Source organism: Mesorhizobium album (genome assembly GCF_033977205.1).
GTDB lineage: Bacteria > Pseudomonadota > Alphaproteobacteria > Rhizobiales > Rhizobiaceae > Mesorhizobium > Mesorhizobium album.
Genome location: NZ_JAVIIW010000008.1, coordinates 55,148 through 110,764, shown reverse-complemented (window position 1 = coordinate 110,764; position 55,617 = coordinate 55,148). Strand labels below are relative to the sequence as shown.

General features: G+C 63.5%; 57 protein-coding genes (2 of these 57 only partly in view). 43 read left to right on the top strand and 14 right to left on the bottom strand.

The features are described from left to right. The 13 genes from secY to RFN28_RS09275 all read left to right on the top strand — a co-directional run. Positions 1 to 1,142 carry the 3' portion of a preprotein translocase subunit SecY gene (secY, locus tag RFN28_RS09335; RefSeq protein ID WP_320287081.1) on the top strand. The gene continues 199 nt to the left of window position 1, outside the view, so the window shows 1,142 of its 1,341 coding nt (coding positions 200-1,341); its start codon lies off the left edge, out of view; its stop codon occupies positions 1,140 to 1,142. Continuing rightward, the gene (locus tag RFN28_RS09330; protein WP_320287080.1) at positions 1,139 to 1,729 is read left to right on the top strand and encodes an adenylate kinase; all 591 of its coding nucleotides are present in this window, start codon (positions 1,139 to 1,141) and stop codon (positions 1,727 to 1,729) included. Before secY ends, RFN28_RS09330 begins: the two co-directional genes overlap by 4 nt. Positions 1,730 to 1,934: 205 nt before the next feature. Then, entirely contained in the window at positions 1,935 to 2,303 is a 369-nt protein-coding gene (gene rpsM / locus RFN28_RS09325; RefSeq protein WP_027170351.1) for a 30S ribosomal protein S13, read from the top strand. 125 nt (positions 2,304 to 2,428) lie between these two features. Further along, positions 2,429 to 2,818 carry a 30S ribosomal protein S11 gene (rpsK, locus tag RFN28_RS09320; RefSeq protein ID WP_006205444.1) on the top strand — a complete coding sequence of 130 codons (390 nt, stop codon included), beginning with the start codon at positions 2,429 to 2,431 and terminating at the stop codon, positions 2,816 to 2,818. Positions 2,819 to 2,915: 97 nt separating this feature from the next. Further along, positions 2,916 to 3,926, top strand: coding sequence for a DNA-directed RNA polymerase subunit alpha (locus tag RFN28_RS09315; protein ID WP_292117213.1), 1,011 nt, complete (start codon positions 2,916 to 2,918; stop codon positions 3,924 to 3,926). A 144-nt stretch (positions 3,927 to 4,070) separates the two neighbouring features. Further along, complete coding sequence (gene rplQ / locus RFN28_RS09310) at positions 4,071 to 4,502, top strand: 50S ribosomal protein L17 (protein WP_320287079.1); 432 nt, start codon at positions 4,071 to 4,073, stop codon at positions 4,500 to 4,502. Between the two features lie 188 nt (positions 4,503 to 4,690). Next, a complete protein-coding gene (locus tag RFN28_RS09305; RefSeq protein WP_320287078.1) occupies positions 4,691 to 6,184 on the top strand; it encodes a DegQ family serine endoprotease in 1,494 nt (497 codons plus the stop codon). 40 nt (positions 6,185 to 6,224) lie between these two features. Beyond that, entirely contained in the window at positions 6,225 to 7,532 is a 1,308-nt protein-coding gene (locus tag RFN28_RS09300) for a replication-associated recombination protein A (RefSeq protein ID WP_320287077.1), read from the top strand. Positions 7,533 to 7,736: 204 nt separating this feature from the next. Then, positions 7,737 to 8,567 carry an aspartyl/asparaginyl beta-hydroxylase domain-containing protein gene (locus RFN28_RS09295; protein WP_320287076.1) on the top strand — a complete coding sequence of 277 codons (831 nt, stop codon included), beginning with the start codon at positions 7,737 to 7,739 and terminating at the stop codon, positions 8,565 to 8,567. A 136-nt stretch (positions 8,568 to 8,703) separates the two neighbouring features. Further along, a complete protein-coding gene (locus RFN28_RS09290; RefSeq protein WP_320287075.1) occupies positions 8,704 to 9,690 on the top strand; it encodes an RluA family pseudouridine synthase in 987 nt (328 codons plus the stop codon). Between the two features lie 41 nt (positions 9,691 to 9,731). Continuing rightward, complete coding sequence (locus RFN28_RS09285) at positions 9,732 to 10,607, top strand: DMT family transporter (protein ID WP_320287136.1); 876 nt, start codon at positions 9,732 to 9,734, stop codon at positions 10,605 to 10,607. Positions 10,608 to 10,617: 10 nt separating this feature from the next. Further along, positions 10,618 to 11,409, top strand: coding sequence for an ATP12 family chaperone protein (locus RFN28_RS09280; protein ID WP_320287074.1), 792 nt, complete (start codon positions 10,618 to 10,620; stop codon positions 11,407 to 11,409). A 397-nt stretch (positions 11,410 to 11,806) separates the two neighbouring features. Then, a complete protein-coding gene (locus RFN28_RS09275; protein WP_320287073.1) occupies positions 11,807 to 13,696 on the top strand; it encodes an MFS transporter in 1,890 nt (629 codons plus the stop codon). 76 nt (positions 13,697 to 13,772) lie between these two features. Here the strand turns inward: RFN28_RS09275 and RFN28_RS09270 are convergent, their stop codons facing one another. After that, the gene (locus tag RFN28_RS09270; protein WP_320287072.1) at positions 13,773 to 13,967 is read right to left on the bottom strand and encodes a DUF2735 domain-containing protein; all 195 of its coding nucleotides are present in this window, start codon (positions 13,965 to 13,967) and stop codon (positions 13,773 to 13,775) included. A 313-nt stretch (positions 13,968 to 14,280) separates the two neighbouring features. Here RFN28_RS09270 and RFN28_RS09265 point away from each other — a divergent pair, with 313 nt between their 5' ends. Continuing rightward, the gene (locus RFN28_RS09265) at positions 14,281 to 15,321 is read left to right on the top strand and encodes a glutamine synthetase beta-grasp domain-containing protein (protein ID WP_292323341.1); all 1,041 of its coding nucleotides are present in this window, start codon (positions 14,281 to 14,283) and stop codon (positions 15,319 to 15,321) included. 384 nt (positions 15,322 to 15,705) lie between these two features. On the opposite strand, the gene glnA is transcribed toward RFN28_RS09265, so the two are convergent. Beyond that, on the bottom strand, positions 15,706 to 17,115 hold the full coding sequence (gene glnA / locus RFN28_RS09260; RefSeq protein ID WP_320287071.1) for a type I glutamate--ammonia ligase: 1,410 nt from the start codon (positions 17,113 to 17,115) through the stop codon (positions 15,706 to 15,708). A 58-nt stretch (positions 17,116 to 17,173) separates the two neighbouring features. Beyond that, positions 17,174 to 17,512, bottom strand: coding sequence for a P-II family nitrogen regulator (locus RFN28_RS09255; RefSeq protein ID WP_006205430.1), 339 nt, complete (start codon positions 17,510 to 17,512; stop codon positions 17,174 to 17,176). Between the two features lie 345 nt (positions 17,513 to 17,857). Between RFN28_RS09255 and RFN28_RS09250 the strand changes: the two genes are divergently transcribed. Further along, the gene (locus tag RFN28_RS09250; protein WP_320287070.1) at positions 17,858 to 19,378 is read left to right on the top strand and encodes an NAD(P)H-hydrate dehydratase; all 1,521 of its coding nucleotides are present in this window, start codon (positions 17,858 to 17,860) and stop codon (positions 19,376 to 19,378) included. A gap of 48 nt (positions 19,379 to 19,426) precedes the next feature. Here the strand turns inward: RFN28_RS09250 and waaF are convergent, their stop codons facing one another. Then, positions 19,427 to 20,449: a lipopolysaccharide heptosyltransferase II gene (gene waaF, locus RFN28_RS09245; protein WP_320287069.1), complete on the bottom strand. Its 1,023-nt coding sequence runs from the start codon at positions 20,447 to 20,449 to the stop codon at positions 19,427 to 19,429. Between the two features lie 98 nt (positions 20,450 to 20,547). Next, the gene (locus RFN28_RS09240; protein ID WP_320287068.1) at positions 20,548 to 22,080 is read right to left on the bottom strand and encodes an acyl-CoA carboxylase subunit beta; all 1,533 of its coding nucleotides are present in this window, start codon (positions 22,078 to 22,080) and stop codon (positions 20,548 to 20,550) included. A gap of 386 nt (positions 22,081 to 22,466) precedes the next feature. Here RFN28_RS09240 and RFN28_RS09235 point away from each other — a divergent pair, with 386 nt between their 5' ends. After that, positions 22,467 to 23,915: a DEAD/DEAH box helicase gene (locus tag RFN28_RS09235; protein ID WP_320287067.1), complete on the top strand. Its 1,449-nt coding sequence runs from the start codon at positions 22,467 to 22,469 to the stop codon at positions 23,913 to 23,915. A gap of 94 nt (positions 23,916 to 24,009) precedes the next feature. Here RFN28_RS09235 and RFN28_RS09230 read toward each other — a convergent pair whose 3' ends face one another. Beyond that, positions 24,010 to 24,984, bottom strand: coding sequence for an alpha/beta hydrolase (locus RFN28_RS09230; RefSeq protein WP_320287135.1), 975 nt, complete (start codon positions 24,982 to 24,984; stop codon positions 24,010 to 24,012). Between the two features lie 32 nt (positions 24,985 to 25,016). Next, positions 25,017 to 25,865 carry an SDR family oxidoreductase gene (locus tag RFN28_RS09225; RefSeq protein ID WP_320287066.1) on the bottom strand — a complete coding sequence of 283 codons (849 nt, stop codon included), beginning with the start codon at positions 25,863 to 25,865 and terminating at the stop codon, positions 25,017 to 25,019. A gap of 254 nt (positions 25,866 to 26,119) precedes the next feature. On the opposite strand from RFN28_RS09225, the gene RFN28_RS09220 reads away from it, so the two are divergent. From RFN28_RS09220 to RFN28_RS09200, 5 genes are all read left to right on the top strand, one after another. Next, positions 26,120 to 27,154, top strand: coding sequence for a cysteine synthase A (locus RFN28_RS09220; RefSeq protein ID WP_320287065.1), 1,035 nt, complete (start codon positions 26,120 to 26,122; stop codon positions 27,152 to 27,154). Beyond that, the gene (locus RFN28_RS09215) at positions 27,154 to 27,897 is read left to right on the top strand and encodes an alanyl-tRNA editing protein (protein ID WP_320287064.1); all 744 of its coding nucleotides are present in this window, start codon (positions 27,154 to 27,156) and stop codon (positions 27,895 to 27,897) included. Before RFN28_RS09220 ends, RFN28_RS09215 begins: the two co-directional genes overlap by 1 nt. A 45-nt stretch (positions 27,898 to 27,942) precedes the next feature. Further along, complete coding sequence (gene sseA / locus RFN28_RS09210) at positions 27,943 to 28,794, top strand: 3-mercaptopyruvate sulfurtransferase (RefSeq protein WP_320287063.1); 852 nt, start codon at positions 27,943 to 27,945, stop codon at positions 28,792 to 28,794. Positions 28,795 to 28,799: 5 nt separating this feature from the next. Next, on the top strand, positions 28,800 to 29,363 hold the full coding sequence (locus RFN28_RS09205; protein ID WP_320287062.1) for a GNAT family N-acetyltransferase: 564 nt from the start codon (positions 28,800 to 28,802) through the stop codon (positions 29,361 to 29,363). A 166-nt stretch (positions 29,364 to 29,529) separates the two neighbouring features. Then, a complete protein-coding gene (locus RFN28_RS09200) occupies positions 29,530 to 29,997 on the top strand; it encodes a DUF1203 domain-containing protein (protein ID WP_320287061.1) in 468 nt (155 codons plus the stop codon). Positions 29,998 to 30,430: 433 nt separating this feature from the next. Here RFN28_RS09200 and ald read toward each other — a convergent pair whose 3' ends face one another. Further along, positions 30,431 to 31,546 carry an alanine dehydrogenase gene (gene ald / locus RFN28_RS09195; RefSeq protein ID WP_320287060.1) on the bottom strand — a complete coding sequence of 372 codons (1,116 nt, stop codon included), beginning with the start codon at positions 31,544 to 31,546 and terminating at the stop codon, positions 30,431 to 30,433. A gap of 212 nt (positions 31,547 to 31,758) precedes the next feature. Here ald and RFN28_RS09190 point away from each other — a divergent pair, with 212 nt between their 5' ends. Beyond that, positions 31,759 to 32,232, top strand: a complete 474-nt coding sequence (locus RFN28_RS09190) for an Lrp/AsnC family transcriptional regulator (protein WP_040970412.1) — start codon at positions 31,759 to 31,761, stop codon at positions 32,230 to 32,232. A 4-nt stretch (positions 32,233 to 32,236) separates the two neighbouring features. Here the strand turns inward: RFN28_RS09190 and RFN28_RS09185 are convergent, their stop codons facing one another. Next, positions 32,237 to 32,896 (bottom strand): 5-formyltetrahydrofolate cyclo-ligase, encoded by a 660-nt coding sequence (locus RFN28_RS09185; RefSeq protein WP_320287059.1) that lies wholly within the window; start codon positions 32,894 to 32,896, stop codon positions 32,237 to 32,239. A gap of 174 nt (positions 32,897 to 33,070) precedes the next feature. On the opposite strand from RFN28_RS09185, the gene RFN28_RS09180 reads away from it, so the two are divergent. The 8 genes from RFN28_RS09180 to RFN28_RS09145 all read left to right on the top strand — a co-directional run bounded on the left by RFN28_RS09180 (position 33,071) and on the right by RFN28_RS09145 (position 39,707). Then, entirely contained in the window at positions 33,071 to 34,336 is a 1,266-nt protein-coding gene (locus RFN28_RS09180; RefSeq protein ID WP_320287058.1) for an NAD(P)/FAD-dependent oxidoreductase, read from the top strand. A 132-nt stretch (positions 34,337 to 34,468) separates the two neighbouring features. Continuing rightward, positions 34,469 to 36,442 carry a bifunctional 2',3'-cyclic-nucleotide 2'-phosphodiesterase/3'-nucleotidase gene (locus RFN28_RS09175; RefSeq protein ID WP_320287057.1) on the top strand — a complete coding sequence of 658 codons (1,974 nt, stop codon included), beginning with the start codon at positions 34,469 to 34,471 and terminating at the stop codon, positions 36,440 to 36,442. A 186-nt stretch (positions 36,443 to 36,628) separates the two neighbouring features. After that, positions 36,629 to 36,763, top strand: coding sequence for a hypothetical protein (locus tag RFN28_RS09170; RefSeq protein ID WP_320287056.1), 135 nt, complete (start codon positions 36,629 to 36,631; stop codon positions 36,761 to 36,763). Between the two features lie 107 nt (positions 36,764 to 36,870). Next, positions 36,871 to 37,161: a Dabb family protein gene (locus RFN28_RS09165; RefSeq protein WP_320287055.1), complete on the top strand. Its 291-nt coding sequence runs from the start codon at positions 36,871 to 36,873 to the stop codon at positions 37,159 to 37,161. Between the two features lie 78 nt (positions 37,162 to 37,239). Next, positions 37,240 to 38,115 (top strand): VOC family protein, encoded by an 876-nt coding sequence (locus tag RFN28_RS09160; protein WP_320287054.1) that lies wholly within the window; start codon positions 37,240 to 37,242, stop codon positions 38,113 to 38,115. Next, the gene (gene kdsA, locus RFN28_RS09155; protein WP_320287053.1) at positions 38,112 to 38,957 is read left to right on the top strand and encodes a 3-deoxy-8-phosphooctulonate synthase; all 846 of its coding nucleotides are present in this window, start codon (positions 38,112 to 38,114) and stop codon (positions 38,955 to 38,957) included. Before RFN28_RS09160 ends, kdsA begins: the two co-directional genes overlap by 4 nt. 95 nt (positions 38,958 to 39,052) lie before the next feature. Beyond that, positions 39,053 to 39,256 carry a dodecin family protein gene (locus RFN28_RS09150; protein ID WP_320287052.1) on the top strand — a complete coding sequence of 68 codons (204 nt, stop codon included), beginning with the start codon at positions 39,053 to 39,055 and terminating at the stop codon, positions 39,254 to 39,256. 85 nt (positions 39,257 to 39,341) lie between these two features. Further along, complete coding sequence (locus RFN28_RS09145) at positions 39,342 to 39,707, top strand: PRC-barrel domain-containing protein (RefSeq protein WP_320287051.1); 366 nt, start codon at positions 39,342 to 39,344, stop codon at positions 39,705 to 39,707. A gap of 56 nt (positions 39,708 to 39,763) precedes the next feature. Here RFN28_RS09145 and RFN28_RS09140 read toward each other — a convergent pair whose 3' ends face one another. Next, positions 39,764 to 39,886 carry a hypothetical protein gene (locus RFN28_RS09140; protein WP_320287050.1) on the bottom strand — a complete coding sequence of 41 codons (123 nt, stop codon included), beginning with the start codon at positions 39,884 to 39,886 and terminating at the stop codon, positions 39,764 to 39,766. A 199-nt stretch (positions 39,887 to 40,085) separates the two neighbouring features. Here RFN28_RS09140 and eno point away from each other — a divergent pair, with 199 nt between their 5' ends. After that, the gene (gene eno / locus RFN28_RS09135; protein WP_320287049.1) at positions 40,086 to 41,360 is read left to right on the top strand and encodes a phosphopyruvate hydratase; all 1,275 of its coding nucleotides are present in this window, start codon (positions 40,086 to 40,088) and stop codon (positions 41,358 to 41,360) included. A 165-nt stretch (positions 41,361 to 41,525) separates the two neighbouring features. Here the strand turns inward: eno and RFN28_RS09130 are convergent, their stop codons facing one another. Continuing rightward, positions 41,526 to 42,122: a gamma carbonic anhydrase family protein gene (locus tag RFN28_RS09130; protein WP_320287048.1), complete on the bottom strand. Its 597-nt coding sequence runs from the start codon at positions 42,120 to 42,122 to the stop codon at positions 41,526 to 41,528. Beyond that, positions 42,119 to 42,637, bottom strand: coding sequence for a MarR family winged helix-turn-helix transcriptional regulator (locus RFN28_RS09125; protein WP_320287047.1), 519 nt, complete (start codon positions 42,635 to 42,637; stop codon positions 42,119 to 42,121). The genes RFN28_RS09130 and RFN28_RS09125 overlap by 4 nt, the downstream gene beginning before the upstream one ends. Before the next feature lie 210 nt (positions 42,638 to 42,847). Here RFN28_RS09125 and RFN28_RS09120 point away from each other — a divergent pair, with 210 nt between their 5' ends. From RFN28_RS09120 to RFN28_RS09075, 10 genes are all read left to right on the top strand, one after another. Further along, positions 42,848 to 43,171, top strand: coding sequence for an FtsB family cell division protein (locus RFN28_RS09120; protein ID WP_320287046.1), 324 nt, complete (start codon positions 42,848 to 42,850; stop codon positions 43,169 to 43,171). A 175-nt stretch (positions 43,172 to 43,346) separates the two neighbouring features. Then, positions 43,347 to 44,384 (top strand): pyruvate dehydrogenase (acetyl-transferring) E1 component subunit alpha, encoded by a 1,038-nt coding sequence (pdhA, locus tag RFN28_RS09115; protein ID WP_320287045.1) that lies wholly within the window; start codon positions 43,347 to 43,349, stop codon positions 44,382 to 44,384. Positions 44,385 to 44,398: 14 nt separating this feature from the next. Next, entirely contained in the window at positions 44,399 to 45,787 is a 1,389-nt protein-coding gene (locus RFN28_RS09110; RefSeq protein WP_320287044.1) for a pyruvate dehydrogenase complex E1 component subunit beta, read from the top strand. Between the two features lie 12 nt (positions 45,788 to 45,799). After that, positions 45,800 to 46,087 (top strand): hypothetical protein, encoded by a 288-nt coding sequence (locus RFN28_RS09105; protein ID WP_320287043.1) that lies wholly within the window; start codon positions 45,800 to 45,802, stop codon positions 46,085 to 46,087. A gap of 3 nt (positions 46,088 to 46,090) precedes the next feature. Further along, complete coding sequence (locus RFN28_RS09100) at positions 46,091 to 47,461, top strand: pyruvate dehydrogenase complex dihydrolipoamide acetyltransferase (RefSeq protein WP_320287042.1); 1,371 nt, start codon at positions 46,091 to 46,093, stop codon at positions 47,459 to 47,461. A 128-nt stretch (positions 47,462 to 47,589) separates the two neighbouring features. Further along, positions 47,590 to 48,228 (top strand): SGNH/GDSL hydrolase family protein, encoded by a 639-nt coding sequence (locus RFN28_RS09095; RefSeq protein ID WP_320287041.1) that lies wholly within the window; start codon positions 47,590 to 47,592, stop codon positions 48,226 to 48,228. 27 nt (positions 48,229 to 48,255) lie between these two features. Continuing rightward, positions 48,256 to 49,701: a dihydrolipoyl dehydrogenase gene (gene lpdA / locus RFN28_RS09090; protein WP_320287040.1), complete on the top strand. Its 1,446-nt coding sequence runs from the start codon at positions 48,256 to 48,258 to the stop codon at positions 49,699 to 49,701. A 102-nt stretch (positions 49,702 to 49,803) separates the two neighbouring features. Beyond that, a complete protein-coding gene (locus tag RFN28_RS09085) occupies positions 49,804 to 50,061 on the top strand; it encodes a GlsB/YeaQ/YmgE family stress response membrane protein (protein WP_320287039.1) in 258 nt (85 codons plus the stop codon). Positions 50,062 to 50,191: 130 nt separating this feature from the next. After that, complete coding sequence (lipA, locus tag RFN28_RS09080; protein ID WP_320287134.1) at positions 50,192 to 51,157, top strand: lipoyl synthase; 966 nt, start codon at positions 50,192 to 50,194, stop codon at positions 51,155 to 51,157. Between the two features lie 8 nt (positions 51,158 to 51,165). Continuing rightward, positions 51,166 to 51,621, top strand: a complete 456-nt coding sequence (locus RFN28_RS09075) for a type II toxin-antitoxin system RatA family toxin (RefSeq protein ID WP_320287038.1) — start codon at positions 51,166 to 51,168, stop codon at positions 51,619 to 51,621. A gap of 4 nt (positions 51,622 to 51,625) precedes the next feature. Here RFN28_RS09075 and RFN28_RS09070 read toward each other — a convergent pair whose 3' ends face one another. Together RFN28_RS09070 and RFN28_RS09065 are read right to left on the bottom strand one after the other, a co-directional pair. After that, complete coding sequence (locus RFN28_RS09070; protein WP_320287037.1) at positions 51,626 to 52,123, bottom strand: CinA family protein; 498 nt, start codon at positions 52,121 to 52,123, stop codon at positions 51,626 to 51,628. Continuing rightward, complete coding sequence (locus RFN28_RS09065) at positions 52,120 to 53,349, bottom strand: bifunctional 2-C-methyl-D-erythritol 4-phosphate cytidylyltransferase/2-C-methyl-D-erythritol 2,4-cyclodiphosphate synthase (RefSeq protein ID WP_320287036.1); 1,230 nt, start codon at positions 53,347 to 53,349, stop codon at positions 52,120 to 52,122. The genes RFN28_RS09070 and RFN28_RS09065 overlap by 4 nt, the downstream gene beginning before the upstream one ends. A 139-nt stretch (positions 53,350 to 53,488) precedes the next feature. On the opposite strand from RFN28_RS09065, the gene dusB reads away from it, so the two are divergent. Next, positions 53,489 to 54,514 (top strand): tRNA dihydrouridine synthase DusB, encoded by a 1,026-nt coding sequence (gene dusB / locus RFN28_RS09060; RefSeq protein ID WP_320287035.1) that lies wholly within the window; start codon positions 53,489 to 53,491, stop codon positions 54,512 to 54,514. Next, positions 54,511 to 55,617 carry the 5' portion of a two-component system sensor histidine kinase NtrB gene (locus RFN28_RS09055; RefSeq protein WP_040970620.1) on the top strand. It continues 36 nt past the right edge of the window, so only the first 1,107 of its 1,143 coding nucleotides appear in the window; it begins with the start codon at positions 54,511 to 54,513; its stop codon lies off the right edge, out of view. Before dusB ends, RFN28_RS09055 begins: the two co-directional genes overlap by 4 nt.

Here is a 55,617-nt window from a genome sequence, read left to right as displayed (position 1 = left end):
TGTTCAACATGTTTGCCGGCGGCGCCGTGCAGCGCATGGCGATCTTTGCGCTCGGCATCATGCCCTACATCTCCGCCTCGATCATCATGCAGCTGATGACCTCGGTCATCCCGTCGCTGGAATCGCTGAAGAAGGAAGGCGAGCAGGGCCGCAAGATCATCAACCAGTACACGCGCTACGGCACGGTGCTGCTCGCTTTGGTGCAGGCCTATGGCATTTCGATCGGGCTGGAGGGCGGCAACGGCATCGTCAACGATCCCGGCATGTTCTTCCGCATCTCGACTGTCGTGACGCTCGTCGGCGGCACCATGTTCCTGATGTGGCTCGGCGAGCAGATCACCGCGCGCGGCATCGGCAACGGCATTTCGTTGATCATCTTCTCTGGCATCGTCGCCGGCCTGCCGCGCGCCATCTCCGGCACGCTGGAGCTCGGCCGCACGGGCGCGCTGTCCACGGGCCTCATTCTCGCGATCATCGTGCTCGCGGTCGTTGTCATCGGCGTGATTGTGTTCTTCGAACGCGCGCAGCGACGCCTGCTCATCCAGTATCCGAAGCGCCAGGTCGGCAACCGCATGTTCCAGGGCGATACCTCGCACCTGCCGCTGAAGCTCAACACCTCTGGCGTCATCCCGCCGATCTTCGCCTCCTCGCTGCTGCTCCTGCCGGCAACGGTCGCCGGCTTCTCGCAGACGACCAATCTGCCGGCCTGGGCGAGCACCGTTCTGGCCTCCCTCGGCCACGGCCAGCCGCTCTACATGGCGTTCTACGCGGCGATGATCGTCTTCTTCGCCTTCTTCTACACGGCGATCGTCTTCAATCCGAAGGACACGGCCGACCAGCTCAAGAAGCATTCCGGCTTCATCCCGGGCTACCGGCCGGGCGAGCGCACCGCCGATTATATCGACTATGTTCTGACGCGTATCACCGTCATCGGCGCCGTCTATCTGGTGCTGGTGTGTCTGCTGCCTGAGTTCCTGATTTCAGCGACTGGCGTACCTTTCTACCTCGGTGGCACATCGCTTCTGATCGTGGTCAGTGTCACGCTCGACACGGTGGCGCAGATTCAGGGTCACCTGATCGCGCACCAGTATGAGGGCCTGATCAAGAAGTCGAAGTTGCGCGGGGGTAAGAGGAGCAGATGAGGCTGATATTGCTTGGGCCGCCAGGGGCGGGCAAGGGGACGCAAGCACAGAGACTGGTAGACAAACACGGCATCCCCCAGCTTTCGACGGGTGACATGCTGCGTGCCGCCGTCCAGGCCGGAACCGAAGTCGGCAAGCGGGCCAAGGCGGTGATGGATGCCGGCGAGCTGGTGTCGGACGCGATCGTCAATGCGATCGTCGCCGAGCGGATCGACCAGCCCGATTGCGCCAGGGGCTTCATCCTAGACGGATATCCGCGCACGCTGGTGCAGGCCGACGCAGTCGAGGCGATGCTTGCCGAGCGCAACATTGCGCTGGACAGCGTCATCGAGCTGGTCGTCGACGACAAGGCGCTGGTCGGACGAATCGTGAAGCGCGCCGAGGAGGCAAAGGCCGCCGGCCAGCCGGTGCGCAAGGACGACAACCCGGCGGTGTTCGAGGAGCGCCTGCGGGAATATTACAAGAAGACGGCGCCGCTGACCGGCTATTATTACGCCAAAGGCAAGCTGAAAACCGTCGACGGAATGGCCAGCATCGACGCGGTGACCGCGGAGATCGAGAAGGTGCTCACGGCGACGGCGAAGTAGGCCGTTCCGACAAGCAAAGATTGCGCTTGACTGGAGGGAGCCGTTGGGGTATGGCGGCCCGTCTTCCTGTCAGGCATGGAGTTTGCTTGCCCGCAAGGGCAAGGCAGTTGCTTTGAACCAGGAAACTCCCGCAAGGGCCGGCCTCCACCGGACGCGGGGCAACTTAAAGCGCCGGGTTATCCGGCCCAAATGGAGATGAGAAGAGATGGCCCGTATAGCCGGCGTCAACATTCCGACCAACAAGCGCGTCGTCATTGCGCTTCAGTACATTCACGGCATCGGCAAGAAGTTTGCCCAGGAGATCGTCGACAAGGTCGGCATCCCGGCAGACCGCCGCGTCAACCAGCTGACCGACGCGGAAGTGCTGCAGATCCGCGAGACGATCGACCGCGACTACCAGGTCGAAGGCGACCTGCGCCGCGAAGTCTCGATGAACATCAAGCGGCTCATGGACCTCGGTTGCTACCGCGGCCTGCGTCACCGCCGCTCGCTGCCGGTCCGCGGCCAGCGCACGCACACCAATGCGCGCACCCGCAAGGGCCCGGCCAAGGCGATCGCCGGCAAAAAGAAGTAAATGAGCGAATAGCGAGTAGCCATTAGCGAGTAGGGGCCCTATTCGCTATTCCCTACTCGCTACTCGCTCTCAAAGGTGGAGCCGCTGGCGTTACGGCGGTGTCGAGATCAACTGAAAGGACTACCATGGCCAAGGAAGCCGCTCGTGTTCGCCGTCGCGAACGCAAGAACATTTCGTCGGGCGTTGCCCACGTCAATTCGACCTTCAACAACACGATGATCACCATCACCGACGCGCAGGGCAATTCGATTGCCTGGTCGTCGGCCGGCGCCCAGGGCTTCAAGGGTTCGCGCAAGTCGACCCCGTTCGCCGCTCAGATGGCTGCCGAGGACGTGGCCAAGAAGGCCCAGGAACACGGCATGCGCATGCTCGAAGTCGAGGTCTGCGGACCCGGCTCCGGCCGCGAATCGGCACTGCGCGCCCTGCAGGCAGCCGGCTTCACCATCACCTCGATCCGTGATGTGACGCCGATCCCGCACAATGGCTGCCGTCCGCGCAAGAAGCGCCGCGTCTAATATTTGAACGCCGCGTGAGCGCCGAGGCGCTCCTCCACGGCAATTCCAGGCTGCCCGCCACGATTGGATGGTGGCGGGTCAAAGGAAGGAAGACACCATGATCCAGAAAAACTGGCAGGAACTGATCAAGCCGAACAAGATCGAGTTCTCGTCGAAGAAGAAGACGCTGACCACGCTGGTGGCCGAGCCGCTTGAACGCGGCTTCGGCCTCACCCTCGGCAACGCGCTGCGGCGCGTGCTTCTGTCTTCGCTGCGCGGCGCGGCCGTCACCGCCGTTCAGATCGACGGCGTGCTGCATGAATTCTCGTCCATCGCCGGCGTGCGCGAGGACGTGACCGACATCGTGCTCAACATCAAGGAAATCGCCATCCGCATGGAAGGCGATGGTCCCAAGCGCATGGTCGTGCGCAAGCAGGGCCCGGGCGCCGTGCTTTCCGGCGACATCCAGACCGTCGGCGACGTCGAGATCCTCAACCCCGACCACGTCATCTGCACGCTGGACGAGGGTGCTGAGATCCGCATGGAGTTCACCGTCGACACCGGCAAGGGCTACGTGCCGGCCGAGCGCAACCGCGCCGAGGACGCGCCGATCGGCCTGATCCCGGTCGACAGCCTTTACTCGCCGGTCAAGAAGGTCTCCTACAAGGTCGAGAACACCCGCGAGGGCCAGGTTCTCGACTATGACAAGCTGACCATGACCATCGAGACCGACGGTTCGATCTCGGGCGAGGACGCGGTGGCTTTCGCCGCCCGCATCCTGCAGGACCAGCTCAGCCTGTTCGTCAACTTCGACGAGCCGCAGAAGGAAGTCGCCACCGAGGCCGTCACCGAGCTCGCCTTCAACCCGGCGCTGCTCAAGAAGGTCGACGAGCTCGAGCTTTCGGTGCGTTCGGCCAACTGCCTGAAGAACGACAACATCGTCTATATCGGCGACCTGATCCAGAAAACCGAAGCCGAGATGCTGCGCACCCCGAACTTCGGCCGCAAGTCGCTGAACGAGATCAAGGAAGTGCTGGCGGCCATGGGCCTGCACCTCGGCATGGAAGTGCCGGACTGGCCGCCGGAAAACATCGAAGACCTCGCCAAGCGTTACGAAGATCAATACTGAGCAGTGAATTGAGAATAGTGAAATGGTGAATGGTCGCCGGTCGGCGGCCTCGGAGTGGTAGAGCCCTTCCATTCACCATTCACTATTGACCATTCACCAAACGAAACAGCCGGGCCAACCGCCCACAACACCAGGAGAAGAGCCATGCGCCACGGATTTAAAGGCCGCCGGTTCGCCCGCAGCGTAAGCCATCGCAAGTCGATGTTTGCCAACCTTGCCGTCTCGCTGATCGAGCACGAGCAGATCGTCACCACCCTGCCGAAGGCGAAGGACCTGCGTCCGATCGTCGAGAAGCTGGTGACGCTCGGCAAGCGCGGCGACCTGCACGCCCGCCGCCAGGTGATCGCGCAGATCGGCAACGAGGGCGTCGTCAAGCGCCTGTTCGAAACCATCGCCCCGCGCTACGCCACTCGCAACGGCGGCTACCTGCGCATCATGAAGGCGGGCTTCCGCCACGGCGACAATGCCGCCATGGCGGTCATCGAGTTCGTCGACCGCGACACCTCGGCCAAGGGCGCCGCCGACCGCGCCCGCCTCGAGGCCGAAGGCGTCACCGAGGAAGCCGCGGCCGCGTAAGGCCCGGTTTTCGGAAGGACTGCGAGGGGCCTGCGGGCCCCTTTTGCATTTTGAAGGCGGAGCCCCGGAGCGAGCGGATTTTCGCGCGTAGGCTTATGCTTTTGCGCGACAAGCGTCTGATTTCCGTGCATTAGCCTTTCATTCTGCACAATCGTCGGGACAATGGCGCCTGATCTGGAGGATTCGGAATGCACCTCAAACGTCTGTTTCTCATTGCAGTTTGCGCGCTCGCCGCCGTCGCCGCGCCGCCGGCCGTGAGACAGGCTCTGGCAGAAGACGCCGCCAAACCGGCAGACCCAGGCCTTTCCGATGTGCTGACAGATTTGCTGCACGGCGTCGAAGGCCAGAACTCCACCTCTGGCCCGGACAAGCGCGTGCCGTTCGGCCGCGAGGAGGTGCAGCTCTCCTTCGCGCCGCTGGTCAAGCAGACAGCGCCCGCCGTGGTCAATGTCTACGCCTCGCAGACCGCCAAAGTGACCTCGCCCTTCGAAGGCGACCCCTTCTTCGAGGAGTTCTTCGGCCGCGCCCAGCCGCGCGCCCAGTCCTCGCTCGGCTCCGGCGTGCTGGTCGATCCGAGCGGTGTCATCGTCACCAACTACCACGTCATCAAGGACGCCGACGAGGTGAAGGTCGCGACCGCCGACGGGCGCGAGTTCACCAGCAAGGTGATGCTGAAGGACGAGACGCTCGACCTTGCCGTGCTCAAGATCTCGGCCGACAAGCCGTTCCCGGTGATCGCCATCGGCGATTCCGATGCGCTCGAGGTCGGCGACCTGGTGCTCGCCATCGGCAATCCGTTCGGCGTCGGCCAGACCACCACCAGCGGCATCGTTTCAGCACTTGCCCGCAGCCATATCGGCGTCTCGGATTCCGGCTACTTCATCCAGACCGACGCCGCCATCAATCCCGGCAATTCCGGCGGTGCGCTGATCAACATGGGCGGCCAGCTGGTCGGCATCAATACGGCGATCTACAGCCGCAGCGGCGGCTCGATCGGCATCGGCTTCGCCATTCCGTCGAACATGGTGCGAGCCTTCGCAGACGCAGCCAAGGCCGGCCTCGACTTCTTCGAGCGGCCCTACATCGGCGCCGAATTCGAGGCGGTTACGCCGCAGATCGCCGAATCGCTCGGCATGGAGAAGCCGACCGGCGCGCTGGTCTCGTCGGTCGACGCCACAGGGCCTGCCGGCAAGGCGGGGCTCAAGCCCGGCGACGTCGTGTTGTCGCTCAACAACACACCGGTCGAAGGCATCGAGGCGCTGGACTATCGCATGGCGACGCTGTCGATCGGCTCCAAGGCGACCTTCGCGGTGCTGAGCAAGGGCAAGCAGGCGACTATGGAAATCCCGTTGGAGCGGGCGCCGGAAGGCGCCAAGGCAGCGGAAGTGACGCTGCATGGCCGCAGCCCGTTCGCCGGCGCCAAGGTGGCGGAACTGTCGCCGCGGCTTGCCCAGCGGCTCGGCCTGCGCACCGATTTGAAGGGTGTCACCGTGGTCGACATCAACCGCGATTCGCCCGCCGCCGATTTCGGCTTCCAGCCGGGCGATATCGTGCGCGAAGTGAACGGCACGAGCATCGACACGGCGGCAACGCTGGCCCAGATTGCCCAGCAGGACACCCGCTGGTGGCGCTTTACCGTCGAGCGCGGCGGGCAGACACTGCGCCAGGTGTTGCGTTACTGAGCCCGATCCCGAGGGTCGCGCTCCAACCCGAAGATTGAGCATGGCTGACCTGTTCAGTGCCGATGAACCGGAGAAGGTGCCGCCCGGCCGGCCGCTGGCCGACCGGTTGCGCCCGAAAAACCTTGGCGAGGTCGTCGGCCAGGAGCACCTGACCGGGCCCGATGGGGCGCTGACGCGGCTGATCAATTCCGGCTCGCTCGGCTCGATGATCTTCTGGGGCCCGCCCGGTACCGGCAAGACGACGGTGGCGCGGCTGCTCGCCGGCGAAACCCACCTTGCCTTCGAGCAGATATCGGCGGTGTTTTCCGGTGTCGCCGACCTGAAGAAAGTGTTCGAGGCGGCGAAGCTGCGCCGCGCCAATGGCCGCCAGACGCTGCTCTTCGTCGATGAGATCCATCGCTTCAACCGCGCCCAGCAGGACGGCTTTTTGCCCGTGATGGAAGACGGCACGGTGGTGCTGGTCGGCGCCACGACGGAGAACCCATCCTTCGAGTTGAATGCCGCGCTTTTGTCCCGTGCGCGGGTGCTGGTGTTCCATTCGCTGGGCGAGGAGAGCATCGAAAAGCTACTGGCGCGCGCGGAGGAGACGGAGGGCAGGGCGCTACCGCTCGACAAAGAGGCGCGCGCCATGCTCATCCGTATGAGCGACGGCGACGGCCGCGCCTCGCTGACGCTGGCCGAAGAGGTCTGGCGCGCCGCCAAGCCCGGCGAGGTGTTCGGGCCGGAGGGTCTGCAGCGCGTCATCCAGCGCCGCGCGCCGATCTACGACAAGGGCCAGGACGGCCATTACAACCTGATCTCGGCGCTGCATAAATCGGTGCGCGGATCCGATCCCGATGCGGCGCTCTATTACCTTGCGCGCATGTTCGATGCCGGAGAGGATCCGCTCTATCTCGGCCGCCGGCTGGTGCGCATGGCGGTGGAGGATATCGGGCTTGCCGATCCGCAGGCACTGGTCGTCGCCAATGCCGCCAAGGACGCCTATGACTATCTCGGCTCTCCGGAGGGCGAGCTCGCCTTCGCCGAGGCCGCCGTCTACCTCGCCACAGCGCCGAAGTCGAACGCCGTCTACACCGCCTTCAAGGCGGCGACGCAAGCGGCCAAGGAGTTCGGTTCGCTCTTGCCGCCCAAGCACATCCTCAACGCGCCGACCAAGCTGATGAAGGACGAGGATTACGGCGCCGGCTACCGCTACGACCACGACGAGCCGGATGCCTTTTCCGGACAGGACTATTTCCCGGAAAAGATGGGCCGCCGCACCTTCTACGATCCGCCCGAACGTGGCTTCGAGCGCGATATCCGAAAACGGCTCGAATACTGGGCAAAGCTGCGCAAAGAGCGGGAGTAGTCGGCTGTGCGGCCGGCGAGCCAGATGCTTCGCACTGAAGCTTCGCGGCACAACCATCAAAGTCGAAGTGCTGGTGCAATCGTGAGCGGGCAAACCTGATCCAGATTGTGCGACAGTGGGAAAAATCCTATGAAGCAACACGGCTGGCGGGGGTCGCCGTGATTTGGCTCATGCGGACAGGATCGCGCTCCCGCGCGAAAGATTATGACAAAGCAAACTGTTAAGACCCTTCGTAAGGCTGCGATTGCAGTCCTGCTTCTTGCGCTCGGCTTCTACTTCATCCCGATCCTGACCGCGATCTTCATCGTCTGCGGCATGATCGACGTCATGCGCAATGACGAGAAGAACCAGAAGCTCTTCGATCGCTATTTCCTCGGCAACGGCCTGTTCACCTGGCTGCTTTCGCCCTTCAACCTGATTGTGGACCTTCTCTGCTACAGGAACCACGGCGTCTGGAAACTTGACCAGTTTCCGGAAGACTATCAGCGTGAGATCAACGAGGTGCTCGGCGTTTTCAAGGCGCGCAAGCATGAGATCATCGCCGACATCGACGCCAATTTCGGCACCGGCCGGCGCGGCATGTATGTCTACCAGTGGTACGGCAAGCACAAGATCGACAACGTTCCGGAATTCAACAAGGATTTCAAATACATCAAGACGATCGCCGTCTCGGTGTTCAGCGGCCGCGAATCGACCTCGTGGCATTTCGGACCGCTCAGGCTCAGCCTGCGCATCCTCTACAACCTGATTCCGGTGAAGGCTGAGATCTTCGTCCAGTGCGGCAGCAAGAAGAATTATTGGTACGACAATCCGCTGTTCATCTTCGACGACACGCTGTTCCATCGCTCTGTCAATGAATATGACGGCCGCCGCTACTGCGTCTTCGTCGACATCATCCGCCCGTCTCCGTTCCCGGGCCTGATCGCGGGGCTTCTGGCAATCGTTTCGGTCAGCGTCGAGCGCATCAATTCCGTCTTCTACAAGAACTGGAAGATGATCGGCTCAGCGAAGCCGAAGAAGGCGGCCGCGAACTGAAACTTCGCCGCGCGCCCGCGCGGGCTCGATCCGCGGCAGGGTCTTTTGGGGCGATCTTTGCGGTCATCTGGGTCTTTGGCTCGCAAGATGCCTGCCTTAGTGCTATGGCGCCGCTTTCAAACGGAAAAGCGTATCCATGGCAGGCGTTGAACAAATCACGGTGGAGGCTGGCGAGGCGGGCATGCGGCTCGACCGCTGGTTCAAAGTCCACTATCCGGGCCTCGGCTTCGGCCATCTGCAGAAGTTGCTGCGCTCCGGCCAGGTTCGCGTCGACGGTGGCCGGGTGAAGGCCGACACGCGCGTCGAGCCCGGACAGACCGTCCGCATCCCGCCGCTCGATGTCGACAAGAAGGGCGATGCCCTGCTCACCGGCCATTCGATCCGCAACCAAGGCGATGCCGATGTGCTGGCCAAGATGCTGCTGCACGAGGACCCAAAGGTCTTCGTCTTCAACAAGCCGGCGGGCCTAGCCGTGCAGGGCGGCTCCGGCGTCACACGCAATGTCGACGACATGCTGGAGGCCTGGCGCAACCAGAAGGGCGAGAAGCCGCGCTTGGTCCACCGCCTCGACCGCGACACCTCCGGCGTGCTGGTCGTTGCCCGCACCCGTCTTGCGGCCATGAAACTTTCGGAAGCGTTCCGGGCGCGCGAAACGAAGAAGACCTATTGGGCGCTGGTCAAGGGCGTGCCGCCGAAGCGCGAGGACAAGATCTCGACCTGGCTGGTCAAGGAGCAGACACCCGACGGCGACCGCGTGCGCATCGCCAAGCATGGCGAGAAGGGCGCCGACCATGCCGTGTCTTACTACCGCATCGTCGAGCAGGCGGCGCAGTCGCTGTCCTGGCTGGAGATGGAGCCCTACACCGGCCGCACGCACCAGCTACGCGTCCACGCTGCCCATATCGGCTGCCCGATCATCGGCGACCCCAAATATTTCGAGGCCGACACCAACTGGGAATTTCCGGGCGGCATCCAGAACCGGCTGCATCTTCATGCTCGCCGCATCATCATCCCGCATCCCGATCAGGGCGTCATCGATGTCGTCGCGCCAATGCCCCCTCATATGCGCCAGAGCTGGAACCTGCTCGGCTTCGACGAGCAGAGCGCGGAGGACGACAATTGAGTGGCACCACCGATACGCTCGACCGCCGCGATGCGGTCGACATGGCGGCAGCCGCCATCATGGTCGGGCTGACACTGTCCTGGGGGCTGAACTACGTCGCCGCCAAGGTCTCTTATGCCGGGTACGATCCGGTTTTCGTATCGATCGCGCGCTCCATCCTTGGCGGGCTGTGTGTGTTCGGCTGGTGCCGGCTGCGCGGCATCAAGCTGTTCGAAGCGGACGGGACGTTGATCGCCGGCATTGCCGCGGGCCTGCTCTTCGGTGTCGAGTTCCTGTTTCTCTATATCGGGCTAGAGCACACGACCGTTGCCCGCAACACGCTGTTGGTCAACACCATGCCGTTCTGGGTGCTGGTCGGCGGCCACTTCCTGCTCGGCGAGCACATCACCACGCGCAAGCTCGGCGGACTTGTGCTGGCCTTTTGCGGCCTGGTGGCCGTGTTCTCCGACGGCATCGTTGCCGGCGATGACGCGACGTTGACGGGCGATCTGCTGAGCCTCGGCGCCGGCATCCTGTGGGCATTGACCAGCATCGTCATCAAGCGGTCGAAACTGGCCGGGACCAGCGCCGAGAAGCTCTTGCTCTATCAGCTGGCGGGCGCGGCCGTCGTCGGCGCCCTGGTGATGCCGTTCGCCGGCCCGCCGATCCGCGAGATCGCCGGGTTGCCGACATTGGCATTGATGTTCCAGTCTTTCTATATCGTCGCTTTCACCTATGTTTTGTGGTTCTGGCTGCTCACGCGCTACCCGGCAGCGGGCCTGTCGAGCTTCGCCTTCCTGTCGCCGGTGTTCGGCGTTCTGTGCGGCGCGGTGCTGTTGGGCGAGCCGCTGACGATCAGGATTTTCCTGGCGCTCGCCCTGATCGCCGCGGGGCTGATCATCGTCAATCGCACGGCGCGCAGGCAGCCTACGGTGTAAGGAGTTCGACATGCGCGACATTCTCGAGGACCTTGAAGCGGGAAAGCTGCTTTCCGATCCCGATCCGGTGCGCCGCGCCCAGATCCAGATGAAGACGCCGCTGCCGAAGCGTTTCTACAAGACCGTCTCGGTCGTGCCGGCCGAAGGCGGCTTTGCCGTCCATCTCGACGGCAGGCCGGTTCGCACGCCGGGCAAGGCGCTGCTTGTGCTGCCGACCGACAGAGCGGCGCAGCTGGTGGCTGACGAGTTTTCCGCGCAGGGCGAGGTCATCGACCCCGTGACCATGCCGGTCATGCGTCTTGCCAACACGGCCATTGACGGCGTCGCCAGCGACCCGCAAGCGGTGCTCGAGGATGTCCTGCGCTTCGCTTCGTCGGACCTGCTCTGCTACCGCGCCGACGGCCCGCAAGGGCTGGTCGACCGCCAGAACAAGCTCTGGGATCCGGTGCTCGATTGGGCGAGAAGCCGCCTTGGCGCGCGCTTCAATCTTGCCGAGGGCGTTATCCATGTCGACCAGCCGCGCGAGACGATCGCCGTCCTCGGCGCCCATCTTGCCCAACGCGTCGAGCCGATGCGTCTGGCCGCCATCCATGTCATGACCGCGCTGACCGGATCGGCGCTGCTTGCGCTGGCCGTCGATTTCGGCGAGCTCGACGGCGAGGAAGCCTGGACCGCCGGCCATGTCGACGAGGACTGGCAGATCGAGCATTGGGGCCAGGATGCCGAGGCCGTTGCTCGCCGCTCGGCCCGCAAGCGCGACATGATGGCGGCGGTCAGCCTGCTCGAAGCGCTGCAGGCCTAGAGCAATTCCAGGAAAAGCGGGCAGCGGTTTTCCGTCCGGAATTGCGGCAAAGAAACAGAGCAATTCCAAGAGAAGTGTGCCGCGGTTTTCCGTCCGGAATTGTGCAGGACAAGAAAGCAATTCCAGGAAAAGTGCGCAGCGGTTTTCCGTCCAAAATTGGGTAGAAACTTGGCGGGATCGACGATCCACTAGAGACGAGACACTCCAAGTGCCGCGCTCCGCTCCCGCACTGCACCTAATACGAAAGTCATAATCCCATCGTCTTGGTGCCTTTTGGCGGCGCTTTCTGCCATTTTTTCCCTCGTTGGCGGCGTTTTTCGAGTCCGCGTCCGGAGCAGTTGCGGACGGGTGGCGCGCAGCCATCGAGGACAGACGGGATCCACGGGAGGATACAGCAATGGCAATGGTTTCGACCGCCGGCAGAACAAGCCGCGGCATGACGCGGGAGGAAAAGAAGGTCATCTTCGCCTCCTCGCTCGGCACCGTTTTCGAATGGTACGATTTCTATCTTTACGGCTCGTTGGCCGCCTTCATCGGCGCGACCTTCTTCAGCCCGACCATCCCCGAGGCGACGCGCAACATCTTCGCGCTCTTGGCCTTTGCCGCCGGCTTCCTCGTCCGCCCGTTCGGCGCGCTGGTGTTCGGCCGCATCGGCGACCTGGTCGGCCGCAAATACACCTTCCTCGTCACCATGACGATCATGGGCCTTTCGACCTTCCTGGTCGGCCTGCTGCCCGGCTATGCCAGTTGGGGCATTGCAGCCCCCGTGATCCTGATCGGGCTGCGCATGCTGCAGGGCCTGGCGCTCGGCGGCGAATATGGCGGTGCTGCGACCTATGTCGCCGAGCACGCGCCGGACGATCGCCGCGGCTACTACACGTCCTGGATCCAGACGACGGCGACGCTCGGCCTGTTCCTGTCGCTGCTCGTCATCCTGAGCGTGCAGGGTTCGCTCAGCAAGGAAACCTACGCTTCCTGGGGCTGGCGCATTCCCTTCATCGTCTCCTTCCTGCTGCTTGCCATTTCAGTCTGGATCCGGCTGTCGCTCTCGGAATCGCCGACCTTCCAGCGCATGAAGGAGGAGGGCAAGGGCTCCAAGGCGCCGCTGTCTGAAGCCTTCGGCCAGTGGAAGAACGCCAAGATCGCATTGCTCGCGCTGCTCGGCCTCACCGCAGGCCAGGCTGTGATCTGGTATAACGGCCAGTTCTACGCGCTGTTCTTCCTGACGAACGTGCTGAAGGTCGACGCACAGTCGGTCAACATCATGATTGCGATTGCGCTGGCCGTCGGCTCGATCTTCTTCGTCGTGTTCGGCTGGCTCTCCGACAGGATCGGCCGCAAGCCAATCATCATGGCCGGCCTCGCTTTGGGAATCGTCTGCACCTTCCCGCTGTTCAAGGCGCTGACCTGGGCCGCCAATCCGGCTTTGGCCACCGCGCAGCAGAATACGCGCGCGACGGTGACCGCGGCACCCGGCGACTGCAGGTTCCAGTTCAACCCGGTCGGCACGGCGAAGTTCACGACATCCTGCGATATCGCGACCTCGTTCCTGACCAAGAACTCGGTGCCCTATGATGTGGTGACGACAGCCGCGCCCGGAACCGCGGCCACCGTCAAGATCGGCAACGAAACGGTCCCGTCCTACGATGCCGTTGCTGCCGGCGATCAGGCCAAGGCCAAGGAGGCCGCCTTCCAGAAGGCAGTCAACATATCGCTGCGGGACGGCGGCTATCCGTTGAAGCGCGCCGCGATCAAGATGGCGGATCAGAAGCTCGACGCCTTCATCGCGGCCAATCCCGAACTGAAGCTCGATGCGGCCGCGATCCGCGGCGGCGAGAAGGCGACGGTTCCAACCGACAAGGCGATCACCGACAAGCTGCTGACCAAGGATGAGGCAGCCAACGCTGCCGAGATCACCGTCTACAACATTCCGGACGGCGGTCCCTTCGCCATGTTCGCCGATCCGGCGGCCATCAACTGGCCGGTGACCATCGGCATCCTGTTCATCCTGGTGGTGTTCGTGACCATGGTCTACGGGCCGATCGCCGCGATCCTGGTCGAGATGTTCCCAACCCGCATCCGCTACACCGGCATGTCGCTGCCATACCATATCGGCAATGGCTGGTTCGGCGGCCTGCTGCCGGCGACGGTGTTCGCGCTCAGCGCCTATAAGGGCGACATCTACTACGGCCTCTGGTACCCGGTGCTGATCGCGGCGATGTCGCTGATCATCGGCATGATCTTCGTCAGGGACACGCTCGGCACCGACCTGCACGCCAAGCAGTAGACACGATCGATCATCTGCAAAAAGCCCGGCGCGAGCGATCGCGCCGGGCTTTTTCATGCCGAACTGGAAAGGCTGGTCAGCTCTTGCGCTGCTGGTTTTCTTCCTCGATCGCCGCCTCGTGGTACCAGCCGTCGAAATCGGCGTGCGTATTGCGCAGTGAGGCAAGCTCTGCCGCGAATTTGGCCTTGGCGCCTAAATTTGAGGCAGACATCCGGCCTGCAAGCGGGAACATCATAATCTTTGCCGACTGACGGGACGTGGTGACTTCCATTGGCGGCCTCCCTTCTGTTTCCAGGAGCTTTTCGATTCAACTTTTCCCAAGATAGGTTCTGCGAGTCAATTAGGCAATATGCCCACAAAAAGATCAGTATTTGCATATTATTTATGCAGAACTCGGGCCTGAACGATTGCCGCGCATTGCTGAGGCGGCTCAACAGATTCAACGCTTCTCCCTTGACCATTTTGCCGCATCCAAGGTGAGGAGAGTGGCACACGAATTGCTTTTTAACGATCGGCAGGCCGGCTCGGTCCGGCCATGCGTCGATACCGCTATGCGCGGCGTCCAAGCAACGAGAGGCTCTAGAATGACCAAATACAAGCTCGAGTATATCTGGCTCGACGGATACGTCCCGACCCCCAGCCTGCGCGGCAAGACCCAGATCAAGGAATTTGCCGAGTTCCCGACGCTCGAGCAGCTGCCGCTGTGGGGCTTCGACGGCTCCTCCACGAACCAGGCCGAGGGCCATAGCTCCGACTGCGTGCTGAAGCCCGTTGCCGTGTACCCGGATCCGGCCCGCACCAACGGCGTGCTGGTGCTTTGCGAAGTGATGATGCCGGATGGCGTGACGCCGCATGTCTCCAACAAGCGCGCCACCATCCTCGATGACGAAGGCGCTTGGTTCGGCTTCGAGCAGGAGTATTTCTTCTACAAGGATGGCCGTCCGCTCGGCTTCCCCGAGACTGGCTATCCGGCCCCGCAGGGTCCTTACTATACCGGTGTCGGCTACAAGAACGTCGGCTCGGTCGCGCGCCAGATCGTCGAGGAGCATCTCGACCAGTGCCTGGCCGCCGGCATCAATCACGAAGGCATCAACGCCGAAGTGGCCAAAGGCCAGTGGGAGTTCCAGATCTTCGGCAAGGGCTCCAAGAAGGCCGCTGATCAGATGTGGATGGCCCGCTATCTGCTGCAGCGCCTGACCGAGAAATACGGCATCGACATCGAATTCCACTGCAAGCCGCTCGGCGACACCGACTGGAACGGCTCGGGCATGCACTGCAACTTCTCGACCGCCTATATGCGCGAGGTGGGCGGCAAGGCTTATTTCGAGGCGCTGATGGCGCAATTCGACAAGAACCTGATGGACCACATCGCCGTCTACGGTCCGGACAACGACAAGCGCCTGACCGGCAAGCACGAGACCGCGCCGTGGAACAAGTTCTCCTACGGCGTCGCCGACCGTGGTGCCTCGATCCGCGTGCCGCACTCCTTCGTCAAGAACGATTACAAGGGCTATCTGGAAGATCGCCGCCCGAACTCGCAGGGCGACCCCTACCAGATCGCCTCGCAGGTCCTGAAGACGATCTCGCAGGTGCCGACCGACGCGAAGGTTTCGGCGGCCGCCTGATTCCTTTGGTGGCGTGGGCGGCAGTCCGCGCCAGACCAACGACGATCAAAAAAGCCCCGGCGGAAACTCTGGGGCTTTTTTGCGTGGCTATGCCGGCCAGAGAGCCGCCGTCGGCCGGCGATAACACCACGCGATTTGAGCGCTGCGACCACCTTGGCAAGCGGCGGGGCAGGGGGTACGGTTGCCGTCGCGGCCGATCATGTCGGCATTGGCGATCAATGCGTTGAGCACGCCTCCTCCGTCGCCTGACGGCGGCATGGGCTTTCCCATTGAGGGCCAAATCCACCAGGGCGCACAACTGCGGTCGAAGCAAGTCGCGCCGCAAATAAAAAACCCCTGGAAGGCGAACCCTCCAAGGGCTGAATTTTCTATTCGATCAGAGTGTTAGACCGAATAGTACATGTCGTACTCGATCGGGTGCGGCGTCATCTCGAAGCGCATGACTTCGGCCATCTTCAGCTCGATATAGCTGTCGATCTGGTCGTCGTCGAAGACGCCGCCGGCTTTCAGGAAGCCGCGGTCCTTGTCGAGGTTCTGCAACGCTTCGCGCAGCGAGCCGCAGACGGTCGGGATCTTCTTCAATTCCTTCGGCGGCAGGTCGTAGAGGTCCTTGTCCATCGGCTGTCCCGGATGGATCTTGTTCTTGATGCCGTCGAGGCCGGCCATCAGCATGGCCGCGAAGCCGAGATAGGGGTTCGCGCCCGGATCGGGAAAGCGGACCTCGACGCGCTTCGACTTCGGTGACGAGCCGAACGGAATGCGGCAGGATGCCGAACGGTTGCGCGCCGAATAGGCGAGCAGCACCGGCGCTTCATAGCCCGGCACCAGGCGCTTGTAGGAGTTGGTGAGCGGATTGGTGAAGGCGTTGATCGCCTTGGCGTGCTTGATGATGCCCCCGATGTAGAACAGGCAGGTTTCCGACAGGCCGGCATATTCGTTGCCGGCGAAAGTCGGCTTGCCGCCCTTCCAGATCGACTGGTGCACGTGCATGCCCGAGCCGTTGTCGCCGAACACCGGCTTCGGCATGAAGGTGGCCGTCTTGCCATAGGCGTTGGCGACCTGGTGCACGACATACTTGTAGATCAGCATCTTGTCGGCATTGCGAACCAGCGTGTCGAACTTGATGCCGAGCTCGTGCTGGGCGGCGGCGACCTCGTGGTGGTGCTTCTCGACGCGCACGCCCATCTCGGCGAGCACGGTCAGCATTTCCGAGCGCATGTCCTGGCAGGAATCGACCGGCGGCACAGGGAAATAGCCGCCCTTGGTGCGCGGACGATGGCCGAGATTGCCCGTCTCGTAATCGGTGTCGTCATTGGACGGCAGTTCGGTCGAGTCGAGGCGGAAGCCGGTGTTGTACGGATCGGCCTTGTACTTGACGTCGTCGAACACGAAGAACTCGGCTTCCGGGCCGACGAAGACCTGGTCGCCGATGCCTTCGGACTTCATGTAGGCCTCGGCCTTCTTGGCCGTGCCGCGCGGGTCGCGGTTATAGGCCTCGCCCGAGATCGGATCGAGGATGTCGCACAGGATGACCATGGTCGACTGGGCGAAGAACGGGTCCATGTGGACGGTGTCGGTATCCGGCATCAGCACCATGTCGGACTCGTTGATCGCCTTCCAGCCGGCGATCGAGGAGCCGTCGAACATGACGCCGTCGGCGAACATGTCTTCCTCAACCTCGGCGACATCCATCGTCACATGCTGCAGCTTGCCCCGCGGATCGGTGAAGCGCAGGTCTACGAACTTCACGTCGTTGTCCTTGATCTGCTTCATGATGTCTTTGGCTGTCGTCATGTCATGTATCCCTGTGTGATGACGTTTTTTGATGATGACGGTTCAGAAAGATGGGACGTCAGACGGCATCCATTCCTGTTTCGCCGGTGCGGATGCGGACGACTTCCTCGATGTTGGAGACGAAGATCTTGCCGTCGCCGATGCGGCCGGTCTGCGCCGCCTTGCGGATGGCTTCGATGGCGCCTTCGACGGCATCGTCGCCGAGCACCACTTCGATCTTCACCTTGGGCAGGAAATCGACGACATATTCGGCGCCGCGATAGAGCTCGGTGTGGCCCTTCTGCCGGCCGAAACCCTTGGCCTCGGTGACGGTGATGCCCTGCAGTCCGGCCTCCTGAAGCGCTTCCTTCACTTCGTCCAGCTTGAATGGCTTGATGATCGCTTCGATCTTTTTCATGTAGAAAGTGGCCTCCACTGCCAAAGAGACGGGTTGTTTGCCCCGCTTGCGCCTCCATCAAGCACGAACCGTGCCAACTCGCGAAGGTTGCAGGCGGTATCGGGCGATTCAGATGCCATGCCGCACCCTGACGCAAATTCGCGTCATCCGTTGCATTGGATGCGTCATCGACGCCCAAAGCCTATACATCGCTCCTCCATCCGTCTGCGCAAAATTTGGGCAGATAGCGTAATTTGCAGGCAGTTTCCCCTCCAGGCGCCACCGCTTCGGGTGGTAGTCGGCCGTCGCCATTTGCTTCGAACCGCAAATCGGACAATGCTTGATCGGATGGAGATCGGCAATCCCATGCGCAATGAACTTCTTTCGCCGGCCGAGATGGCCGAGGCCGACCGGCTGACCATCGCGGAAGGTCCGCTCGACGGCTACGGACTGATGCGTCGCGCCGGCGAGGCCGTCGCGACCGTGGTGCTGGCGCGTTACCCGGCAGCCAAACCGGTGCACGTGCTGTGCGGCCCCGGCAACAATGGCGGCGACGGCTATGTCGCGGCGCGCCTGCTCGAGGAGAGCGGCGTCGACGTCGCGCTATGGGCGTCGGGCGAGCCGCGCGAGGGCAGCGATGCCGCACTCGCCGCGGCCGACTGCCCGCTCGAGCGCCGGCCGCTGTCAGCCTTCGCGGCCAAGGCCGGCTCGCTCGTGGTCGCCGCGCTTTATGGGGCAGGGCTGTCCAAGCCGCTGTCCGGCGACGCCGCAAGGGCGGTCCAGGCCGTGACGGATCTCGGCTTGCCGGTCGTCGCCATAGACCTGCCTTCCGGCGTTTCCGGCGAAAGCGGGGCCATTCTCGGCTGCGCGTTTCGCGCGGCCATAACCGTGACCTTCGCACGAAAGAAGCCGGGGCACCTGCTGCTGCCGGGGCGTGAGATGTGCGGTGAGATCGTGCTGGCCGACATCGGCATCGGCGACGCGATCATCGCCCGGATCGTGCCGCAGACCTTCGAGAACGGTCCGGCGCTTTGGCGGGCGGTTTTTCCGGCTCCCGCTGTCGATGCGCATAAATACAGGCGCGGCCACACTAACGTCTTTTCCGGCGGGCCGTCGGCGACAGGTGCCGCGCGGCTGTCGGCGCTTGCCGCCGCAAGAAGCGGGGCAGGGGCGGTCACGGTGCTTTCCCCGGCGAACGCCATGCAGGTGAATGCCGCGCATCTGACCTCAATTATGCTGCGCAAGGTCGATGCGGTTGCCGATCTCGGCGCGCTTCTCACCGATCGCCGCCCCTCGTCCTTTGTGCTCGGTCCGGGCTTCGGCGTCGGTGAGAAGGCGCGCGATTTTGCCCTCGCGCTGCTAGGCGCCGGGCAAGGACAGGACGCGGGCATCGAAGGGCTGGTGCTCGACGCCGACGGCATCAGCTCTTTCCGCGACGAGCCCGAGACGCTTTTCCAGGCTGCCCGCACACCCGGCGCGCCGGCATTGGTGATGACGCCGCATGAGGGCGAGTTCGGCCGGCTGTCCCCCGACATCGCGGACGACAAGGCGCTCTCCAAGCTGGCCAAGGCGCGCGCGGCCGCGCAGCGCGCCAATGCCGTGATCGTCTACAAAGGCGCCGACAGCGTGATCGCGGCGCCAGATGGCCGCGCGGCGATCAACGGCAACGGCGCGCCGTGGCTCGCCACCGCGGGTTCAGGCGATGTGCTGGCAGGTATCATCGCCGGGCTACTGGCGCAGGGAATGCCCGCCTTCGAAGCGGCATGCGCTGCCGTCTGGATCCATGCCGAAGCCGGCAGCCGGTTCGGTCCGGGGCTGATCGCCGAGGATTTGCCGCAGGCCATGCTGCCGGTGCTGCGCGAGCTGATGGAGCGCGCGACCGAATGAAACGGCTGGCGCTCACGGCGTTGGCGCGGCTACGGAGGAATAGGTGGCTTACACCATTTGTGAGCTCGGCTGCGAGGTCATGGTCGCGAGAGCTGCAAGCACTTGCTCTACGCTGACGCCGAACGTGCCTTCTATCCGACCGGGCGTCGAAATGGGCGGCTCGATAAAGCGGACGTGACGATTGACCGGGCCGCCGTCATACGATCGGTTGGCCCTGAAGATCAGCAGACAGGGAACGTTCAGCGCGGCGGCGGCATGGGATGGCCCCCCATCGACCCCGAGAAAAAGCGTCGAGGCTGCGATCTGGCACATGGCGTCCATCAGGAGCGGCGTCGAAGTAAGATCGACGACCTCGGGCAGGGCGGCGCGGATCTTTGCGGCTGCGGATTGCTCCCGTGCCGCACCGATGATCCAGATTGACCAGCCCCGGTTTGCGTAATCGGCTGCAATCGCGCTGAAACGCTCGATCGGCCATTTGCGCACATCGTCGAGCCCTGAAGTGTAAAGCGCAAGGACAGGTTTCGACAGGTCCAGCCCGCTTCGCCGCCGCCAATTCTCCATCTGTGATGGCGGAATGATCAGCTGCGGGGCCGGCCACCCATCGACTGGGGCAGGCTCCCTGGCAAGCGTCGCGATATCGCAGACCTCATCGTAGAGCCGCAGATGTCCCCATCCGAGATTCAGAAGCTGACGCCACCAATCGGCCGGGAAGCGGTTGACCAGACCGAATTGGAATTCACGCGGATAGCCTATTCGTTTCGGTATTCCAGCGACGCGTGGGGCAATTGCTGCCTTGGTGGCACTGGTCAGGAGATAGGCCGCTTGGTAATTTTGCCCGCGTAGTTCGCGACCCAGCCGGTAACGGTCGACCAATCCCTGCCAGCCCGGCTTCTTGTCGAGCACCCAGCCCTTCCGAACATGTGGCATCAGGCTTGCCAGCGGGGCTGCGACCGGCGAGGTGATGACGTCGATCGGGCTTCCTGGAAATCGCTCGGCAACAAGCTGGATCGCCGAGTGCGATCGGATAAAGTCGCCTATCGCCGGAAAGCTGACGACGAGGATCGGGTTCAATTGGTTGCCTTTCGGGTTGGAAAGCAGCAGCTCAAGGCGAGCATCACCGATGGCTTCTCACGGAAGCGCCTCGTCATCAAGGATAGATGCCCATTGCCTCACAGCGGAATGTTGTCGTGCTTCTTCCAAGGGTTCTGCATGTCCTTGTTGCGCAGCATGCGCAGCGCTCGCGCGACGCGGCGACGGGTCGAGTGGGGCATGATCACTTCGTCGACATAGCCGCGCTCGGCCGCCACAAAAGGCGACAGGAAGCGATCCTCGTAAGCCTTTGTATGGGCTGCGATCTTCTCCGCATTGCCGATGTCCTTGCGATAGATGATCTCGACTGCGCCCCTCGCGCCCATGACTGCGATCTGCGCCGACGGCCAGGCATAGTTCATGTCGCCACGCAGATGCTTTGAGGCCATGACGTCATAGGCACCGCCATAGGCCTTGCGGGTGATCACGGTGATCTTGGGCACGGTCGCCTCGGCATAGGCGAAGAGCAGCTTCGCGCCGTGCTTGATCAGCCCGCCATATTCCTGCGCGGTGCCGGGCAGGAAGCCCGGAACGTCGACGAAGGTGACGATCGGGATCGAGAAGCAATCGCAAAAACGCACGAAGCGCGCCGCCTTGCGGCTGGCGTCGGAGTCCAGCACGCCGGCCAGCACCATCGGCTGGTTGGCGACGAAGCCGACAGTTCGGCCGTCGACGCGGCCGAAGCCGGTGACGATGTTCTTGGCGAAGCTCGCCTGGATCTCGAAGAAGTCGCTTTCGTCACAGGTTTTGAGGATCAGTTCCTTGATGTCGTAAGGCTTGTTGGCGTTGTCCGGGATCAGCCGGTCGAGCGACATGTCGTGATCCGTCACCGACTGGTAGCATTCGATCTCGGGTATCTCGGCGGTGTTGGAGGCTGGGAGAAGATCGATCAGCCGGCGCATCTGCAGCAGAGCCTCGACGTCATTGTCATAGGCGCCGTCGGCGATGGAGGATCTGGTCGTGTGCACCGTGGCGCCGCCGAGGCTCTCGGCCGTCACCGTCTCGTTGGTCACCGTCTTCACCACGTCGGGGCCGGTGACGAACATGTAGGATGTGTCGCGCACCATGAAGATGAAGTCGGTCATGGCGGGCGAATAGACGTCGCCGCCGGCGCAGGGGCCCATGATCAGCGAGATCTGCGGGATGACGCCGGAGGCGAGGACGTTGCGCTGAAAAATCTCGGCATAGCCGCCGAGCGCCGCCACGCCCTCCTGGATGCGGGCGCCGCCCGCGTCGTAGAGGCCAATGATCGGCGCCCGGTTGCGCAGCGCCATCTCCTGCACCTTGACCACCTTCTCGGCGTGTGCCTCCGACAGCGAGCCGCCGAACACGGTGAAATCCTTGGCGAAGAGATAGACGGGACGCCCGTTGACGGTGCCCCATCCTGTGACGACGCCGTCGCCGGCGATCTTGGTCTTCTCCATGCCGAAATCGGTCGAACGGTGCTCGACATACATGTCGAACTCCTCGAACGATCCCTCGTCGAGGAACACTTCGATACGCTCGCGGGCGGTGAGCTTGCCTTTCTTGTGCTGCGCCTCGATCCGCTCCTTGCCCCCGCCCATGCGGGCGATCTCGCGGCGGCGCTCGAGTTCCTTCAGCACGTCCTTCATCGCTCGGCCCTCAAAACGGAAAAGTGCTTTTTGGTAATCGCGAGGGCAGCCGAGCGCAAGCGGCGCTTTTCGGTCGCTGTTTTGCTGCAATGCAACATAGCCTCTTGCATTTTGGGCCGGACTCGGCCATATGCGGCGACATAGGCGCTTGGGCCGAACTCTCGGCTTTCTCCACGAATGAGACTGGTTGCGTCTGTTTCCCTCTTTCCGTTTGATCGGCAAGGTGGCGAAAGAGCCCCGGGGCATGAAGCTCGCGGGCACGACAGCGCAGCCGCGCGGACGTCTGTCCGCCGCCTTGTCGTTTTCTGACAATTTTTCGACGGCAGGTTGCGCCCCGCCGCCATTGATGTTTGCGGCCATATAGGGCCGCGTGAAAGAAGATTATTTTGACCAACGAAAACAGAGCGGAACCGACTGGTTTCGCTACCCTTGGAATAACCGGCGCGCTGCTCAAGGCCGCCAATGCCGCCGGCTTCACCGATCCGAAGCCGATCCAGGCACAGGCGATCCCGCCGCAGCTCGAAGGCCGCGACATTTTCGGCATCGCCCAGACCGGCTCGGGCAAGACGGCGGCCTTCGCCTTGCCGATCCTGTCGAAGATCATCGGGCTCGGCACCAAGCGCCGGCCGAAGACGGCGCGCGCGCTGATCCTGGCGCCGACGCGCGAGCTTGCCGTGCAGATCGAGGACACGATCAAGCTGCTCGCCAAGGGCGCGCATATCTCGACCGCACTCGTGCTTGGCGGCGTCTCCCGCTACAGCCAGGTGAAGAAGATCGCGCCCGGTGTCGACATCCTGATCGCCACGCCCGGCCGGCTGACCGACCTGGTGCGCGAGGGCGACCTCATCCTTGCCGACACCAAATGGCTGGTGCTCGACGAGGGCGACCGCATGCTCGACATGGGCTTCATCAACGACGTCAAGCGCATCGCCAAGGCGACCGCGCCGGACCGCCAGACGGCGCTGTTCTCGGCAACGCTGCCGAACGAGATCGCGGAGCTCGCCAAGGGCCTGCTGAAGGATCCGGTTCGCATCGAGGTCGCGCCGCAGAGCACGACGGCGGCCGAGATCGTGCAGAGCGTGGTACTTGCCCGCACCAAGCAGAAGCGTCAGGTGCTATCGAAGATGCTCGCGGACGAGGCGATGCGCTCGGTGATCGTATTCTCGCGCACCAAGCATGGCGCCGACCGCGTCACCAAGGACCTTGCCCGCGACGGCTTCAACGCCGCCGTCATCCACGGAAACAAGTCGCAGAACGCGCGCCAGAAGGCGCTCAACGATTTCCGCGACGGCTCCGTGCGCATCCTGGTTGCAACCGATATCGCGGCGCGCGGCATCGACGTGCCCGGCATCAGCCATGTCGTGAATTTCGACCTGCCGGACGAGGCGGAAAGCTATGTCCACCGCATCGGCCGCACCGGCCGCAACGGCAGGGACGGCATCGCGATCACGCTTTGTGATCCGTCGGAGAACGGCAAGCTGAGGCAGGTCGAGCGCATCATCCGCATGCGGCTGCCGGTGATCGCCGATCACCTCGGCAGTCCTGACCCGCAGCGCGATCCCAAGGAAAAGACCGAACGCCATTTCGAGCCTGCCAACGACCGCGAGCATCATGGCGGCCGCCGTGATGGCCGCCGCCCCGGCAACGGCAACAACGGTAAGAAGCGCTTCGGCGGCAAGCCGGCGGGCGAAAGGGCGTTTTCCGGGAATCCCGGCGGCGAACGCCCCATGACCGCCAAGCCGAATGGCGAGCGCAAGCCCGATGGCGCTAAGCGCTTCAGGGGCAACAACAAGCGCCGCTTCGGCGGCAAGCGGCCGGCGAACCGCGCCGCCTGAGCCGAAGCAACGAGGCTCATCACAGAGCTCGGCTGGAAAAGGAGGCGGCTGAAGCGATGCTTCAGCCGTCTTTTCATATCGAGCAGCATGAGCGCTACGGCATCAGCGCCTTCACCCACACCGCGATCCGTTGGGTGAGAAAACCCGTGGTCTGGGGCGACAGCGCGTCGCCGGCAATCACGTGATTGTCCGGATCGCCGGTATCGTCGACCGGCACCAGCTCGTGCGGGCCGCCCCAGCGCCCGGCGATCTCGCGCGTACGGTCCGGCCGCACCACCTTGTCGGCGTCCGAGAAGATGAACAGGGCAGGGATGGCCGCCTTTTCGACCGGCGCGCCATAGGCGAGTTTGGTGAGCGCAGCCATCGGCAGGGTCGCCGACATCGGATATTTTGTGGTCCAGAATTTTTCGTGGAGTGCGTTGCGCGGCGTGAAGCTGCGCTCCTTGCCGCCAACGAGCTCTGCGATCTGCTTGCCCCAGGGCATGGTCAGCAATTCGGCCCCTGAGGCCTTGACGCCGAAATTCGGCGAGATGAACGCGATCGCGGCGACGCCGTCTGAGGCACCCGGCTGGGTTGCCGCCCATGTCGCCAGCGAGGCGCCCGTGGAGGTGGCGATAACGATCACCTTGTCGCCGATCGCACGGCCGATGGCGATCGCCTCTTCATAGTCGTTGATCCAGGCGTTGACGCTGCCTTCGGCCATCGCGGCGCCATCCTGGCCGTGGCCGGTCAGGCGCGTGTAGAAGAGGTTGGCGTTGAGCTCGTCGGCGACATCGTCCGGCAGCGGGCGGACCTCGCCCTTCGAGGCCGAAAAGCCATGGATATAGACAATCGCAAGCTTCGTCTTGGCGTGAACCATCGGGTTAGCCCAGATGATTTCCTTGTCCAGCCCGTCGCGGATATTGGGCACGGCAGCCTCCTCGCGCGCCAGATACGCCTGCGGATCGTCGCCGATCGCCGAAGGGTCGAAGCGGATCGTCGTGTCGACGGTCACGCGTGGACCGAGCAAGAAACCGGCGACAGGGATGACGATGAGACCCAGTACGGCAAGCACGATCCTTCGCCCTATCCCAAGACCGCTGCGTCCTTTGGGCAACATGCTTACGTCGCCTGATCCGAAGAGGTACCCGCCTTGCCCGGCATCTTGCGGTCGAAACTCAACGGCCGTCCCCACCAGCTGGTGGTCAGCCCGATTACCAGGCGGCAGACCGGCCGCGGCAGCAGGCCAAGCAGCTTGAGCGGCCAGCTTATGTGATAAGGGAAGGTGACCTCGAAGCCGCCTTTTCTGATGCCGCGCGCCATGCGGCGCGACGCGCGGTGCACCGGCATCAGCCCCGGCATCGGCAGCATGTTCTTCTCGGTCAGCGGCGTGTCGACGAAACCCGGATTCATCACCTGGATGCGGATGTTCATCTTGTCGAAGTCGTATTTGAGCGACTCCGCCAAGATGTTGATAGCCGCCTTGGTGCCGCCATAGGCCGCGGTCGTCGGCCAACCGGAATAGGCGGTGACCGATCCGACCAGGACGACATGGCCGCGTCCTCTCGCGCGCATATAGTCGACCACCGGCACCAGGCCATTGACGATGCCGAAATAATTGACGGCGAAGGAGCGGTGGAAATCGCGAACCACAAGATGCTCGCCGGGCGTGGCGATATAGTTGCCAGCGTTGAAGACGGCGAGCACGATCGGCCCCATCTCCTCTTCGATCGCCGCGACCGTCCGAGCCATGCCTTGCTCGTCGGTGACGTCGCACGGGAAGGACTTCACATGGCCGGTCATCTGCGCCGTCTCGACCAGCAGAGTGTCGACGGGATCGCTCGGCAGCGCCGTCACCGCGACGGCATAGCCCTGCTTTGCGAGATCCTTGGCCAGCGCTCGGCCGATACCGCTGCTGCCGCCCGTGACCCAGGCGACACCGTCTTTCGGGTTGGCCCGGTAGAGTGTCATTGAAAGCCCTGCGAGTGTTTCGGGGTCATGCGCCCAGATCAAAATCCTGCAGCGTCCTTTGCCCGTCCAATGGACGCGCGGCGCTATAGTGCTCTAGCGGCGAAGAAATCGGATGAAAAGAGCCCTTTTGGGCGCATCGTTGAAATGATCGCGAGGGCTGCAGCGCCCGGAATGCGACTGGACCAGGCAAAATCTTGCCTTGAAACCGAGGCTTCCGGTTTCTAGGGTCACGCCGCACGCACAAAGGAATCCCCATGCCCCGTAATGTGATCGAAGCGATCGGCAACACACCCTTGATCCGGCTCAACAAGGCTTCGGACGCGACCGGCTGCGAGATTCTGGGCAAGGCCGAATTCATGAACCCGGGCCAATCGGTCAAGGACCGTGCCGGCCTGTTCATCATTCGCGATGCCGAGCAGCGCGGGCTTTTGAGACCCGGCGGCGTCATCGTCGAAGGGACCGCCGGCAACACCGGCATCGGCCTGACGCTGGTCGCCAAGGCGCTCGGTTACAGGACCGTCATCGTCATCCCCGACACCCAGAGCCAAGAGAAAAAAGACACGATCAAGGTTCTGGGCGCGGAACTGATCGAAGTGCCGGCCTTGCCCTACAAGAACCCCAACAACTATGTGAAGCTGTCGGGGCGGCTCGCCGAGCAACTGGCGCGGTCGGAGCCGAATGGGGCGATCTGGGCCAACCAGTTCGACAACGTCGCCAACCGCGACGGCCATATCCGCACGACGGCAGAGGAGATCTGGACCCAGACCGGCGGCAAGGTCGACGGCTTCGTGTCGGCAGTCGGCACCGGCGGCACGCTCGCCGGCGTCGCGATCGGACTGAAGGGCAAGAGCAAGCAAGTCAAGATCGCGCTCGCCGATCCGCTGGGCGCCGCTCTCTACTCCTTCTACACCAGCGGCGAGCTGAAGGCCGACGGCAGCTCGATCACCGAAGGCATCGGCCAGGGCCGCATCACCGCGAACCTCGAAGGATTCACGCCGGACTTCTCCTACCAGATCCCGGACGAGGAGGCGTTGCCGATCATCTTCGACCTGATCCAGGAAGAGGGGCTCTGCGTCGGCGGCTCGACCGGCATCAACATCGCCGGTGCCATCCGGCTGGCGCGCGAGCTCGGTCCCGGCCACACCATCGTGACAATCCTCGCGGACTATGGAACACGCTACCAGTCGAAGCTGTTCAATCCAGAATTCCTGCGCGGCAAGAACCTGCCGGTGCCGGGCTGGATGGAAGAAAAGGCCGATATCGCAGTGCCGTTCGAAAAGGTGGCGTGATGGCGCACAAGACGGAAGCGCTGTTCCGTGACGATGCCTATCTGAAGACGGCGGAAGCACAAGTCGTCGCCGTCAACGACCGCGGCGGCATTCTTCTTGATAGGACCATCTTCTACGCTACGTCAGGAGGACAACCCGGCGATACCGGCCTGTTCGAACGCGCCGACGGCAGCCGCATCGCGATTGCCGCCACCATTACCGGCGAGACCAAGGACGAGATCATCCATGTCCCGGCGCCGGAGCAGCCGCTGCCTGCGGTCGGCGAGACGCTGAAGCTCGCCATCGACTGGACGCGGCGCTATCTTCTGATGCGCATGCACGCCGCCTGCCATCTGCTCACCGTCGTCTGTCCGTTTCCGATCACTGGAGCGGCGGTCGCCGAAGACGACAGCCGCGTCGACTTCGACATTCCCGATGCCGGCTTCACCAAGGAAGACGTGACCGCCAGGCTGATGGAGCTTGTGCGCGCCGATCATCCGATCTTCACGCGGCTGATCACCGACGAGGAACTGGCCGCCAATCCCGGCCTGGTGAAATCGAAGAACGTGCGGCCTCCCGTCGGCACCGGCAAGATCCGCCTGGTCTGCATCGGCGAGAATGCCTCGATCGACAGCCAGCCTTGCGGCGGCACCCATGTGAAGAGCACCGGTGAGGTCGGCGAGATCCACATCGGCAAGATCGAGAAGAAGGGCCGCGAGAACCGGCGCTTCCGCATCCGTTTCGGGCCGATGCCGGCGAATTGACTGGCGAAGACGGGCAGCATCGCGGGAGGCGGAAAGGAGCAGAAAATGGCCGAGGACAGCCCTTTCATCGTCGACGCGGATTGGCTCGAGAAGCGGCTTGGCACGCCCGGGCTCACCATTATCGACGCTTCCTGGTACCTGCCGGCACAGCAGCGCAACGCCCACGCCGAATACACCGCCGCCCATATTCCCGGCGCTCGCTTCCTCGATCAGGATGCCGTTTCGGACCCGGATTCCAAGCTGCCGCACACATTGGCGTCGCCCCACTACTTCGCGCAATATGTCGGCTCCATGGGCGTTTCGGCCGACGACACCATCGTCGTCTATGACGGTCCGGGCCTGTTTTCGGCCCCGCGCGCCTGGTGGATGTTCCGCGTCATGGGCGTCTTCCAGGTCTACATCCTAAGCGGGGGCTTCGACCGCTGGCAGGCAGAAGGGCGGCCGGTGACGGCGGAGCCAACCAAAACAGCGCCTTGCGTCTTTTACGCCGATTTCGATGCAGGCCGTGTCGTCAGCCTCGACGAGATGCGTCGCATCGTCGAAAGCCGAGCAAGCCAGATCGCCGACGCTCGTTCCCCCGGACGCTTCGCCGGGACCGATCCGGAACCGCGCCCCGGCGTTCGCTCCGGCCATATGCCGGGGGCTCACAACGTCCCGGTTGCCGCGCTTGCCGAGAATGGCGAGCTTTTGCCCGCGGAACGCTTGCGCAAGGTGATTGAGGATGCTGGCATCGACCTTTCGAAGCCGGTCGTCACCTCCTGCGGATCTGGCATCACCGCGGCGGCGATCACGCTGGCGCTCGAGACGCTTGGCCATGCCGACAACAGGCTTTACGACGGTTCATGGACGGAATGGGGCGGGCTCAGCGACACGCCCGTGGTGACGGGCAAGGAATGACGGCGATGGAAAACGGTGCGCCGAAGGATATCGAGGTCACGGTCACATTCCTCGAAATGCATGTGCCGCCGGCGTCGTCGCCGCCGCTGCCCTACAACCGTCAGATCGCGCTGCTGAAGACTAAGGACATTCCGCTGCATTTCTATCGCTACCTGATGGATCGCGTCGGGCGCAAATGGCACTGGGTCAATGTGCTCAGGTTGAGCGACGAGGAACTCGCCGCCGGTCTGCATCGCGAGGATCGCGATATCAGGGTGCTTTACCTCGACGGGTCTCCCGCCGGCTTCTTCGACCTCAAGCCGCACCTGCCGGAGGAAGTGGAACTCGCCTATTTCGGCATGATGGAACACGCGCACGGCCAGGGAATCGGCCGCTGGTTTCTGGGCGCGGCGATCTCCGCCGCATGGTCGTACGCGCCGAAGCGCGTCACGGTGCAGACCTGCACGCTCGACCATCCGGCGGCGCTGCCGCTCTACCAGAAGCTCGGCTTCATTCCGGTGGCGCAGAAGAAGGAAATCGTCCATCCGATGACATTCGCCGAGCGCTCGGCGAGTGTGATGCGGCCGTAGCTCTTTTGCGACGACACAGCGCCAGCACGATGATTTGCTGGCTCGGGTTCAAGCGAGCCGCGCTCTTTTGGGCTCGACGTGCCCCTACGAGCCGCTTGGCAAGAATCGGGTGGGAGCCGCCTCCGCCGAGGCATAACTTCCGGTCGACGACACCGGAGATTTCGCCATGAGCATCCAGTTCAAAGGCTTGCCGACCGAAGCCGTGCACGCCTTGCAGCGGGGAGCGCCCGACGCCTACGGCCGCACGCCCGAACGAAGGATTTCCGATGGCGACGGCGTGCCGTGCCGGCATTGCATGAAGGACGTTGCGGCGGGTGATGCCTTTCTCATCCTCGCCTACCGGCCGTTCCCCGAACTCCAGCCTTACGCCGAGACCGGGCCGATCTTCCTGCATGCGGACGAATGCGAGCGCGCCGAGCAGGCGGATACGCTGCCCGAGATGCTCAAGAGCAGCGACTATATCGTGCGCGGCTACGGCAAGGACGACCGCATCGTCTACGGCAGCGGCCGTGTTGTTCCGACCGGCGATATCGTGGCCCGCGCCGAGACATTGTTCGAGCGCGACGACATCGCCTACATCCACGTCCGCTCGGCGCGCAACAATTGCTACCAGTGCCGTATCGACCGGGCCTGAGAGCCAAAAAAAATGCCCGCCGATGGCCTGGCGGGCAGTTGGGAAAAAGCCTGCGACAGAAGCTGTTGGCGAAAATCGCCAGCAGGCCGACGTGTCTAGGCATTTTTTCCCGAAGCCGAATGTGAAACACTTCACACAATGCATACCGGTGGCATCCGGCGTTTTCGAGCCGCGCGAATATCGCTGACGGCTGTCGTACTCCCGTCGTATAAGCGCGCTAAAAGACGATCGTTGATCGATTGCCGACCGCGGATGAACCGGCGGCATGTCGCAACATCGAGGAAGCGGGGCTTTGGCTCCGCTTTTTTGTTGCGCGGTTTTCTTTGATTATCCCGGCGCTTCGCGGAATCGCTTTTCCTGGATTTGCTCCAGACAAAGAAAAGCCCGCCGGAACGAGCCGGCGGGCGAGACTGGAGCTTGGTTGTTGCTGCCGTCAGGCGGCGAGCACTGTCTTCGGCTCGACCATCTCGTAGCCGAGCGCCTCGGCGACGGCGCGGTTGGTGATCTTGCCCTTGTGGACATTGAGGCCGTTGCGCAGGTGGTGGTCGTCGACCAGCGCCTTGAGGCCCTTGTCGGCGAGCTGCAGGCCGTGGTGCAGGGTGGCGTTGTTGAGCGCATGCGCCGAGGTGACCGGCACCGCGCCCGGCATGTTGGCGACGCAGTAGTGGATCACGCCGTCGACCTCGTAGGTCGGCTCGGCATGGGTCGTGGCATGCGAGGTCTCGAAGCAGCCGCCCTGGTCGATGGCGACGTCGACGAGCACCGAGCCCTTCTTCATGCCGGAAAGCATTTCGCGGGTAACGAGCTTGGGCGCCGCAGCGCCCGGGATCAGCACGGCGCCGACGACGATGTCGGCCGAGAAGCATTCCTCTTCCAGCGCCTCGACGGTCGAGTAGCGGGTGTGGACGCGGCCGGCGAAGATGTCGTCGAGATGGCGCAGGCGCGGGATCGAGCGGTCGATGATGGTGACGTCGGCGCCGAGGCCGACGGCCATTTTCGCCGCATGCAGGCCGACGACGCCGCCGCCCAGCACCGTCACCTTGCCCGGCAGCACGCCGGGTACGCCGCCAAGCAGCACGCCGCGGCCGCCATTGGCCTTCTGCAGCGCGGTGGCGCCGGCCTGGATCGACAGGCGGCCGGCGACTTCCGACATCGGCGCGAGCAGCGGCAGGCCGCCGCGGTCGTCGGTGACAGTCTCATAGGCGACAGCGGTGACGCCCGAAGCGAGCAGGCCCTTGGTCTGCTCCGGATCGGGAGCGAGGTGGAGATAGGTGTAGAGGATCTGGCCGTCGCGGAGCTGGACCCATTCATTGGGCTGCGGCTCCTTGACCTTGACGATCATGTCCGACTTGGCGAACACGTCGGCGGCCGTCTTGGCGACAGTGGCGCCGGCGGCGCGATAGGCATTGTCGTCGGCGCCGATGCCGGCGCCGGCGCCGGTCTCGACCAGCACTTCATGGCCGTGCGCGACATATTCGCGGACCGAGCCGGGCGTCAGGCCGACGCGGTATTCATGGTTCTTGATTTCCTTGGGGCAACCGACGCGCATTCTCTTCTCCTGTCCGCCCTTAAGAGGGCGCTCTCCCTGTCATTTCTGTGCATGCCGTCAGCCCCGAAACCGCCGCGCAGTTTTGGGCGACACGCATGAGACGCAGTAAAGCATGAATCGTTCCGTATGTGTTTGCGAATGCACTTGCGGCGGGCCGCAGTCTTCGGTAATTGTTGCGCAAATTCCCAAAATATTCGCAGGAAACACGAAAAATGCCGCTCGACAGGATTGATATCGCCATTCTGGAGACTTTGCAGAAGGATGGCCGGATACCCAATGCGGCGCTGGCCGAGAAGGTCGGGCTGTCGCAGTCGGCCTGCTCGCGCCGGCTCGACAATCTGGAGAAATCCGGAACCATCCGCGGCTACCATGCGCGGCTTTCCAACGCCGCGCTCGGCCATCAGATGACGGCGATCGTCCATATATCGCTGTCAGGGCAGTTCGAGAAGACGCTGTCGGATTTCGAGGCAGCGATCAAACGCTGCCCGAACGTGCTTTCCTGCCATCTGATGTCGGGCGAATACGACTATATCCTGCGCATCGCTGCAAAAGACCTCGCAGACTATGAGCGCATCCACAAGGAGTGGCTGTCGGCCATGCCGCATGTAACGAAGATCAACTCATCCTTCGCCTTGCGCGAGATCATCGACAGGACAGCGGTGGGCCTGCGGCCGGAGATGGCGTAGGCTTCTAGGCCCCATAGACCTCCGTCACCACCTCGCTCATCGGGATGTCGTGCGGCTGCGGGTAGATGGTCGGGATGCGCTGCAATTCGTAGCCTACGCCGATTACCAGCGCCCTGAACGGCATGGCGGCCAGCGTGCGGTCGTAGAAGCCGCCGCCATAGCCGAGCCGGTAGTTGCCGGGAGCGATGCCGACCATCGGCGAGATCACGATGTCCGGCAGCACCGGATCGCCCTCGGCCGGGATCGGAATATTCCAGACACCCTTTTCCAGCCGGTCTCCCGGCGCATAGGCGCGAAACACCAGAGGCTGGCCTTTCTCGATGACGACGGGGAGCGCCGTGCGGCCACCGCGCTCGTTGACCGATGCCATCCAGCCGCGCAGGTCCGGCTCGCCGCGGAACGGCCAGTAGAGGCTGACCATGCGGCCGCCAATGTCGCCGATGAGGTTGTCGAGGCTCTCGGCAATGCGCGCCGCCATGGCCGCGCGCGCGTCGGCGGAAGCCGCAAGCCGGGCGCCAATCAGTTTTTCGCGCTCGGCCTTGCGCCAGCGCCTGACATCGGTCCAGTCGGACAGCGGCATCTGATAGGTCGGGTCGAGTTCGTGCATGAAACAAGGAGGCGAGGCGTATTGGGTCGGGCCCTCGTCATCACGATCGTCAATCATGCCTTTGCTCCCGTCATTTTTCTTCACGCTATACCCTGCACCTGACTGGCGGCATGTGCATTCACGACACCAGGAGACGACTCCCGGGCAATAGAGCGTCTGCCGCGGCATTGTTGCGGTGCACAAAAATGCTTACATCGTCTTGGGTCAGCTTGCTTGGCGAGGTGAACGAAAATGGGTGAAGCCAGCCATCACGTCGTGGTCGTCGGCGCAGGGTTCGGCGGTCTCGAACTCACCCGTGCCCTGGCCGGTGCGCCAGTGCGCATCACCATGATCGACAAGCGCAATCATCATCTGTTCCAGCCGCTGCTCTATCAGGTGGCAACCACCTCTCTCGCCACTTCCGAGATCGCCTGGCCGATCCGTCATTTGCTGCGCAAGCGCAGGGACGTGATGACCCTTCTCGGCAACGTCACCGGCGTCGACCGTCAGGCCAAACATGTGCTCCTCGACGATGGCAGCGCGGTCGGCTACGACACGCTGGTGCTCGCCACCGGCGCGCGCCACGCCTATTTCGGCCACGACGAATGGGAGCCCTTTGCGCCGGGACTGAAGACGCTTGAAGACGCAACCGAGATACGGCGCCGCATCCTGCTGGCGTTCGAGCAGGCCGAGCGCGAGACCGACCCTGCCAAACGTCAGGCGCTGCTTACGCTGGTCATCGTCGGCGGCGGGCCAACCGGCGTCGAGCTTGCCGGCACCATTGTCGAGCTCGCGCATGACACGCTGCGCGGCGAATTCCGCAACATCGACACGCGGCAGGCGCGTGTGGTGCTGATCGAGGCCGGCGACCGGATCCTCGCCAATTTTGCACCGGAGCTCTCAGCCTATGCGCAGAAAGCGCTGTTGCGGCTTGGCGTGACGGTCGAGCTCGGCCGCGCCGTCACGCATCTGGATGCCGAAGGCGTCGTCTTCGGCGCCACGCATCTACCGGCAAGGACGATCCTGTGGGCGGCCGGCGTCGCCGCTTCGCCGGCGGCGGAATGGCTGGGAGCCCCGGCCGATCGGGCGGGCAGGGTGCTGGTCGAGCCCGATCTCACCGTGCCCGGCAGCCCCGACATCTTCGTCATAGGCGACACGGCGCATCTGTTGCGGCCGGATGGCAAGCCGGTGCCGGGCGTCGCACCCGCCGCCAAGCAGGAGGGGCTCCATGTCGCCGCGACCATCAAGGCGCGGTTGGTTGGCGACAGGACGCCGCGTCCGTTCCGCTACCGGCACGACGGCGATCTGGCGACGATCGGCAAGCGCGCCGCCGCGATTGATTTCGGCTGGATCAAGCTTACCGGCTGGCCCGCCTGGTGGCTTTGGGGAATCGCGCACATCTATTTCCTGATCGATTTCCGCAACCGGCTCGCCGTATCGCTTAGCTGGCTATGGATATATTCCACCGGGCAGCGCAGCGCACGGCTGATCACTCAGGGCGACCACGACAGGAGCTGATCGCCGCCAGGCCTGTTTCATCGACGCGTCACCTTGTCGTGATCAACAGGCTTCCAACCGACGTGGACTCAAAATGCCTTCCGCGCCATGTTCCGGGGCAGGGGTTGTCGCGCCGTCTAAGAGGAGAAAACAATGTCACTTTTGCCCGTCTCCCGCCGCGAATTCCTGGCCGGGACAGCCGCCAGCGGAGCGCTGATCATGCTGCATCCGTTCTCCGCCCGCGCCGCGGCCAATCAGGCGCATCTGCGAATCATGGAAACGACCGACATCCATGTGAACCTGCTGCCCTATGACTACTACGCCGACAAAGCGAACGACACGATGGGCCTGTCGCGCACGGCCTCGCTGATCGACGCGGTGCGCAAGGAAGCCGCCAATTCGATGCTGATCGACAATGGCGACCTGCTGCAGGGCAACCCGATGGGCGACTACATCGCCTATGAGAGGGGCATGAAGGACGGCGACCTGCATCCGATCATGAAGGGCATGAATCTGCTCGGCTACGAATGCTCGACGCTCGGCAATCACGAATTCAACTACGGCCTGTCGTTCATGGACAAGGTGTTGGCCGGCGCCAATTTCCCGTTCGTGTGCGCGAACCTGATCCGCGGCACCGCGCTGGCCACCAATCCGCGCGACGACAAGCTCTACCTCAAGCCCTATGTCATCCTCGACAGGAAGATCAAGGACGGCTCGGGCGCCGAGCAGCCGATCAGGATCGGCGTCATCGGTTTCGTGCCGCCGCAGATCATGGTCTGGGACCTGAAGAACCTGGAAGGCAACGTCAAGACGCGCGACATCGTCGAGGCGGCCAAGGCCTGGGTGCCGCAGATCAGGGAGGAGGGCGCCGACATCGTCATTGCGCTCTCGCACTCCGGCATCGACATCAAGCAGGGCGACATGATGGAGAACGCCTCGTTCTTCGTCGCCGGCGTCGACGGCATCGATGCCGTCTTCACCGGCCACCAGCATCTCGTCTTCCCCGGCAAGAAGGATTTCCAGGCGCTCGCGGGCGTCGACACCGCAAAGGGCACCCTGCAGGGCAAGCCGGCGGTGATGGGCGGTTTCTGGGGCTCGCATATGGGCCTTATCGACCTTTTGCTGGAGCGCGACGGCTCGAAATGGCGGATCGTCTCGGCCACCTCCGAGGCACGGCCGATCTATGAGCGCGTCGACAACAAGAACAAGGCGAGGGTCGGCGACGACAAGCGCATCATCGCGGCGCTCGCGCAGGACCATGAGGCGACGCTCGCCTATGTCCGTCGCCCCGTCGGCAAGACCTCCGCGCCGCTCTATTCCTATTTCTCGCTCGTCGCCGACGATCCGTCGGTGCAGATCGTCAACCAGGCGCAGAGCTGGTATCTGAAAGACATATTGAAGAGCACGCAGTGGAAGGACGTGCCGCTGCTTTCGGCGGCCGCTCCCTTCAAGGCCGGCGGCCGCAACGGCGCCGACTATTATACCGACGTCCCAGTCGGCGACATCGCCATCAAGAATGTCGCCGACCTCTATCTCTATCCGAACACGGTGCGGGCGGTCGAAATCACCGGTGCAGAGGTCAAGGAATGGCTGGAAATGTCGGCCGGTATCTTCAACAGGGTCGAGCCCGGCAAGGCCGATCAGCCGCTGATCAACACCGACTTCCCGTCCTACAATTTCGACGTGATCGACAGCGTCACCTACAGGATCGACCTGTCGCAGCCGCCGAAATACGATGCGAAGGGCGGCGTGGCCAATGCCGGCTCAAGCCGCATCATCGACCTGAAATTCGACGGCAAACCGATTGATCCGGCGGCGAAATTCGTGGTCGCAACCAACAACTACCGCGCCGGTGGCGGCGGCAATTTCCCCGACATCAACGCTTCGAAGATCATCTATGAGGCGCCGGACACCAACCGCGACGTGATCGTGCGCTATGTCGTCAGCGAGGGCACGATCAACCCGTCGGCGGATGGCAACTGGTCCTTCGCACCTTTGCCCGGCACCAGCGTCGTCTTCGAGACCGGACCCAAGGCCAAGGACTTTCTCGACCAGGTGAAGTCGTTGAAGATCGAGCCGGCGGGCGAGGGCGAAGCGGGATTTGCCAAGTACCGCATCACCCTTTGAAGCCGCGCTGGAACCGATCCGCTGCCGGCTCGCACGAGAGATTTGTGCCCGCGTGCCGCAGAGCTGCGGGGCAGTTCTGCCTGCGCTCCTCATCACGGAAGGCTGTGCTGATAGAAAACGGTGAACCGGAACAATTTGCAGCGAAGGCGCTCTGGTTCCGGTCGGCGACGTGCGGTAGTTTTAGCGATGCGTTATGTGATCGTCATCGCCGCCATCACCTTCTTCCTGATCTGGGACGGCCTCTACAACCAGGGCCGCTACCTCGACGCGACCGTCAGGGAGATGTCGCGCATCGTAAGCTACGTCACCGGAGCCGCCTGAGGCCTGACTGCTCCCGTCTCGGCGGATGAGGCGCGACATCGTTGCCGGTTGACGTGACGGCCTTGCTCCCACAAAAACGCGCTCTTCCGTCGATCAAGGAGGCTGGATTGATCCGGCACATCGTTTTCTTCAGCGTACGGCGCAAGGAGGATGTGGAGGCCGTGCGGTCTGGCCTGCAGGACCTGGGCAAGATTCCGCACTCGAAACATTTCGAGGTGACGCTCAACACCAAGGTCGATCTGTTCTCTAACGCGATCGACGTGGTCGTCTATGCCGAGTTCGAGGATGAAGCGGCGCTCGCCGCCTACAGGGCGCATCCGATCTATGCGGACACGACCAGCAAGGTGAAGCCGCTGCGCGAGCTGCGCTATTCGGCGGACGTCGTGGCCGCCGCCTGAGCCAGATGCTCGATTCACCTCGCTCCGCTCCGTGCCGGGCCTTGAACCGGTGGCCGGAATGGGGCACACCGCGCCGGCATGATCAAAACTTCGACCCACCCGCTCGACCATCTGGTTCTGCCGACACGGAGCCTCGATGTCGCAAGGCAGCGCCTGTCGTCGCTTGGCTTTGTCGTGGCGCCGACCGGCATCCATCCTTTCGGGACCGAGAACGCTTGCGTCTTTTTCGCTGACGGCACCTATCTGGAGCCGCTGGCTATCGGCGATGAACAAACGGCCGAGCGGGCGATGAGCGAAGGCAACGTCTTTGTCGCGCGCGACCGCCTTTACCGCGACAGGCTAGGCGAGGAAGGCTTTTCAGCCGTCGTCTTCGGTACCGCCGATGCCGTTGCCGACCACGCGCGCTATGTCGGGGCGGGGCTGTCGGCCGGGGATATGCTGAGCTTTTCGCGCGTCTTCGCCGACCCGACCGGGAAGAGCGACACGGCGTCGTTCAAACTGGCATTTGCGGCCGACAGGGAAGCAGCCGATGCGTTCCTGTTCGCCTGCCAGCGCATCAACGCGCCGAAGATCGACCGCACGGCCCTGCAGGCTCATGCGAACGGAGTAACCGGCATCGTCGAGATCGTCGCGATCAGCGACAGTCCTTCGGGCCAGGCCAGGCTGGTGTCGACCGCCGCCGGCAAGAACGTGGAGGACGGCGACAAGGAGGAACTGCCAAACGCGGCTCTGACGGTTCTGACGCCCGACACCTTTGCCTCGCGCTTCGGCGTTCCGACAGGGGTCTCTTCGGACCTGCGTTTCGCCGCCATCATTTTTTCGGTCCGCGGCAGCGCCGCCGCCGCGCGCCTGCTTGCGGCCAGCGCGATCGAACACAACATGAGCGGGAACGATATCGTCGTGCCGCCGGCGCCCGGCCAGGGCGCGACCTTCATCTTCAGGGAGATCCCATGAACAAGCCCCTGGCGCCCAACGCATCGGTAACCGTCGGCAAGGTCGTGTTCGCCAACAACGCGCCGCTGTCGCTGATTGCCGGTCCTTGCCAGCTCGAATCGCGCCAGCACGCCTTCGACATGGCCGGCGCGCTGAAGGAACTGACCGAGCGGCTGGGCATCGGCCTCGTCTATAAGACGAGCTACGACAAGGCCAACCGCACTTCACTGACGGCGACGCGCGGCGCCGGACTCGAAGCCGCGATGCCGATCTTCGATGATTTGCGCAAGACGTTTTCCATCCCCGTGCTGACCGACGTCCACACCGAGGAGCAATGCGCGATCGTCGCCCCGCATGTCGATGTCCTGCAAATTCCGGCTTTCCTTTCGCGCCAGACCGACATGCTGGTCGCAGCGGCGCGGACCGGGAAGGTCGTCAACGTGAAGAAGGGCCAGTTCCTCGCGCCGTGGGACATGAAGAATGTCGTCGCCAAGATTACGGGTTCCGGCAACGCCAACGTGCTGGTCACCGAGCGCGGCGCCTCCTTTGGCTACAACACGCTTGTGTCGGACATGCGCGCGCTGCCGATCATGGCCGAGATCGGCGCCCCGGTGATCTTCGACGCCACCCATTCCGTGCAGCAGCCGGGCGGGCAGGGCGGCTCCTCGGGCGGCGAGCGCCGCTTTGTCGAAACTCTGGCTCGCGCGGCAGTCGCGGTTGGCGTTGCCGGGGTTTTCATCGAAACCCATCATGACCCGGACAACTCGACCTCTTCCGACGGTCCCAACATGGTGCCGCTCAAGGACATGCCGGCGCTGCTAGAAAGGTTGATGGCGTTCGACCGGATCGCCAAGGGGCACTGACGGCCGCTGCAGGCCTGCCCGGCCCCGCGCGGCTTGTGGTCGCCAATGGCCGGCTGTACGCTTTTCCCGTGCAACTGAGCGCCTTGGAGGAAGCCATGTCTGTCGCCCGCGTCACCGAGATTACGTCATCGTCCAACAAGAGCTTTCAAGATGCCATCGAGCAGGGCATTGCGCGCGCCGCAAAGACGTTGAAGAACGTCGAGGGCGCCTGGATCCAGGATCAGAAGGTCGTCATCGAGAACGGCAAGATCTCCGACTACCGCGTCAACATGAAGGTGACCTTCATTCTCGCTGACTAGGATCGCGCTGCCGGCGGAAAGTCCGGAACCTTCGACCGCTCCCCTCATTCTCCGAACAGGTATTCAACCCGAGAGGAGCACCACCATGACCACCCCGTCTGGCCACACCGACGCGATTGCCGCCTCACGCGTCATCGGCACGTCGGTCTACAATACCGAAGGCGACAGCATCGGCAGCGTCGAGGATGTCATGCTCGACAAGATGTCGAACGGCATCATGTTTGCAGTGATCGGCTTCGGCGGTTTCCTCGGCATGGGCGAAAAATATCACGCCGTCCCGTGGGCAACCCTCGACTATGACAAGGACAAGGGCGGCTACGTCGTGCCCTTCACCAAGGAGCAGCTCAAGGCCGCGCCCGCCTACTCGATCAAGGAGCTGACCGGAGCCGATGGCGAAGCGGCGCGCAACGCGTCCTTCGATTACTATCAGGTAACCCCCTACTGGCACTGACAATCGCAGCGAAATCGAAAAGGCCCCCGTCCGACGAGGGCCTTTCAGGGTTGAGGCTACTCTGTTGCGTGAAGGGCCGGCACTTGCACCGCGCCTTGCGGGGCCTTCTGGTTGTTGCACGACGTCAGGAATGCCGCCGCGATCAGAAACAAACTCACGATACCGCTCAACTGGGACATGGCGAAACTCCTCCTGTTTCGCCCCGCGCGAACGCGACCATATATCAGAACGAGGTCCGATGCGCATGACGTATGATGACAGAGATTTGCGCTTCGTGAATCGCGCCCTCGGCAATATTTGCGGACGGCCCGATTGCCTTTTGCGGCGCTTTGGCTAAGAGGGGCGCGACGCTTCAATCGATCAATCGGGGACATCGCAATGACCGCCATCATCGACATTGTCGGGCGTGAAATCCTGGACAGCCGTGGAAATCCGACCGTCGAGGTCGACGTGGTGCTGGAAGACGGTTCGATGGGCCGCGCCGCGGTGCCGTCCGGCGCCTCGACCGGCGCGCATGAAGCGGTGGAGCTGCGCGACGGGGGGCCGCGCTATCTCGGTAAGGGCGTCCAGCGCGCCGTCGAGGCCGTGAACGGCGAGCTGTTCGAGGCGATCGGCGGCATGGAAGCCGAGAACCAGATCCATATCGACCAGACGATGATCGAGCTCGACGGCACGCCGAACAAGAGCCGGCTCGGCGCCAACGCCATCCTCGGCGTGTCGCTGGCAGTCGCCAAGGCTGCCGCCGAGGCCGCCAGCCTGCCGCTCTATCGCTATGTCGGCGGCGCCAAGGCGCATGTGCTGCCGGTGCCGATGATGAACATCATCAATGGCGGCGCCCATGCCGACAACCCGATCGACTTCCAGGAATTCATGATCCTGCCGGTCGGCGCGCCGACGCTGCGCGACGGCGTACGCTGGGGATCGGAAATCTTCCACACGCTGCGCAGGAAGCTGAAGGACGCCGGCCACAACACCAATGTCGGCGACGAGGGCGGCTTCGCCCCCAACCTGAAGAGCGCGCCGGCCGCGCTCGATTTCATCATGGAATCGATCGAGAAGGCCGGCTTCAAGCCGGGCGAGGACGTGGCGCTCGGCCTCGATTGCGCCGCGACCGAGTTCTTCAAGGACGGCAACTATGTCTATGAGGGCGAGAAGAAGACCCGCGATCCGAAGGCGCAGGCGAAATACCTTGCCAAGCTCGCTTCCGACTATCCGATCGTCACCATCGAGGACGGCCTTGCCGAGGACGACTGGGAGGGCTGGAAGATCCTGACCGACCTGATTGGCAAGAAGACCCAGCTCGTCGGCGACGATCTGTTCGTCACCAACACAGCACGCCTGCGCGACGGCATCCGCATGGGCGTCGCCAACTCGATCCTGGTCAAGGTCAATCAGATCGGGTCGCTGACCGAGACGCTCGACGCCGTGGAGACTGCGCACAAGGCGGCCTACACCGCGGTGATGTCGCACCGCTCGGGCGAGACCGAGGATTCGACCATTGCCGACCTCGCGGTCGCCACCAATTGCGGGCAGATCAAGACCGGCTCGCTGTCGCGCTCGGACCGCATGGCCAAGTACAACCAGCTGATCCGCATCGAGGAGGAGCTCGGCAAGCAGGCGCGCTATGCCGGCAAGTCGGTGTTCAAAAGCTGATCCAGAGCAATTTCCTAGGAGCGTAACGGGCAGATCATTCGTCCAGCCCGCCAAGGAGTGCCGCACGACCTCAGGCGGCGCACCTTGAGGTTAGATGCATGTCGCCGCCGGCTGCGGCGCATTTTTCGGCGTCATGCACCGATCCTGTGGAAGGCCTGCCGCCGCTCACACGCTTTCCGTGCGATGCACGCCCAGCGCCACCGAGAGGTTTCCCGTTATTTTCTGCATCACATCGGGAAGGCTTCGGTCGACGCCGTAGACGAAGCCTGGGAAATCGAGCGGTTTCTGCTGGGACCAGATCGCCTCATGCTGGTCCGGGGGCAGGATCCGGGCCGGATCGCCAACCGCGATCCAGCCGATCGGCACGACCGTGCCAGGCTCGAGGCGGGTACGCAGGTGAACGGTGCCATTGATGCGAACCTCCGAGCCACGCTCGATGTGCGCACCATGGAAAACCGCCGCGCCCGTAGCGATGAAGACCTCATCTGCGACTTCTGCGCCGACCACGTGGCTATTGGGGCCTACGACGCAATGGCTCCCTATCGTGCAAGGGTGGCGTGCCGTGGCGCGGATCACGGCATTCTCCAACACGATACAGTTGCGGCTAATGCGGATCGAGCCGCCGGCCTCCGCCACAAGGCGGGCGCCATGCATGACCCGGCTGCCGGCGCCAATGACGACATCGCCACACACGGTGGCGTCCGGAGCGACCCAGGCATCGGCATCGATCGCTGGCGAATACCCAGCGTAAGAAATGATCATCGCACACTCTCCTCTTTCTCGATCTCAGCCGCGCGACAGCCAATCGGGCAAACCTCAGCGCCGCAAAGGTCATGCTCGCAGAGGCGACACGTTGTCCTGGCGAAGGCGCGGGAAGTCGTCGCGCCGGCAAGGATCTTATCCAGCATCGAAACAAAGCGCTGCCGCTCGTTCGGCTGCAGTGCGGACAGCAATCCGTCGAGCATGGCGAGCCGGAGAGCCTGCATCTGCTCGACCTGGGTGTGGCCGCTCTCCGTCAGCGTCAGCGGCGTGACACGACCTTCCGGTTTGCCGCGCACAATCAGCGCCTGCCGCTCCAACCCGTCGATCAAACGCACAGCCGTCGGTTGACTGACGCCGACAATTTCAGCGAGTTCGGTCGTGGTCAGCCCCGGCTTGAAGTGCAGCATCGACAGCACCGCCGCCGCGCTCGGCGAAAGCTCTCGCAAGGACGCTTCCGTCCTGTCGCGAATCATGGCGCCGAGCGCGCCGAGCTTGTTGGCGCCCAATTGTTGCATAGCGTATGCATATATTATTTTTGAGCAGGATCAACTTCTTTCTCGCACGCCGCGATCGCAAACGCGTTGTGCAACCAAGTGAGCGATGGGATGCGACTTGCCCTGGCCGTTCCCGCTCGCCAATTCCATGGTCCGTAACCGTCCATTAAGCACAATCGGGCGAAATACGACTCACAGCCGCTTGCGTTCGCGGCCGCGAGGATTCGGGTTATGTGGACACGTCAGCACAAGCAGAGAAACACCGGCAGGCTGATCATTCCCTCGCTCTGCGTGCTGTTCCTGACCTATTTCGGCTTCCATGCCTATCACGGCGAGTTCGGCATCTATTCCAAGTATCGGCTGAAGGCCCAAGCGGCCGAACTGCAGGCCCAGCTCGATGCGGTCAAGGCGCGACGGACCGACCTTGAGCGTCGTGTCCAGCTTCTGCATGAGGGCACGCTGGAGAAGGACATGCTTGACGAACAAGCCCGAAAGGCGCTCAATCTGTCCCAGCCTGACGAAATCACCATCATGCTGCCTGCCTCGGCGAAATAACCGGAATTCGGTTAATCGCACTTATTTGCAATGATTCTAATCGCTTAGATGCATGCCAGCCATGCGTTTTTCAGCATGGCGCAATGCATCCTTGCGTGTTAGCCTCGCTCGCATCGGTGGGGAGACGATCGATCTCCCTGAATGTCCGCAAAGAGACGTCAACAGGGAGTGATGCATGGCCACCGCCGCCAGAAAAGCGCCTGCCAAATCCAAATCCGACAAACAGCCGAACCTTTCCGCGCCTAAACCGTCCGAATTCACCAAGGAAGAAGAGCTTTCCGCCTATAGGCATATGCTGCTCATCCGCCGTTTCGAAGAGAAGGCCGGCCAGCTCTATGGCATGGGCTTCATCGGCGGTTTCTGCCACCTCTATATCGGCCAGGAGGCCGTCGTCACCGGCATGAAGATGGCGCTGGTCGAGGGCGACCAGATGATCACCGCCTATCGCGACCACGGCCACATGCTGGCGATGGAATTGTCGCCGCGCGGCGTCATGGCCGAGCTCACTGGACGCCGCGGCGGCCTGTCGAAAGGCAAGGGCGGCTCCATGCACATGTTCTCCAAGGAGAAGCATTTCTACGGCGGCCACGGCATCGTCGGCGCGCAGGTGTCGCTGGGCACTGGGCTCGCCTTCGCCAACCGCTATCGCGACAATAAGAACGTCACGCTGACCTATTTCGGCGACGGCGCCGCCAACCAGGGCCAGGTCTACGAGAGCTTCAACATGGCCTCGCTGTGGAAGTTGCCGGTGATCTACGTAATTGAGAACAACCGCTACGCCATGGGCACGTCTGTGTCGCGCTCTTCCGCAGAGACCGATTTCTCGCATCGCGGCGCCTCCTTCAAGATTCCCGGCATCCAGGTCGACGGCATGGACGTCCGCGCCGTGAAGGCCGCCGGCGACCTCGCCGCCGAATGGTGCCGCGCCGGCAACGGCCCGCTCATCCTCGAGATGCAGACCTATCGCTATCGCGGCCACTCGATGTCCGATCCGGCAAAGTACCGCTCAAAGGAGGAAGTGCAGAAGATGCGCTCCGAGCGTGACCCGATCGAGCAGGTCAGGGTGCGGCTGCTCGACAAGAAGTGGGCGAGCGAGGACGAGCTCAAGGGCATCGACAAGGAGGTCCGCGACGTCGTCGCCGACGCCGCCGAATTCGCCCAGAACGATGCCGAGCCGGATCCGTCCGAGCTCTGGACCGACGTGCTGCTTTAAGGGAGGGCAAGGACATGCCGATCGAAATTCTCATGCCCGCGCTCTCGCCGACGATGGAAGAGGGCAATCTTTCCAAATGGCTGAAGAACGAAGGCGACCAGGTCGTCGCCGGTGACGTGATCGCCGAGATCGAGACCGACAAGGCGACGATGGAAGTCGAAGCCGTGGATGAAGGCACGCTTGGCAAGATCCTGGTCGCTGCCGGCACCGAAGGCGTCAAGGTCAACACGCCGATCGCCGTGCTTTTGCAGGATGGCGAGAGCGCCGCCGATGTCGGCAAGGCGGCAGCACCTGCCAAGGCGGAAGCTCCGGCAAAGGCCGAAGCGCCCGCCGCGCAGGAAGAAAAGGCTCCGGCGGCGCCTGTCGCTGCTGCACCCAAGGCGGAGATTGCTGCCGATCCGGACATTCCCGCCGGCACCGAGATGGTATCGACCACGGTGCGCGAGGCGCTCCGCGACGCCATGGCGGAGGAAATGCGCCGCGACGGCGACGTCTTCGTCATGGGTGAGGAGGTTGCCGAATACCAGGGCGCCTACAAGATCACGCAAGGCCTGTTGCAGGAGTTCGGGCCGCGGCGCGTCGTCGACACGCCGATCACCGAGCATGGCTTTGCCGGCGTCGGCGTCGGCGCGGCGATGGCCGGCCTGAAGCCGATCGTCGAGTTCATGACCTTCAACTTCGCCATGCAGGCGATCGACCAGATCATCAACTCGGCCGCCAAGACGCTCTATATGTCCGGCGGCCAGATGGGCGCGCCGATCGTGTTCCGCGGCCCGAACGGCGCCGCTGCCAGAGTCGCCGCACAGCACTCGCAGTGCTACGCCGCCTGGTACAGCCACATCCCCGGCCTGAAAGTGGTGATGCCGTATACGGCGGCCGACGCCAAGGGCCTGCTCAAGGCCGCGATCCGCGACCCGAACCCGGTCATCTTCCTCGAGAACGAAATCCTCTACGGCCAGTCCTTCGACGTGCCGAAGCTTGACGATTTCGTGCTGCCGATCGGCAAGGCGCGCGTCCACAAGCAGGGCAAGGACGTCACCATCGTCTCCTTTGGCATCGGCATGACCTACGCGGTCAAGGCGGAGGCCGAGCTGCGCGGCATGGGCATCGATGCCGAGATCATCGATTTGAGAACCGTCCGGCCGCTCGACTTCGACACGGTCATTGCCTCAGTCAGGAAGACCAACCGGCTGGTCGTAGTAGAAGAGGGCTTCCCGCAGAGCTCGGTCGGCGACCACATCGCCAGCCAGGTGTCGCAGCGCGCCTTCGACTTCCTCGACGCGCCGGTCATCACCATTGCCGGTAAGGACGTGCCGATGCCCTACGCGGCGAACCTCGAGAAGCTGGCGCTGCCCAACGTCGGCGAGGTCGTCGAGGCAGTCAAAGCCGTCACCTATCGATAAGGAACGACGCCGATGCCGTCCTTCTGGGTCTTGGCCGCGGTCATTGTTCCCACCGTCGGGATTGCTTTTCTGGTGCGCTCCATGACGGGCAAATTCGATGCGATCCTGCTGATGCTCAGCGGTGTCGCGTCGCTTGTCCTCGCAACTGTCGCGACCGGCTCTGCCCAGATCGACCAGACGGGCGACATGATGACCCTGGAAATGACCAAAAGCAGTTTCCACTTCGGCGTGCTGCCGCCGGTCTTCATTGTCGCCACGCTGACGGTCATGCGCGGCCTGTTCAAATTCATTCAGGAGTGAGCGATGCCAATCAACATCACTATGCCGGCCCTGTCGCCCACGATGGAAGAGGGCAATCTTGCGAAGTGGCTGGTCAAGGAGGGTGACAAGGTTTCGCCCGGCGACGTGATCGCCGAGATCGAGACCGACAAGGCGACAATGGAAGTCGAGGCCGTCGATGAAGGCACGGTCGCCAAGCTCGTCGTTCCGGCCGGCACCGAAGGCGTCAAGGTCAACGCGGTGATCGCCATCCTGGCCGGTGAGGGCGAGGATGCCAGTGCCGCTGCAAAAGCCGACGGCGCCGCCGCACCCAAGGCGGAAGCTCCGAAAGCGGAGGCTGCGAAGGCAGAAGCGCCCAAGGAAGCGCCGAAGCCGGCAGCAGCCGCAGCACCCGCACCTTCGAAAGCCGAGCCCGCTCCGGTCGCCAATGGCCACGCCGGCGGCGAGCGCGTGTTCGCGTCGCCGCTCGCCCGCCGCATCGCCAAGGATGCCGGCGTCGACGTGGCGGCGCTCAGCGGGTCCGGTCCGCGCGGCCGGGTGGTGAAGGCCGATGTCGAGGCGGCGATCGCTTCCGGCGGCGCCAAGGCCGCACCCGCCGCCAAGGCGCCAGCCGAGGCACCAGCGGCCGCGCCGGCTGCCAAGCCGATGTCGGACGACCAGGTGCTGAAACTGTTCGCCGAAGGCTCCTACGAGCTCGTCCCGCACGACAACATGCGCAAGACCATCGCGCGCCGCCTGGTCGAGGCCAAGAGCACCATCCCGCATTTCTATCTGACGCTCGATTGCGAGCTCGATGCGCTGCTCGCACTGCGCACGCAGCTCAATGCTGCAGCGCCGGTGAAGAAGACCGACAAGGGCGAGGTTCCCGTCTACAAGCTCTCGGTCAACGACATGGTGATCAAAGCGATGGCGATGGCGCTGATGGCGGTGCCGGACGCCAACGCCTCCTGGACCGACAGCGCCATGGTCAGGCACAAGCACGCCGATGTCGGCGTTGCCGTGTCGATCCCCGGCGGCTTGATCACGCCGATCATCCGCCGTGCCGACGAAAAAACGCTGTCCACCATCTCCAACGAGATGAAGGATCTGGCAAGCCGCGCCCGCAGCCGCAAGCTGAAGCCCGAGGAATACCAGGGCGGCACCACGGCCGTGTCCAATCTCGGCATGTTCGGCGTCAAGGATTTCGCCGCCGTCATCAACCCGCCGCACGCGACGATCCTGGCCGTCGGCGCCGGTGAGGAGCGCGCAGTGGTGAAGAATGGCGAGATCAAAATCGCCACTGTGATGTCGGTGACGCTGTCGACCGATCACCGGGCCGTCGACGGCGCGCTCGGCGCCGAGCTGCTCGGCGCCTTCAAGCGCATGATCGAAAATCCGATGGGCATGCTGGTGTAAGGAAAGGAAAAGGCGGTGTGGAAATTCTTCACCAGCCTTTTCGCCTTCATAATTTCCAATCCCGCCGGCGGGCTGGTCGCATGTCGGCGCGTCAGGCGCTCACGGTCAGGTTTCGGCAGGGCAACCGCATGAAGACAATCCTCTGCTATGGCGACTCGCTGACCTGGGGCTATGACGCCGCCAGCCTCGGCCGCCATGCGCTGGAAGACCGCTGGCCGAGCGTGCTGAAGGCGGCGCTGGGCGACGGCATCGAGGTCATTGCCGAGGGCCTCAACGGCCGCACCACTGCCTTTGACGATCATCTGGCCGGAGCCGACCGCAACGGCGCGAGAATGCTGCCGACGATCCTGACGAGCCACGCGCCGCTAGACCTGATCATCTTCATGCTCGGCGCCAACGACATGAAGCCCTGGATCCACGGCAATCCGGTCGCCGCCAAGCAGGGCACGCAGCGCCTGATCGACATCGTGCGCGGCCATGACTATCCGTTCGACTGGCCGGCGCCGCAGATCCTCATCGTCGCGCCGCCCGCGGTGACGCGCACCGACAATGCCGAATTCAAGGAAATGTTCGCCGGCGGCGATGACGCATCGAAGCGGCTGGCGCCGCAGTATTCGGCGCTCGCCGACGAGGCCGGCTGCGGCTTCTTCGATGCCGGTTCAGTGGCGACGACCACGCCGCTCGATGGTGTCCATCTCGATGCCGAAAACACGCGGCGGATCGGCCAGGCGCTGGCCCCGCTCGTGCGCGTGATGCTCTCACTCTAACCCCGAGAAAAAATCAGGGAGAACCCCGTGGCTGAGAATTACGACGTGATCATCATCGGCTCTGGCCCCGGCGGCTATGTCACTGCCGTGCGCTCCGCCCAACTCGGCTTCAAGACGGCGATCGTCGAGCGCGAGCATCTCGGCGGTATTTGTCTCAACTGGGGCTGCATCCCGACCAAGGCGCTGCTGCGCTCGGCCGAGATCATGCATTATTCGGACCACCTCAAGGATTATGGCCTGAAGCTCGACGGCAAGGTCAGCCCCGACACGGCCGCCGTCGTCGATCGCTCACGCAAGGTGTCGCTCAGGCTGAATGGCGGCGTCGCCTTCCTGATGAAGAAGAACAAGGTCGACGTCATATGGGGCGAGGCCAAGCTTTCCAAGCCAGGTGAGATCGTGGTCTCCAAGACCGCCAAGAAGCCGATGGAGCCGCAGCCGCCGGTGCCGAAAGGCGTCAAGGGCGAGGGCACCTACACCGCCAAGCACATCATCCTTGCGACCGGCGCAAGGCCGCGCGCGCTACCCGGCATCGAGCCGGACGGCAAGCTGATCTGGACCTATTTCGAGGCGATGGTGCCGAACGAGATGCCGAAGTCGCTTGTCGTGATGGGTTCCGGCGCCATCGGCATCGAGTTCGCCTCCTTCTACCGCACCATGGGCGCTGAGGTGACGGTGGTCGAATTGCTGCCGGCGGTGATGCCGGTCGAGGATGCCGAGGTCTCCAAATTCGCGCAGAAGCAGTTCGAGAAGCAGGGGATGAAGATCCTGCTCGAGGCCAAGGTGACGAAGGTCGAGAAGAGCGCCAATTCGGTCACGGCCCATGTCGAGATGAAGGACGGCAAGGTGGAAAAAATCACCGCCGAGCGCTTGATCTCGGCCGTCGGCGTGCAGGGCAACATCGAGGGCCTCGGCCTCGAGGCGCTCGGCGTGAAGACCGAACGCGGCTGTATCGTCGTCGACGGCTACGGCAAGACCAATGTGCCCGGCATCTATGCCATCGGCGATGTGGCGGGGCCGCCGATGCTCGCGCATAAGGCCGAGCATGAGGGCGTGGTCTGCATCGAGAAAATAGCCAATTTCCCGGGCGTTCATGCCACCGACAAGCTGAAGATCCCCGGCTGCACCTATTGCAGCCCGCAGGTCGCCTCTGTCGGCCTGACCGAAGCCAAGGCCAAGGCCGAAGGCAAGGACATTCGCGTCGGCCGTTTCCAGTTCGGCGCCAACGGCAAAGCCATCGCGCTCGGCGAGGACCAGGGCTTCATCAAGACCATCTTCGACAAGAAGACCGGCCAGCTGCTCGGCGCGCATATGGTTGGCGCCGAGGTGACGGAGCTCATCCAGGGCTTTGTCGTGGCGATGAACCTGGAGACCACCGAGGAAGAGCTGATGCACACGATCTTCCCGCATCCGACCCTGTCGGAGATGATGAAGGAAAGCGTGCTCGACGCCTATGGCCGCGCTTTGAACGCATGATAGATTGGCTGTGCGAGACTCAGACGCGACAGCCGGAGGACTCTTACGGCGAAGTGGTTCGTATCCGGATGCATTTTCACCTGATCGAGGAGGAGTTGGCATATGAGCGTGAATGGCGTGGGCTGGATTGCAGCCATCATCGTCGGCGGATTGGCCGGGTGGCTCGCCGAGATGGTCATGAAGAGCAACACCGGCATCTTCATGAACATCGTCCTGGGCATCGTCGGCGCGATCGTGCTGAACGCGATCCTGCAGGCTCTCAATATCCAGTCTTTCGGCGTCGGCTGGTTCGCCTATCTGATCACCGGCTTCATTGGCGCCTGCCTGCTGATCTTTGTCGGGCGGCTGGTGCGCCGCTGAGCCGCGCCAGGCACCGCTATGCGAAAATGGCCGTGGCGGCATGCGCCGGCGCGGCCTTTTTCTTTGCTCCGAAAAGTCCTAGATGACGCAAACAGGCGGCTGCGACGCCCGCGGCCGCGAAGGGTTTGAGATGGTCACTGTTCTCGACACGATTGCGAATGCGCCGCGCCCGCGGCATCCGGAGAAGGCGCACAGGCCGGACCAGGAGGTGCTGCGCAAGCCGGACTGGATCCGCGTCAAGGCACCGGTTTCGAAGGGCTATGCCGAGACCCGCGAGATCGTGAAATCGAACAAGCTGGTGACGGTGTGCGAGGAAGCCGGCTGCCCGAACATCGGCGAGTGCTGGGACAAGAAGCACGCCACCTTCATGATCATGGGCGAGATCTGCACGCGCGCCTGCGCCTTCTGCAACGTCGCCACCGGCATCCCGACCGCACTCGATCCCGATGAACCGGCCCGCGTCGCCCAAGCAGTCAAGCAGATGGGCCTTAGCCATGTCGTCGTCACCTCGGTCGATCGCGACGATCTCGACGACGGCGGCGCGCAGCATTTCGCCGACGTGATCCATGCCATCCGCGTGGTGGCCCCTTCGACGACGATCGAGATCCTGACGCCAGACTTCCTGCGTAAGGACGGCGCGCTGGAGATCGTCGTGGCGGCCAAGCCCGACGTCTTCAACCACAATCTGGAAACGGTGCCTTCGAACTACCTGACGGTCCGGCCGGGCGCCCGCTACTTCCATTCGATCCGCCTGCTGCAGCGGGTCAAGGAGCTCGACCCGTCGATCTTCACCAAGTCTGGCATCATGGTCGGTCTCGGCGAGGAGCGGAACGAGGTCCTGCAGCTGATGGACGATCTGCGTTCGGCCAATGTCGACTTCATGACCATCGGCCAATATCTGCAGCCTTCGAAAAAGCATCATCCGGTGATCCGCTTCGTCACGCCGGAGGAGTTCAAGTCCTACGAGACGATCGGCAAGACGAAGGGCTTCCTGCTGATGGCATCGAGCCCGCTGACGCGGTCCTCGCACCATGCCGGCGACGATTTCGCCAGGCTGCGCGCGGCGCGGGAAGCGCAGCTCGAGAAAGCCAGCTGACCGGTTAGATGCCGAAATTCGAAGCCATCCGCCGCGTTGCCCACACGCCGGAAGAGATGTTCGCGCTGGTGGCGGATGTCGAGGCCTATCCGCAATTCCTGCCGCTGTGCGAGGCGCTGACGGTGCGCTCGCGCAAGGAGCGCGACGGCCGCACCATCCTCGTCGCCGATATGAGCATCGGCTACAAGGCGATCCGAGAGACCTTTACGACGCAGGTGCTGCTCAAGCCCGACGAGCACGCCATCGATGTCAAATACATCGACGGCCCGTTCAAATATCTGAGCAACATCTGGCGCTTCGATCCGGCCGATGGCGGCTGCGAAGTGCATTTCTTCATCGACTACGAGTTCAAGAGCCGCATTCTCGGCGCGCTGATGGGCACGATGTTCGACCGCGCCTTCCGCATGTTCTCGGAGGCCTTCGAGAAGCGGGCAGGTCTGATCTACGGTGCCAGGCCGGCCTGATCCTTCATCCCGCCCGATCTTCACCAAGCACGCGCAGCCCGAGCTGCAATGCGTGCCGCACCGTCTCGTGGCGGATGAATTCGCGGCCCTTACGGGCAAAAAGCTGGCGCTCGACGACAGCTGGCTGACCGGCAAGTGCCACCCCGAACCAGACGAGCCCGACCGGCTTTTCCGGCGAGCCGCCGCTCGGTCCGGCAATGCCGGTGACGGCGAGGGAGAGGCTCGCGCGCGAATGCGTCAGCGCGCCCGCCACCATCTCCTCGACCGTCTCACCGGAGACCGAGCCATGTGCCGCGAGCGTCGCCGCGGAGACGCCGAGCATCTCCATCTTGGCTTCGTTGGAATAGGTGATGAAACCGCGGTCGACCACGGCCGAAGAGCCGGCAATGTCGGTGAGCGCGGCGATGATCATGCCACCTGTGCAGCTCTCGGCTGTCGCCAGCATGATGCCGCGCTGCTGGCAGGCCTGGAGAAGGGCGTTGGCGAGTTCGGCGTTGCTCATGCTGGCACCTCTCCCGGATAGATGACGCTGGCGGTGGCGATCGCCGCTATGCCTTCGCCGCGGCCGACAAAGCCGAGCTTTTCGTTTGTCGTCGCCTTGATCGAAATGCGCTCCGGCGCAATGCCGAGCATCGCCGCAAGCGCCGCGGTCATCGCTTCGCGGTGCGGCCCGACGCGCGGCGCCTCGCAGATCAGCGTGATATCGGCATTAGCGATGCGCCCGCCGCGCTCGCGCACCAGCTTCGCGGCGTGCTCCACGAAGATCTTCGAGGCAACACCTTTCCATTGCGGATCCGACGGTGGGAAATGCGTGCCGATGTCGCCCGCGCCGCAGGTGGCAAGCAGCGCATCGGTGAGGGCATGAAGGCCGACATCGGCATCCGAATGGCCGGAGAGTTTTCGATCGTGCGGAATGGCGACGCCACACAACGTGACGTGATCGCCAGGTTCAAAGGCATGCACATCGTAACCATTGCCGGTGCGGATGTCCGGAAAGCGCGGCAGCGCGCTGGAAAGCCGCTGGTCGGCCATCGCAATATCCCTTGCCCAGGTGAGTTTGAAATTGTCCGGCGAGCCGGTGACGATCTTGACCGGAATGTGCGCCCATTCGGCAATCGCCGCATCGTCGGTGAACTCGGTCTTGCCGAGATGATGCGCCTTCTCATGCGCCGCAAGCAATGGCCAGAACGGAAAGCCCTGCGGCGTCTGCGCGGCATGAAGGCCAGCCCGCGACACCGTCTCCTCGATCATGCCGTCGGCCGATTCCCGCTTCAACGTGTCGGCGACGGGAAGGGAGGGCAGCGCCCCCTGATGCTCGCCTATGGCTTCGATGGTGCGGTCGATCAGCCCGGCATCGACGAAGGGGCGTACCGCATCATGCACCAGCACCTTTGCCGGCGCCCGCTCCCTGAGCGCCTGGAGCCCAAGCCGGACCGAGGCCTGGCGGGACGGACCGCCGATGACCGCAAGAACGCGCCCGGCATGGGCCCCGGCCGCGCGCTCGAACAGCTCGCGGTCATCGGCATGGATCGCCACGACCACCGGCCCAACCTTCGGGTGCGACAGGAACTGTTCCAGCGTATGCGCGATGACGGCGCGGTCGCCGATACGCTGGTATTGCTTCGGCCCGTCGGCCTGTCCGGCGCGCGCGCCGCGCCCGGCGGCGACGATGACCACGCCCACCTCGCCCTGCGCGTCCAAACCCTTATTTTCACTTGCGTCAGTCATGGCGAGAGGCTTAGTCGCGGCTCGAAGGGAAGGCCAGCATTTTCCAAAATGCGCCTTAATGTGACGACATTGCGCGTTGCACAATGGGTTGCATCTGGCTACAGAATGTGCAGCAATCAAACATGCTTGGTTTTTGTGCATGCCTGAACTGACCAGATTGGCTTCGCCGCTCGATGTCGGCGGTGTGAGGATCCGCAACCGCGTGTTCCTCGCGCCGATGTCGGGCATCACCGACGAGCCGTTCCGGCAGCGCGCGCATGCGCATGGCGCCGGGCTGGTCGTGTCGGAAATGGTAGCGAGCGGCGAGCTGGCCAAGGGCAGGGCAGGCTGCGACCTGCGCATCCGCCATTCCGGCCTGCCTGTCCATATGGTGCAGCTCGCCGGCCGCGAGGCGGCTCATATGGCCGAGGGCGCGCGAATCGCTGCAGGCGAGGGTGCCGACATCATCGACATCAACATGGGTTGCCCGGCGAAGAAGGTGACCGGCGGCTATGCCGGTTCGGCACTGATGCGCGATCTCGACCATGCGCTCTCGCTGATCGACGCGGTGGTCGGCGCCGTTTCGGTGCCGGTGACGGTCAAGATGCGGCTCGGCTGGGACGAAGGCGCGCTCAACGCGCCGACGCTGGCGCGCCGCGCCGAACAGGCCGGTGTGCGCATGGTGACCGTGCATGGCCGCACGCGCTGCCAATTCTACCAGGGCAAGGCCGACTGGCGCGCGATTGCGCGCGTCAAGCAGGCGGTCTCTATTCCCGTGGTGGCCAATGGCGATGTCGGCTCGCCGCAAGAAGCGGCGGTGATCCTCGAACAGTCCGGCGCCGACGCGGTGATGATCGGCCGCGCCCATTACGGAGCGCCGTGGATCGCGGGCAGCGTCGCGGCCGGCGCCGGAATATCCGCGCACGGCATTCCGCAAACGCCGCAAGCGCTCGCCGACTATATCGTTGCGCATTACCAGGACATGCTCTCGCTCTACGGCATCGAAAGCGGGCTGCGCCAGGCGCGCAAGCATCTCGGCTGGTATCTCGACCGGCACGTGCCCGGCGCTTGCGCCGGGCAGCGCAAGCGGATCCTCACCTCTTTCGAGGCTGCGGAGGTCATCCGCGGGCTGCGCGAGGCATTTGCCGACATTGCCTCGCCGGCCGAGATGCGGAGCGCGGCATGAAGGCAAACCTCCCACAGCCGGCCGACATGGCGGATGCCGCCAATATCGTGCTGAACACCATCCGCCGCCCGGTGATCATGGTCGATCCGGACGGATTCATCACTTTCGCCAATGCGGATGCCGAGGATTTCTTTCGCTCCAGCGCGACCATGCTTGCGCGTAACACGCTCTCCAAGCTGGTGCCGTTCGGCAGTCCGCTGCTGACACTGGTGGAGCAGGTGCGCGAGCGCCACGCACCGGTGAACGAATATCGCGTCGACGTCTCCTCGCCGCGCCTCGGCATCGAAAAGATGGTCGATCTCTACGTCGCGCCGGTGCCGGAATTCCCGGGCTCGGTCGTGGTGATGTTCCAGGAACGGTCGATGGCCGACAAGATCGACCGCCAGATGACGCATCGCGGCGCTGCCCGATCCGTCACCGGCCTCGCCGCCATGCTGGCGCATGAGATCAAGAACCCGCTTTCCGGCATCCGCGGCGCAGCACAACTGCTTGAGCTGTCGGCCTCCGACGAGGATCGTGCGCTGACGAGGCTGATCACCGACGAGACCGACCGCATCGTCTCGCTGGTCGACCGCATGGAGGTGTTCTCCGACGAACGGCCGATCGAGCGCTTTCCGGTCAACATCCACGTCGTGCTGGACCATGTGAAGGCGATCGCCAAGAACGGTTTTGCGAAAAAGATCAAGATTTTGGAGGAATATGATCCATCGCTGCCTCCGGTCTACGCCAACCGCGACCAGCTGATCCAGGTGTTCCTCAATCTGGTCAAGAACGCCGCCGAGGCGATCGGCGCCGACCCGCAGGGCGAGATCGTGCTGTCGACGGCCTTCCGCCCCGGCATCCGCGTTTCCGTGCCGGGAACCCAGGACCGCGTCTCGCTTCCGCTGGAATTTTGCGTGCACGACAACGGCCCCGGCGTTTCCGAGGACATTCTGCCGATCCTCTTCGATCCGTTCATCACCACCAAGCCGAACGGCTCGGGCCTTGGCCTGGCGCTGGTGGCCAAGATTGTCGGCGAGCATGGCGGCATTATCGAATGCGATTCGACGCCGCGCGGGACTACGTTCCGCGTCCTGATGCCGGCCTGGAAGGAGACTTCACCC

Bases quoted from the DNA above. Each gene is read 5' to 3' on its own strand.
- RFN28_RS09330 (WP_320287080.1), top strand. From the start codon at position 1,139: ATGAGGCTGATATTGCTTGGGCCGCCAGGGGCGGGCAAGGGGACGCAA.
- rpsM (WP_027170351.1), top strand. From the start codon at position 1,935: ATGGCCCGTATAGCCGGCGTCAACATTCCGACCAACAAGCGCGTCGTC.
- rpsK (WP_006205444.1), top strand. From the start codon at position 2,429: ATGGCCAAGGAAGCCGCTCGTGTTCGCCGTCGCGAACGCAAGAACATT.
- RFN28_RS09315 (WP_292117213.1), top strand. From the start codon at position 2,916: ATGATCCAGAAAAACTGGCAGGAACTGATCAAGCCGAACAAGATCGAG.
- rplQ (WP_320287079.1), top strand. From the start codon at position 4,071: ATGCGCCACGGATTTAAAGGCCGCCGGTTCGCCCGCAGCGTAAGCCAT.
- RFN28_RS09305 (WP_320287078.1), top strand. From the start codon at position 4,691: ATGCACCTCAAACGTCTGTTTCTCATTGCAGTTTGCGCGCTCGCCGCC.
- RFN28_RS09300 (WP_320287077.1), top strand. From the start codon at position 6,225: ATGGCTGACCTGTTCAGTGCCGATGAACCGGAGAAGGTGCCGCCCGGC.
- RFN28_RS09295 (WP_320287076.1), top strand. From the start codon at position 7,737: ATGACAAAGCAAACTGTTAAGACCCTTCGTAAGGCTGCGATTGCAGTC.
- RFN28_RS09290 (WP_320287075.1), top strand. From the start codon at position 8,704: ATGGCAGGCGTTGAACAAATCACGGTGGAGGCTGGCGAGGCGGGCATG.
- RFN28_RS09285 (WP_320287136.1), top strand. From the start codon at position 9,732: ATGGCGGCAGCCGCCATCATGGTCGGGCTGACACTGTCCTGGGGGCTG.
- RFN28_RS09280 (WP_320287074.1), top strand. From the start codon at position 10,618: ATGCGCGACATTCTCGAGGACCTTGAAGCGGGAAAGCTGCTTTCCGAT.
- RFN28_RS09275 (WP_320287073.1), top strand. From the start codon at position 11,807: ATGGCAATGGTTTCGACCGCCGGCAGAACAAGCCGCGGCATGACGCGG.
- RFN28_RS09270 (WP_320287072.1), bottom strand. From the start codon at position 13,967: ATGGAAGTCACCACGTCCCGTCAGTCGGCAAAGATTATGATGTTCCCG.
- RFN28_RS09265 (WP_292323341.1), top strand. From the start codon at position 14,281: ATGACCAAATACAAGCTCGAGTATATCTGGCTCGACGGATACGTCCCG.
- glnA (WP_320287071.1), bottom strand. From the start codon at position 17,115: ATGACGACAGCCAAAGACATCATGAAGCAGATCAAGGACAACGACGTG.
- RFN28_RS09255 (WP_006205430.1), bottom strand. From the start codon at position 17,512: ATGAAAAAGATCGAAGCGATCATCAAGCCATTCAAGCTGGACGAAGTG.
- RFN28_RS09250 (WP_320287070.1), top strand. From the start codon at position 17,858: ATGCGCAATGAACTTCTTTCGCCGGCCGAGATGGCCGAGGCCGACCGG.
- RFN28_RS09240 (WP_320287068.1), bottom strand. From the start codon at position 22,080: ATGAAGGACGTGCTGAAGGAACTCGAGCGCCGCCGCGAGATCGCCCGC.
- RFN28_RS09225 (WP_320287066.1), bottom strand. From the start codon at position 25,865: ATGACACTCTACCGGGCCAACCCGAAAGACGGTGTCGCCTGGGTCACG.
- RFN28_RS09220 (WP_320287065.1), top strand. From the start codon at position 26,120: ATGCCCCGTAATGTGATCGAAGCGATCGGCAACACACCCTTGATCCGG.
- RFN28_RS09215 (WP_320287064.1), top strand. From the start codon at position 27,154: ATGGCGCACAAGACGGAAGCGCTGTTCCGTGACGATGCCTATCTGAAG.
- sseA (WP_320287063.1), top strand. From the start codon at position 27,943: ATGGCCGAGGACAGCCCTTTCATCGTCGACGCGGATTGGCTCGAGAAG.
- RFN28_RS09205 (WP_320287062.1), top strand. From the start codon at position 28,800: ATGGAAAACGGTGCGCCGAAGGATATCGAGGTCACGGTCACATTCCTC.
- RFN28_RS09200 (WP_320287061.1), top strand. From the start codon at position 29,530: ATGAGCATCCAGTTCAAAGGCTTGCCGACCGAAGCCGTGCACGCCTTG.
- ald (WP_320287060.1), bottom strand. From the start codon at position 31,546: ATGCGCGTCGGTTGCCCCAAGGAAATCAAGAACCATGAATACCGCGTC.
- RFN28_RS09190 (WP_040970412.1), top strand. From the start codon at position 31,759: ATGCCGCTCGACAGGATTGATATCGCCATTCTGGAGACTTTGCAGAAG.
- RFN28_RS09185 (WP_320287059.1), bottom strand. From the start codon at position 32,896: ATGATTGACGATCGTGATGACGAGGGCCCGACCCAATACGCCTCGCCT.
- RFN28_RS09180 (WP_320287058.1), top strand. From the start codon at position 33,071: ATGGGTGAAGCCAGCCATCACGTCGTGGTCGTCGGCGCAGGGTTCGGC.
- RFN28_RS09175 (WP_320287057.1), top strand. From the start codon at position 34,469: ATGTCACTTTTGCCCGTCTCCCGCCGCGAATTCCTGGCCGGGACAGCC.
- RFN28_RS09170 (WP_320287056.1), top strand. From the start codon at position 36,629: ATGCGTTATGTGATCGTCATCGCCGCCATCACCTTCTTCCTGATCTGG.
- RFN28_RS09160 (WP_320287054.1), top strand. From the start codon at position 37,240: ATGATCAAAACTTCGACCCACCCGCTCGACCATCTGGTTCTGCCGACA.
- kdsA (WP_320287053.1), top strand. From the start codon at position 38,112: ATGAACAAGCCCCTGGCGCCCAACGCATCGGTAACCGTCGGCAAGGTC.
- RFN28_RS09150 (WP_320287052.1), top strand. From the start codon at position 39,053: ATGTCTGTCGCCCGCGTCACCGAGATTACGTCATCGTCCAACAAGAGC.
- RFN28_RS09145 (WP_320287051.1), top strand. From the start codon at position 39,342: ATGACCACCCCGTCTGGCCACACCGACGCGATTGCCGCCTCACGCGTC.
- RFN28_RS09140 (WP_320287050.1), bottom strand. From the start codon at position 39,886: ATGTCCCAGTTGAGCGGTATCGTGAGTTTGTTTCTGATCGCGGCGGCA.
- eno (WP_320287049.1), top strand. From the start codon at position 40,086: ATGACCGCCATCATCGACATTGTCGGGCGTGAAATCCTGGACAGCCGT.
- RFN28_RS09130 (WP_320287048.1), bottom strand. From the start codon at position 42,122: ATGATCATTTCTTACGCTGGGTATTCGCCAGCGATCGATGCCGATGCC.
- RFN28_RS09125 (WP_320287047.1), bottom strand. From the start codon at position 42,637: ATGCAACAATTGGGCGCCAACAAGCTCGGCGCGCTCGGCGCCATGATT.
- RFN28_RS09120 (WP_320287046.1), top strand. From the start codon at position 42,848: ATGTGGACACGTCAGCACAAGCAGAGAAACACCGGCAGGCTGATCATT.
- pdhA (WP_320287045.1), top strand. From the start codon at position 43,347: ATGGCCACCGCCGCCAGAAAAGCGCCTGCCAAATCCAAATCCGACAAA.
- RFN28_RS09110 (WP_320287044.1), top strand. From the start codon at position 44,399: ATGCCGATCGAAATTCTCATGCCCGCGCTCTCGCCGACGATGGAAGAG.
- RFN28_RS09105 (WP_320287043.1), top strand. From the start codon at position 45,800: ATGCCGTCCTTCTGGGTCTTGGCCGCGGTCATTGTTCCCACCGTCGGG.
- RFN28_RS09100 (WP_320287042.1), top strand. From the start codon at position 46,091: ATGCCAATCAACATCACTATGCCGGCCCTGTCGCCCACGATGGAAGAG.
- RFN28_RS09095 (WP_320287041.1), top strand. From the start codon at position 47,590: ATGAAGACAATCCTCTGCTATGGCGACTCGCTGACCTGGGGCTATGAC.
- RFN28_RS09085 (WP_320287039.1), top strand. From the start codon at position 49,804: ATGAGCGTGAATGGCGTGGGCTGGATTGCAGCCATCATCGTCGGCGGA.
- lipA (WP_320287134.1), top strand. From the start codon at position 50,192: ATGGTCACTGTTCTCGACACGATTGCGAATGCGCCGCGCCCGCGGCAT.
- RFN28_RS09075 (WP_320287038.1), top strand. From the start codon at position 51,166: ATGCCGAAATTCGAAGCCATCCGCCGCGTTGCCCACACGCCGGAAGAG.
- RFN28_RS09070 (WP_320287037.1), bottom strand. From the start codon at position 52,123: ATGAGCAACGCCGAACTCGCCAACGCCCTTCTCCAGGCCTGCCAGCAG.
- RFN28_RS09065 (WP_320287036.1), bottom strand. From the start codon at position 53,349: ATGACTGACGCAAGTGAAAATAAGGGTTTGGACGCGCAGGGCGAGGTG.
- dusB (WP_320287035.1), top strand. From the start codon at position 53,489: ATGCCTGAACTGACCAGATTGGCTTCGCCGCTCGATGTCGGCGGTGTG.